At 43.0% G+C, this 57671-nt stretch carries 43 protein-coding genes (1 of these 43 running past the window's edge); 24 read left to right on the top strand and 19 right to left on the bottom strand.

The genetic code is table 11. The features are described 5' to 3' along the window. A protein-coding gene (locus CQ839_RS20995) for a PAS domain S-box protein (RefSeq protein ID WP_103670250.1) crosses the window boundary here: on the top strand, positions 1-2312 show its 3' portion. It extends 1318 nt beyond the left edge of the window; only the last 2312 of its 3630 coding nucleotides appear in the window; the start codon falls outside the window, past its left edge; its stop codon occupies positions 2310-2312. A gap of 136 nt (positions 2313-2448) precedes the next feature. Here the strand turns inward: CQ839_RS20995 and CQ839_RS20990 are convergent, their stop codons facing one another. From CQ839_RS20990 to CQ839_RS20975, 4 genes are all read right to left on the bottom strand, one after another. Continuing rightward, entirely contained in the window at positions 2449-2802 is a 354-nt protein-coding gene (locus tag CQ839_RS20990) for a DUF5615 family PIN-like protein (protein ID WP_103670249.1), read from the bottom strand. A 6-nt stretch (positions 2803-2808) separates the two neighbouring features. Then, the gene (locus CQ839_RS20985; protein WP_103670248.1) at positions 2809-3141 is read right to left on the bottom strand and encodes a DUF433 domain-containing protein; all 333 of its coding nucleotides are present in this window, start codon (positions 3139-3141) and stop codon (positions 2809-2811) included. Positions 3142-3436: 295 nt separating this feature from the next. After that, positions 3437-3922, bottom strand: coding sequence for an allophycocyanin subunit alpha-B (gene apcD / locus CQ839_RS20980; RefSeq protein ID WP_103670256.1), 486 nt, complete (start codon positions 3920-3922; stop codon positions 3437-3439). Positions 3923-4051: 129 nt separating this feature from the next. Continuing rightward, positions 4052-6361 carry a DUF3488 and transglutaminase-like domain-containing protein gene (locus tag CQ839_RS20975; protein WP_103670247.1) on the bottom strand — a complete coding sequence of 770 codons (2310 nt, stop codon included), beginning with the start codon at positions 6359-6361 and terminating at the stop codon, positions 4052-4054. A 363-nt stretch (positions 6362-6724) separates the two neighbouring features. On the opposite strand from CQ839_RS20975, the gene CQ839_RS20970 reads away from it, so the two are divergent. From CQ839_RS20970 to CQ839_RS20935, 8 genes are all read left to right on the top strand, one after another. Next, positions 6725-7216, top strand: coding sequence for a DUF1772 domain-containing protein (locus tag CQ839_RS20970; protein WP_219817830.1), 492 nt, complete (start codon positions 6725-6727; stop codon positions 7214-7216). A 4-nt stretch (positions 7217-7220) separates the two neighbouring features. Next, the gene (locus CQ839_RS20965) at positions 7221-8465 is read left to right on the top strand and encodes an RNA polymerase sigma factor (RefSeq protein ID WP_103670254.1); all 1245 of its coding nucleotides are present in this window, start codon (positions 7221-7223) and stop codon (positions 8463-8465) included. A gap of 137 nt (positions 8466-8602) precedes the next feature. After that, positions 8603-8980 carry a YciI family protein gene (locus tag CQ839_RS20960; protein WP_103670246.1) on the top strand — a complete coding sequence of 126 codons (378 nt, stop codon included), beginning with the start codon at positions 8603-8605 and terminating at the stop codon, positions 8978-8980. Between the two features lie 42 nt (positions 8981-9022). Beyond that, entirely contained in the window at positions 9023-9502 is a 480-nt protein-coding gene (locus CQ839_RS20955) for a DUF1579 domain-containing protein (RefSeq protein WP_103670245.1), read from the top strand. 102 nt (positions 9503-9604) lie between these two features. Continuing rightward, a complete protein-coding gene (locus tag CQ839_RS20950) occupies positions 9605-9964 on the top strand; it encodes a YciI family protein (protein WP_103670244.1) in 360 nt (119 codons plus the stop codon). Between the two features lie 167 nt (positions 9965-10131). Further along, positions 10132-10560 (top strand): YciI family protein, encoded by a 429-nt coding sequence (locus tag CQ839_RS20945; protein WP_103670243.1) that lies wholly within the window; start codon positions 10132-10134, stop codon positions 10558-10560. 68 nt (positions 10561-10628) lie between these two features. After that, complete coding sequence (locus CQ839_RS20940) at positions 10629-11039, top strand: VOC family protein (protein ID WP_103670242.1); 411 nt, start codon at positions 10629-10631, stop codon at positions 11037-11039. 117 nt (positions 11040-11156) lie between these two features. Continuing rightward, positions 11157-11627, top strand: coding sequence for a VOC family protein (locus tag CQ839_RS20935; protein WP_103670241.1), 471 nt, complete (start codon positions 11157-11159; stop codon positions 11625-11627). Between the two features lie 133 nt (positions 11628-11760). On the opposite strand, the gene CQ839_RS20930 is transcribed toward CQ839_RS20935, so the two are convergent. Next, on the bottom strand, positions 11761-15207 hold the full coding sequence (locus tag CQ839_RS20930; protein WP_181016277.1) for an NB-ARC domain-containing protein: 3447 nt from the start codon (positions 15205-15207) through the stop codon (positions 11761-11763). Between the two features lie 189 nt (positions 15208-15396). Between CQ839_RS20930 and CQ839_RS20925 the strand changes: the two genes are divergently transcribed. The 4 genes from CQ839_RS20925 to CQ839_RS20910 all read left to right on the top strand — a co-directional run bounded on the left by CQ839_RS20925 (position 15397) and on the right by CQ839_RS20910 (position 20745). After that, positions 15397-15582, top strand: coding sequence for a hypothetical protein (locus CQ839_RS20925; RefSeq protein WP_103670239.1), 186 nt, complete (start codon positions 15397-15399; stop codon positions 15580-15582). Between the two features lie 40 nt (positions 15583-15622). After that, positions 15623-16666, top strand: coding sequence for a DUF2157 domain-containing protein (locus CQ839_RS20920; protein WP_103670238.1), 1044 nt, complete (start codon positions 15623-15625; stop codon positions 16664-16666). 276 nt (positions 16667-16942) lie between these two features. After that, positions 16943-18052: an S-(hydroxymethyl)glutathione dehydrogenase/class III alcohol dehydrogenase gene (locus CQ839_RS20915; RefSeq protein WP_103670237.1), complete on the top strand. Its 1110-nt coding sequence runs from the start codon at positions 16943-16945 to the stop codon at positions 18050-18052. A 311-nt stretch (positions 18053-18363) separates the two neighbouring features. Beyond that, the gene (locus tag CQ839_RS20910; protein ID WP_103670236.1) at positions 18364-20745 is read left to right on the top strand and encodes an NACHT domain-containing NTPase; all 2382 of its coding nucleotides are present in this window, start codon (positions 18364-18366) and stop codon (positions 20743-20745) included. 113 nt (positions 20746-20858) lie between these two features. On the opposite strand, the gene CQ839_RS20905 is transcribed toward CQ839_RS20910, so the two are convergent. Continuing rightward, complete coding sequence (locus tag CQ839_RS20905) at positions 20859-21317, bottom strand: hypothetical protein (protein WP_146048782.1); 459 nt, start codon at positions 21315-21317, stop codon at positions 20859-20861. Positions 21318-21417: 100 nt separating this feature from the next. Here CQ839_RS20905 and CQ839_RS20900 point away from each other — a divergent pair, with 100 nt between their 5' ends. The 3 genes from CQ839_RS20900 to CQ839_RS20890 all read left to right on the top strand — a co-directional run bounded on the left by CQ839_RS20900 (position 21418) and on the right by CQ839_RS20890 (position 25786). After that, positions 21418-21897 carry a transposase gene (locus tag CQ839_RS20900; protein ID WP_103670234.1) on the top strand — a complete coding sequence of 160 codons (480 nt, stop codon included), beginning with the start codon at positions 21418-21420 and terminating at the stop codon, positions 21895-21897. Positions 21898-22519: 622 nt separating this feature from the next. Beyond that, positions 22520-25411, top strand: a complete 2892-nt coding sequence (gene ileS / locus CQ839_RS20895) for an isoleucine--tRNA ligase (protein ID WP_103670233.1) — start codon at positions 22520-22522, stop codon at positions 25409-25411. 168 nt (positions 25412-25579) lie between these two features. Next, on the top strand, positions 25580-25786 hold the full coding sequence (locus CQ839_RS20890; RefSeq protein WP_103670232.1) for a chlorophyll a/b-binding protein: 207 nt from the start codon (positions 25580-25582) through the stop codon (positions 25784-25786). A 171-nt stretch (positions 25787-25957) separates the two neighbouring features. On the opposite strand, the gene CQ839_RS20885 is transcribed toward CQ839_RS20890, so the two are convergent. The 5 genes from CQ839_RS20885 to CQ839_RS20865 all read right to left on the bottom strand — a co-directional run bounded on the left by CQ839_RS20885 (position 25958) and on the right by CQ839_RS20865 (position 39724). After that, positions 25958-29182 (bottom strand): ATP-binding protein, encoded by a 3225-nt coding sequence (locus CQ839_RS20885; protein WP_103670231.1) that lies wholly within the window; start codon positions 29180-29182, stop codon positions 25958-25960. A gap of 14 nt (positions 29183-29196) precedes the next feature. After that, positions 29197-32595, bottom strand: a complete 3399-nt coding sequence (locus CQ839_RS20880) for a PAS domain-containing sensor histidine kinase (RefSeq protein ID WP_103670230.1) — start codon at positions 32593-32595, stop codon at positions 29197-29199. 15 nt (positions 32596-32610) lie between these two features. After that, the gene (locus CQ839_RS20875) at positions 32611-37299 is read right to left on the bottom strand and encodes a PAS domain S-box protein (RefSeq protein ID WP_103670229.1); all 4689 of its coding nucleotides are present in this window, start codon (positions 37297-37299) and stop codon (positions 32611-32613) included. Between the two features lie 218 nt (positions 37300-37517). Beyond that, complete coding sequence (locus tag CQ839_RS20870) at positions 37518-38471, bottom strand: peptidoglycan recognition family protein (RefSeq protein WP_103670228.1); 954 nt, start codon at positions 38469-38471, stop codon at positions 37518-37520. Positions 38472-38644: 173 nt separating this feature from the next. Beyond that, positions 38645-39724 carry a serine/threonine-protein kinase gene (locus CQ839_RS20865; RefSeq protein ID WP_103670227.1) on the bottom strand — a complete coding sequence of 360 codons (1080 nt, stop codon included), beginning with the start codon at positions 39722-39724 and terminating at the stop codon, positions 38645-38647. Between the two features lie 193 nt (positions 39725-39917). Here CQ839_RS20865 and CQ839_RS20860 point away from each other — a divergent pair, with 193 nt between their 5' ends. Beyond that, a complete protein-coding gene (locus CQ839_RS20860; RefSeq protein WP_103670226.1) occupies positions 39918-40268 on the top strand; it encodes a DUF6464 family protein in 351 nt (116 codons plus the stop codon). A gap of 80 nt (positions 40269-40348) precedes the next feature. Here CQ839_RS20860 and CQ839_RS20855 read toward each other — a convergent pair whose 3' ends face one another. From CQ839_RS20855 to ppc, 3 genes are all read right to left on the bottom strand, one after another. Continuing rightward, a complete protein-coding gene (locus CQ839_RS20855; protein ID WP_103670253.1) occupies positions 40349-40849 on the bottom strand; it encodes an outer membrane beta-barrel protein in 501 nt (166 codons plus the stop codon). 284 nt (positions 40850-41133) lie between these two features. Next, entirely contained in the window at positions 41134-42180 is a 1047-nt protein-coding gene (locus CQ839_RS20850; protein ID WP_103670225.1) for a Gfo/Idh/MocA family protein, read from the bottom strand. A gap of 135 nt (positions 42181-42315) precedes the next feature. Continuing rightward, positions 42316-45243: a phosphoenolpyruvate carboxylase gene (ppc, locus tag CQ839_RS20845; RefSeq protein ID WP_103670224.1), complete on the bottom strand. Its 2928-nt coding sequence runs from the start codon at positions 45241-45243 to the stop codon at positions 42316-42318. A 431-nt stretch (positions 45244-45674) separates the two neighbouring features. Between ppc and CQ839_RS20840 the strand changes: the two genes are divergently transcribed. The 5 genes from CQ839_RS20840 (at position 45675) to CQ839_RS20820 (ending at position 50801) form a co-directional block, all read left to right on the top strand. Next, complete coding sequence (locus CQ839_RS20840) at positions 45675-46895, top strand: UbiH/UbiF/VisC/COQ6 family ubiquinone biosynthesis hydroxylase (protein ID WP_103670223.1); 1221 nt, start codon at positions 45675-45677, stop codon at positions 46893-46895. A 447-nt stretch (positions 46896-47342) separates the two neighbouring features. Beyond that, positions 47343-47594 (top strand): DUF2283 domain-containing protein, encoded by a 252-nt coding sequence (locus tag CQ839_RS20835; RefSeq protein ID WP_103670222.1) that lies wholly within the window; start codon positions 47343-47345, stop codon positions 47592-47594. Positions 47595-47608: 14 nt separating this feature from the next. Continuing rightward, positions 47609-48106 carry an ureidoglycolate lyase gene (locus CQ839_RS20830; RefSeq protein WP_103670221.1) on the top strand — a complete coding sequence of 166 codons (498 nt, stop codon included), beginning with the start codon at positions 47609-47611 and terminating at the stop codon, positions 48104-48106. 66 nt (positions 48107-48172) lie between these two features. After that, positions 48173-49411, top strand: a complete 1239-nt coding sequence (locus CQ839_RS20825) for an FtsW/RodA/SpoVE family cell cycle protein (RefSeq protein WP_103670220.1) — start codon at positions 48173-48175, stop codon at positions 49409-49411. A gap of 97 nt (positions 49412-49508) precedes the next feature. Beyond that, a complete protein-coding gene (locus CQ839_RS20820; RefSeq protein ID WP_103670219.1) occupies positions 49509-50801 on the top strand; it encodes an MFS transporter in 1293 nt (430 codons plus the stop codon). Positions 50802-50919: 118 nt separating this feature from the next. Here the strand turns inward: CQ839_RS20820 and grxD are convergent, their stop codons facing one another. The 3 genes from grxD to CQ839_RS20805 form a co-directional block, all read right to left on the bottom strand. Continuing rightward, positions 50920-51246: a Grx4 family monothiol glutaredoxin gene (gene grxD, locus CQ839_RS20815; RefSeq protein WP_103670218.1), complete on the bottom strand. Its 327-nt coding sequence runs from the start codon at positions 51244-51246 to the stop codon at positions 50920-50922. A gap of 167 nt (positions 51247-51413) precedes the next feature. Beyond that, positions 51414-52433 (bottom strand): late competence development ComFB family protein, encoded by a 1020-nt coding sequence (locus tag CQ839_RS20810; protein WP_103670217.1) that lies wholly within the window; start codon positions 52431-52433, stop codon positions 51414-51416. Positions 52434-52658: 225 nt separating this feature from the next. After that, entirely contained in the window at positions 52659-53270 is a 612-nt protein-coding gene (locus CQ839_RS20805; RefSeq protein ID WP_103670216.1) for a DUF3318 domain-containing protein, read from the bottom strand. A 47-nt stretch (positions 53271-53317) separates the two neighbouring features. Here CQ839_RS20805 and CQ839_RS20800 point away from each other — a divergent pair, with 47 nt between their 5' ends. Further along, positions 53318-53719, top strand: a complete 402-nt coding sequence (locus CQ839_RS20800; RefSeq protein ID WP_103670215.1) for a DUF1824 family protein — start codon at positions 53318-53320, stop codon at positions 53717-53719. Positions 53720-53748: 29 nt separating this feature from the next. Here the strand turns inward: CQ839_RS20800 and CQ839_RS20795 are convergent, their stop codons facing one another. Together CQ839_RS20795 and CQ839_RS20790 are read right to left on the bottom strand one after the other, a co-directional pair. After that, positions 53749-55191: a carotenoid oxygenase family protein gene (locus CQ839_RS20795; RefSeq protein WP_103670214.1), complete on the bottom strand. Its 1443-nt coding sequence runs from the start codon at positions 55189-55191 to the stop codon at positions 53749-53751. 118 nt (positions 55192-55309) lie between these two features. Continuing rightward, entirely contained in the window at positions 55310-55618 is a 309-nt protein-coding gene (locus CQ839_RS20790) for a DUF5340 family protein (RefSeq protein WP_103670213.1), read from the bottom strand. Between the two features lie 173 nt (positions 55619-55791). Here CQ839_RS20790 and CQ839_RS20785 point away from each other — a divergent pair, with 173 nt between their 5' ends. Beyond that, the gene (locus CQ839_RS20785; RefSeq protein ID WP_103670212.1) at positions 55792-57447 is read left to right on the top strand and encodes a DUF1565 domain-containing protein; all 1656 of its coding nucleotides are present in this window, start codon (positions 55792-55794) and stop codon (positions 57445-57447) included. Positions 57448-57671 lie beyond the last annotated feature (224 nt).

Genomic DNA, 57671 nt, shown 5'->3' with positions numbered 1-57671 from the left:
GGCTGGAGGAATATTCACAGCTTTTGGTGCAAAAGGTGGATGAACGCACCTATGCATTACAACAGGAAATTCTAGAACATGAATTCACTGAAGCGGCTCTACGAGAATCGGAAGAAAAATTTGCTAAAGCCTTTCGGTCTAGTCCTGATGGCATGGCTTTACTATCCAATGACACATATAAACATATTGATGTCAATAATAAATGGTCAGAAATTACGGGATATAGCCGTGAAGAAGCGATCGGTGCTGCTCCTTCAGATTTAAATCTGTGGGTTGATTTAGAAGAACGCGATCGCATGTTAGGAATTTTAGGATCTGAAGGGAGAGTATTCAATTACGAAGCAAACTTTGTGACTAAGGAAGGAAAAAGATTCACGGGGTTAATCTCTTCCGAAACAATTGAGTTTGGCGGTAATGTTTTTGCGATCTACGCAGTCAAAGATATTAGCGATCGCAAAATTATCGAAGAAAATATTAAAGAGAGTGAAAAGAAATATCGCGATCTAGTGGAATCAGCAAACTGCATCATTCTTCGATGGGATACCCAAGGTCGAATTTGTTTCTTGAATGATTATGGATTGAGGTTTTTTGGATATCAATTAGAAGATATCATTGGTTCCTATGTATTAGATACAGTTGTCTCATCGAAAGATGTATCAGGAGAAGATCTCCGCAACATGATTGCCGAAATATGCTGTGCTCCTGAAAAATATCAACTCAATGAGAATGAGAATATTTGCAAAGATGGGCGGCATGTATGGGTAACTTGGTCAAATAAGCCGATTTATGACGACCAAGGAAAGTTAATCGAAATTCTATCGGTAGGTACAGATATCACCGATCGCAAACAAGCCGAAAAGGAACTGCAATCTGCCAAAGAAGTTGCCGATACTGCCAACCGAGCCAAGAGTGAATTCCTCGCAAACATGAGTCATGAGTTACGCACTCCCTTAAACGGTATCCTTGGCTATGCTCAAATCCTCAAGCGGAGCTATGACCCCGACAAGCATAAAGCAGGCTTAGAAATTATTCAGCGTAGTGGCGAACATTTACTGACTTTACTCAATGATATTCTCGATCTTTCTAAAATTGAAGCTAAAAAGCTAGAACTCAATCTTAGTGAATTTGAGCTTCCTAAGTTGTTGCAGAGCATTACAGATATTTTTCAATTGCAAGTACGTGCTAAGGATGTTGAGTTAATCTATCAACCTCTGACCACATTACCTACCACTATGTATGGTGATGAAAAGCGTTTGCGCCAAGTACTGATTAATTTGTTTGGAAATGCTGTGAAGTTTACCGATCGCGGCAGTGTATCTCTGATCGTAAATGTTCAGCCCTGTGAACCGAACAACAACTACAAAGTTCGATTTGAGATCGTGGATACAGGTGTGGGCATTGATCCTGACAGATTAGAAGATATCTTTTTGCCATTTCAGCAGGCAGGCGATCGCGCTCGTCGCTACTCTGGTACAGGTTTAGGTTTGCCGATCTGTCAAAAGATTGTGGAGATGATGGGAGGACAACTGCATGTGGAGAGTAGATTAAATGAAGGCAGTACTTTCTGGTTTGAAATTGAGTTAACTGAAGTTCCTAATCATGTTCAACCGATATTGATCGATAGTCGGACGATCGCAGGTTACTTGGGAGATCGACGCAAAATTTTGGTTGTCGATGACAAGACCGAAAACCGCATGGTATTAAATGATTTACTCACGCCACTCGGCTTCATTGTTGCCGAAGCAATCAATGGCTATGATTGTCTCACTCAAGCCCAAAGCTTTAAGCCAGATTTGATCTTATTGGACATGGTCATGCCACAACTGGATGGACATGAAACGACAAAGCAGTTACGCCAGTTACCAATGTTTCAGAAAACAGCGATCGTCATGGTTTCCGCCAGTGCGTTCAATCAAGATCGTAGTCTTAGTATTGCTGTAGGATGTAATGATTTCATCTCGAAGCCAATTGATCCTGATACTTTGTTTTATACAATGCGATCGCTACTCAATTTGGAATGGGAATATGATGATAGCAATATCTACGACGATACTGACATCAGTATTAGCAATGTCAAGATCGATGCGATCGGGCAACCTATGATTGCGCCGCCAAGCTTTACGGTCGAGAGATTGCTGCAACTTGCGCGGATGGGGGATATTATCGCGATTCAAGATGAAGTGGTACTTCTACAAGAAACTGATTCCACTTTTAGTCCATTTGCAAATCAAGTACTAGACTATGCTCGCGAGTTTCAAATCAAACGAATTCGCGAATTTTTAGAATCCCACAGACATGAAGTTTTAGCATAATTTTTAGGCTAATACTATAATTTACATTTATACCAATTCACAAAAGTGTGTCAACACTTTCGTGAATTAAAAACCAAGCCCAGTAAGGGTTTTAAAAGGACAAAATGGCGTAGCCATTTTGTCCTTAGGTATTACATTATCGTAGAGGAAGAAACCTGACTTGCCCTTCCCACTCGTCCTCAAGACTACACTCAGCAATGAGTATGATTTCCTCGATCGCTAAACCTACTGCAACTCGACGACTCACTTCAAACAACCCAGTCATAGTTAATCCTGCTTCAATTCGGTTGTAAGCAAAGGTGATCATTGTTGCAACATCATGAGTTAAGAGAACCCGCCCATTCTGTGCAGCCCACTCTAAAACAGTCGGGTCATCTTTTCCTGATAAGCCGACATCTTGAACGCGCACAATATCAACATCACGGCTTTGCTGCAAAACACCACGCACAATGTGATTATTGAAATTCTCATCAGCAAGAAATCGCGTCATGCTCAATTAACTGTGCCCATCTCGTCTAGCCAATAACCGCGCACGTATCCCCACTGGATTAAAACGCTGCTCTACTTCCTGACGAATCAACGAGGATTTTAGTTGACGTTCCACAAGATATGCATCAACTTCAACTTTATGTTTTAAGTAATAGCCAATAGCTGAATAAATATCAGAAAGCTCAAGGGATGTGTACTGCGCCCCAATTTCCTCTACTGTTGCACCTTCAAGAAAAGCTGTAACAACCGTATCTAGGGTTATGCGGGTTTTGCCAACTCGGACAACACCATCAAAATCAGTCTCTAAGGGTGCAGCTTCAACTGCAATTGTTAGTGTCATAGATTTTAACTTCAATAACTATCATCAATTATAAGTAGGAAGACTTAAGTTTTGTAGGATGGGTTAGTGCAACGTAATACCAAAACACAAAATGGCTACGCCATTTTATGTTTTTAAAACCCTTACAGGGTTTGGTTTTTAATTCACAGAAGTGTTGTCTCACTTTTGTGAATTGGGATAACGCATCAATTAGGCAAAAATTATGGGTTACGCGATCGCTAACCCATCCTACATAGCATCCAAACAACAAAAGCCTCGCATTGCGAGGCTTTTGTTGTTTGGATAAATCAAAGAATTAAGACATTGCTTGAATGATGTAATCAAAGTAAGGCTCAGTGGTAGCAGCATCATCTTTGCTGAGTAATGCTAGAGATGCATTCTTGAGGCAGCGCACTGCATCAGCCATACCTACCAAAGGAACACCAAGGGAGCTGTACATTTCGCGGACACCGATGATGCCGATTTTTTCGATGGGCTCCTTATCGCCTGCCAATACTCCGTAGGTTGTGAGGCGGATGTACCATGTGAAATCTCTCAGGCACTGGCTGCGTTGCTTTTGACCATAGGCATTTCCGCCTGGAGAGATGTAATCAGGATGAATTCTAAATAGTTCTGTGGTGGCTTTTTTGACGATTTTATCTTCGCTTTCTGCCAATACTGTGGCAATTCGCACCCTTTGAGCGCCAGTGGCGAGAAAGTTTTGCACACTTTGCAACTCAGAAATGCTGGGATAGCGGAGTTCTTCGTCGGCTCTTTCTAAAACTTGACTAACTACACTCATAATTAAAATAAAAAATTTAATATATTCGCCATCTAGTCTACCAAAAGCGGTGAATCCGCCAAGAATTTGTAATAAAATCACAAATCTTCATAATCAAAAGATAAAGTGGCGGCGCGAAGAGCCGCCACTTTATCTTTTGATTTTTAATTGCTTGAGCAACATTTTTAGCTCTGTAGCTAGGTTATAGCTGATCGCCCGATCTCCATAGCGCCAATCTTGATAAATCTGTGTAATTTTGGCGATCGCAGAGGCTTGGTTCTCGGAGACGCGATCGCCAAGACTAGCTACATATTCTTGAGGGGTTTGGTAAGAAGATTTAGGCTTACCTTGTTCCGATAGCCATTGCAGCATTTGTTGATAGGTGCGCTGCGGGATTGGCATTTTTTGCAAGCGTTGCAATTGCCACCACCAAATCGCAAATTGCCACAATGCCCAGCCACCAATACCGATGCCAAAGGCGATCGCTAAGCCAAAACCAATCCCGATCCAGCCCATTTCAATCAGCCAATTCACCAAACCGCCCACAAACTTACTAATACTTTCAAATAGCGATTCAAAAAATTTGTTAACTGGACTCGGCAAAAATTGAGCAATCCAATTCCAAAAGGTCTGCATCACGCCAAATGTCCGATTTTCCTCAATCGATGGCGGAAACAGAGGACGATTTGGCACGGGATCAAAGGCAACCCAGCCATAGGCAGGGAAGAAAACTTCTACCATTGACTGTGTATCAATGTTCTGAACCTCATATAGTCCTGTAAATGGGTTGAATTTGCCAGGGGCAAAACCAACCACATAGCGGGTAGGAATGCCTAGTGATCGCAACATTACCGCCATGGTTGAGACAAAATGACTTTCTTCACCGCCGCCTTGCTCAATAAACTGTGATACGAGATCGCCCTTAGACTCATCAAACTTTAGCGGTTTAATCGCGTAGTTTTGCTTGATGCTTTGGGCGATTTGTACCACAACATCGTAGACATTATCTAGAGAGATTGGCTTGCCATTAGGATCTTTGGCAGTAGAAACGATATCTAGAGCCGCATTCCGAACTTCAGGTGCTAAATTCGCAGGGACTTGTAAATAATAATTGCGAATTGACTTCGCATATTCGTTGGGCATTTGCCGCAGTAGTTTTGGATTGCGAGATACCACATTAGAAATTACCGTATAAGTAAGATCTTCAGGCAAGGGGCCAGGTCCACGAATCATGCCTTCGGGATCTATATCTAACTCTTCACTAGGGAAAAAGATCTGTTTCGGTATAGATGCCGCAGGTACAAGGTTAGGAAAGTTTGGCGATGTAATCGTATAGGTTTGGACTACCTCTCGGCTTTCAATAGGCTGTCCTTTTTTAGTGAAGCCAATCGATGCATGGGGCGGTATTGCAACAAAAAATTCATAATTGAGTGGGTTACGTTTAATTGTGCGGATTTGCTTGGGATCATTACGAGAAATACGCCAGCCCTTTCCTGTAAATTCGTCATAAGCCATCACTCGCCAAAATAGCTCTGCTTGCGATCGCACCCGCATTACCAATTCAGGTTTGCGTTGATTATTCTGTTTAGCCCCAGAAACCGTGTCAATCTCAGGGGCAAACAATTGGGGTAAGGTTTCTTGCTCGTTATTACCACTATTTCCCCCAGTGCCATTTGCGCCAGTTCCATTTGCCCCAGCCTGTTGCTGCTGTTGCTGCCGCGTTAAAATATCGCCTTTTGACATCTCTCGTTTCACTGAGAGATTTACGCTTACAGGAAAGTTGCGTAGCTGAAAACCTGGTAAGCGGGGTAAAAAGGCAAAAATTGTCAGGCCTAATACCAATACGATCGCTAGTAGTCCCGACAAAGGTAAAAGAGAAATCCCCATTTTTTTGGGTTGAAAACCGCTAGTTTGCACACCCAAACGCGATCGGTGGTCGAGTAATAAAATTGGAATCCCCACCACTAAAAAGGCGATGAGCCACAACGCGAAAACCATCGTTTGGCTTAAAGTCGCCGCCAAAGCCATCAAAATCAAGCCGATCACAATCGAATAGCCCAAATCTTTGCGGCGTGGTAAGTCAAAACTATGCAAAACCTGCAACTGGATTAACAATCTTGCCAGTAATAGCCTCGTTTCATCGGTATTCCGCACCAGATCTCCGAGAAATACGACCAACATACTAATCATGGCGATCGCAATGAATAATTTCACGATCACATTACGTTTGCGTCTTGCATACCATGCCCAGACTCCTGCGATCGCGCTTAGAGGGATTGCCCAAGCACTATTTCCCGAACTCGCAACCGAGTCCATTGCCCCAATACTAATAAATACAAAGATTTGCACCAGCACTCGCAACGGAATCGAATCTTCAACTCCCGCGATCGTAAATTCTGAAGCTTTTCGCAATTTATCAAATGCACCGATCTTGGGTTGAGGCTGCTGAATCGTATCCATATAGCTCTGAAGTGAGAGAGTATTTGCATTCAACACCTAGTATAAACAGTGTGAAGCCAAATTGAGAGGGGTAGAGCTTTTCAAGTGCTTTATATAGCTGTAGCCTGATAAAAACCCAAAAGTAGAATTGCGGCGCTTCGCGCCGCAATTCTACTTTTGGGTTTTAAAACACAAAATGGCGTAGCCATTTTGTGTTTTTAAAACCCTTACTGGGTTTGGTTTTTAATTCACAAAAGTGTGGCAACACTTTTGTGAATTGGTATTACATTCTGACTTGATTGGCTATAGTTGTCCCAATTCTGAAAATGGCACGCCATTTTCAGAATTGGGATAAAATCGCTTAACTGATTGGAACGTAGGTCAATGCTGCAATTCACTCAACAACATTATTTTGCATTAAAGCTTTTCTCTGCACTGGGTTGTGGATTGATGGCTGGAGTCTTCTTCGCTTTCTCCACTTTTGTAATGAATGCTCTTGCCAGACTTCAACCGAAGCAAGGTCTTACCGCCATGCAATCCATCAATATTGCGGCGATCAATCCGTTATTCATGGGAATATTTTTGGGAACAGCCGCGACCTGTATATTTATTGCTGGATCTTCGCTGTCAAACTGGTATCAAACCAAGGCAGCTTACCTACTCATCGGTAGTTTGTTCTATCTTATCGGCACATTTGGCGTAACGATCCTGTGCAATGTGCCTCTAAATGATGCGCTAGCGATCGCCGATCCAGATAGTGCTAACGGCGCGAGTCTATGGGCTAACTATCTTACCAACTGGACAATCTGGAACCATGTGCGAACGATATCAGCACTTTTGGCAGCAGCAGCAATCACAATCGCCCTCCATGAATGAGAAAATGAATGAGAACAATGCTAGTCAGATCCGCGATCGCGTAAATGAGGTTTATCGTCAAGAATCTCGGAGTATTTTTGCTACCCTAATTCGCTTAATTGGCGACTTTGATCTTGCAGAAGAGGCAATGCATGAAGCCTTTGCCGTAGCGGTCAAACAATGGTTGCGAGATGGCATACCAGCCAATCCTAGAGCTTGGCTGGTCTCCGTTGGACGCTTCAAAGCAATTGATACAATTCGCCGCCGTACTCGCTTCGATGCATCTTTAGCAGAACTATCTCAACATCTCAACACAAGCGATAACACAATTACAGAGGATGAAGATGTAGAAGACGATCGCTTGCGCTTGATTTTCACCTGCTGCCATCCAGCCCTATCGCGAGAAGCACAAGTAGCCTTAACCCTCCGAGAAGTCTGTGGACTCACCACCGAAGAAATTGCCAGTGCTTTTCTGATCGCGCCACCCACCTTAGCCCAGCGCATCGTCCGCGCCAAAGCTAAGATTCGCGACGCGCACATTCCCTACCAAGTGCCAGCGATCGCTGAACTACCCGATCGCTTAGACACGGTATTGCAAACAATCTACTTAGTGTTTAACGAAGGATACGCAGCTTCATCAGGGAGATCTCTAACAAGAAATGACCTCTCGGAAGAAGCAATTCGCTTAGGGCGACTAGTAGTGGATCTATTACCAGATGCGGAAGCGATCGGATTGTTAGCCCTGATGCTCATGCAAGAATCGCGACGTACTGCCCGCACATCCTCCACAGGCGATCTCATTCTGCTAGAAGATCAAGACCGTTCCCTCTGGAATCAAGCATATATTGCGGAAGGCAGGGCACTTGTGCGGCAAGCGCTATCATCTCCACAGTTTGGCTCATACACAATTCAGGCTGCGATCGCCGCAGTACATTCTGAAGCCACAAGTGCCGAGGCAACGGACTGGGCACAGATTGTCGCCTTGTATGATCTACTCATGCGCGCAGAGCCATCACCAGTGGTTGATTTAAATAGAGCCGTGGCAGTAGCGATGCGCGATGGCTTTCTAACGGGATTGCAACGGATCGATGCCATCTTATCGAATGGCGATTTAGCTGACTATCACTTAGCCCATGCGGCAAAAGCCGATCTCTGTCGGCGCTTGGGCAGAAATTCACAGGCAAGAGAATCCTACCAACGCGCCCTTGCGCTCGTGAAACAAGAACCAGAGCGGCGGTTTCTCGAAAAACGTCTCCAAGAACTGAACTAACAAAATATCTAGAGGCGTTGCGGAGCAACGGCTCTAGATATTTTGTAAAAATATTTTGCCGCGTTGTCGATTTACAGCTTCACCGAACGACTACTAGATGAAGGCAACTAATTTTAGGTGAAACTCTGGAGGCAACGATGAAATTTATATGCCTTGGATATATGGATGAGGCGAAATGGGATCAGATATCAGAAAGCGATCGCACAGCGCTGATGGAGGAATGTTTAGCCTATGACGACGAGCTACGTCGAGGCGGACACTTTGTTGGTGGCGAAGCTCTCCAAAGCATCCGCAATGCCGCAACACTGCGGTATCAGAACGGTAAGGTCACGATTACAGATGGCCCCTACGCTGAAACGAAGGAACATCTGGGCGGCATCCTCTTTCTTGAAGCTAGAGATCTGAACCACGCAATCCAGTTGATGTCCCAACACCCTGGGGTTCGCAACGGAGCTTTTGAGATTCGAGGGGCTGATGAGGAGATTAACGCTATGGTTGCCGCGCGAGATCTGTAAGAGAAGACTTGAAAACCCTTATTAACTATTTAGGAGCAAAATATGGACGCTGAACCTCAAAAAGAACATCAATGGCTCGATAAATTCGTTGGCGAATGGATTTCTGAAGCCGAATGTATGATGGGACCTGACCAACCACCATCGAAGACCCAAGGAACTGAGATAGTCCGATCGCTTGGCGGACTTTGGATCGTGGCAGAAGGCGAGTGTGAGATGCCCGATGGTAATCGTGGTACGACCATTATGACGTTGGGCTATGACCCCAAAATCAATCGGTATGTGGGAACGTTTATCGGCTCAATGATGACGCATCTCTGGATTTACAATGGCGCTCTTGATGAGTCTGAAAAGATTCTTACACTCGATACAGAAGGACTAAACTTTAGCCAGAGTGCGATCGCTAAGTATCAAGACATCATTGAGTTTGTTAGTGATGACCATCGGATCATGCGATCGCAAATTCTTGGTGATGATGGCAAGTGGCAGCAGTTCATGACAGCGCATTATCGGCGCAAGCATTAGTTCGCAACAAATATTTAGCGATCGATCCTGAAATATATGTAGCTCATGCTATGGATTGAGCTATGATTACCGTGCAATAATCATAGCTCAAGAGGATCGATCATGAAATATATGTTGCTCATTTACAGCGACGAAACCGCATGGACAGAAAATGAGAGAGAGCAATGCTACGCGGAGTCAGTGCATCTCACCCAAGATCTGAATGCGAACGGTCAATACTTGGGCGCTTCACCTCTGCAATCTGTTGCCAAGGCAACTAGTGTGAGGATTCGTGACGGCAAACGACTAGTAACTGATGGCCCATTTGCTGAAACACGAGAACAACTTGGCGGCTACTTCTTGATTGATGCAACCAATCTCGACGAAGCGATCGCGATCGCCGAACGCATTCCCACAGTCCACAAAGGCACGGTTGAAATTCGACCGATTCTAGAGCTATCAGGCTTGCCATCAGAAAAGTAGTCTTCATAAATAGAACGCGCTCCAAATTTCTCATCAGCTTTTAAAAAACTTTTCTAGAAAAATTTGCTCAACCTGTCGATCTCTTGCCATCCCATTCGACTAGATCGTGAAGCAAAGGTTGAGACGCTCTTAACTCTTCATAGCAATAGTAAACAGGAGATTGAAAGATGAAAGTCATGGTTATGGTCAAAGCGACCAAAGACTCAGAAGCTGGCGTGATGCCCAGCGAACAACTGCTTACGGACATGGGTAAATTCAACGAAGAATTGGTCAAAGCAGGAATTATGCTAGCTGGTGAGGGACTACATCCTAGCTCAAAGGGAGTGCGGGTAAGGTTTTCAGGAGCAAATCGCAGCGTCATTGATGGGCCATTCACAGAGACAAAGGAACTAGTGGCTGGCTACTGGATCTGGCAAGTAAAGTCGATGGAAGAAGCGATCGCATGGGTCAAACGCTGTCCCAATCCCATGCCATCAGAATCAGAGATTGAGATTCGTCCGCTTTTTGAGGCGGCAGATTTTGGCGATGAATTTACACCTGAACTTCGGGAACAGGAAGAACGCATCCGCGTAGAGACAGAAAAGCTCAAAGTTTAAGCATTCAGACTGTTTTAAGCGTCGCACGCATAGATTTCGCAATCATTTATTAACCCAAGGAGTACATTATGCAATTGAATCCCTATCTAACTTTCAACGGTCAATGTGAAGCTGCCTTTAAGTTTTACGAGCAGTGTTTGGGTGGCAAAATCGTGATGATGATGACCCACGGCGAATCACCTATGGCAGAAAAAACTGCCGAAGCATGGCGCAATAAAATTCTCCATGCCCAATTAACCATTGGCGATATCGTATTGATGGGTTCTGACGCTCCCCCTGATTACTTTGAAAAACCACAGGGTTTCTCCGTCAATCTTCAATTTGAAGATGTAGCTGAAGCAGAACGAGTATTTCAGACATTGTCAGAAAGTGGAACGATACGGATGCCACTTCAGGAAACCTTTTGGGCTAAACGATTTGGTATGTTTGTCGATCGCTTTGGAATTCCTTGGATGGTTAACTGCTCGGAAGCTTCCTAGCTCAGTATTTTGATGGATTTCAGGCTTCGACTGCGCTCAGTCCGCAATGGCTAGCACAGTCGAAGTCAACCTTGGCTATAAATTCTTTTTAACAATCATTTGAAGAGTAAAAGTCCTATGCAAAAAATTACCCCATTCTTATGGTTTGATGGTCAAGCCGAAGAAGCAATGAATTTTTATACTTCTATTTTTAAAAATTCTAAGATTGTGAGTGTGATGCATTACGGAGAAGCTGGCCCTGGAGCTAAGGGAACAGTTATGTCTGCAACATTTGAAATTCAAGGACAAAAATTTATAGTGTTAAATGGTGGACCACACTTTACATTCTCACCAGCCATATCGTTTTTTGTGAACTGCGAAACGCAGGAGGAAGTAGACGAATTGTGGGAGAAGCTATCCGAAGGTGGCAAGACAAACAGATGTGGTTGGCTAGATGACAAATTTGGAGTGTCATGGCAGATTGTTCCTACGGCTTTAGGAGTGATGTTGCAGGATAAAGATGCCGAGAAATCCCAAAAAGTTATGGCGGCTATGCTGCAAATGGATAAACTTGACATCGAAACTTTGAGGTACGCATATCTCTCATAGTCATTAATTTCAAATTGTTGATTCTTTTCTATTCCCATAGGAAATAGCAGATCGAGGATTTGGGCGCAGGGCTTGCTTTTTTAATTCACAAAAGTGTGACAACACTTCTGTGAATTGGTATTATTGAAAATCATCAAAAATCCTCAGAGGCTCCTAATGCTTTGAGAGTAGATTTTTGAGCATCCGTTAAACCTTTTACCTTAGTAATATTCATTCCCTCATAGGGCTTTGGGATTTTTAATGATTTTAAACTCTTTCCAGATTGCATATCCCAAAGCCTATTAACTCCATCCTCACCGCCATTTGCCAAAATCTGTCCATCAGCGCTGAAAATCACATCACCCATATAGCCAATGCCGAGATCTCTCACTAAATTTTTTAAGTATGTATTAGTGTTCAAATCCCACAACTTTATTTCTGTAGCATTTCCACTCATTGCTAGGATTGAAGCAGTTGGGTTTAGGGCGATTGTCCAAATAGGAAATTGAATTTGTAAGCTCCTCACGCATTTAACAGTTTCAAGCTCCCAGAACTTAACCGTGCAATCCATACTGCCGCTAATCAACATGCCATCTTGACTAAATGTTAAACTTTCAACGCGATCGCTATGTCCCGTAAAAGTCATTAGACATTCATGCGATCGCAGATCCCAAATTTTAATCGTGCCATCCCAACTGCCACTAGCAAGGATTTCACCATTGGGATGGATAGCTAGAGATTGAACAGGGCTATCATGACCGTACAGAGTATTTAAACATTCTCCCGTTTTCAGATGCCATATCTTGATTGTGCGATCGCCACTTCCTGAAATCAACATCTCGCCATTAGGAGAGAAAATCACAAACCTCACCCACGTAGAATGTCCTTGGAGGATTTGGGGACAGGTTCCATTTTTAGTGTCAAAAATCTTGATCGAATGGTCATAGTTGCCACAGGCAAAGGTTTGCAGATCAGGGCTAAAGGCAACTTGCATGACTCCCGATGTCCCCAGATCGAAATTTCTCAAACATTTTGTATTCTGAACATCCCAAACCCTGACGCTCTGTTCTTCATAACTAAACGAGAAGAGAAGATTGCTATCGTGACTAAAGACAACAGGCTTTGTAGCTTTGTGATAGCCCTGAATTGTTCTAATACATTGACCAGTTTCCACATCCCATAACTTCACAATCCGATCATCACTGCCACTCACCAAAGCCTTCGCATCGGGGCTAAAGGCAACCGACCAAATGCGATTTTTATGACCATACAGAGTTCTAATTACTTCACCCGTACTCATTGACCAAAGCTTCACCGTTTTATCATCACCTGCACTTGCTAGCATCTGACCGTCAGAACTGAAAGCGATCGCCCAAATCTGTTTCTGATGTCCTGCGATCGCGCTCACGATTTGCCCCGTATTAATATCCCAAATCTTGATCAGACAATCTTCACCAGCACTAGCAAGCTGTCCATCTGCGCTATTCGCGTCAATTTGTGGCGCAAAGGCAAGGGAATAGACAGCACTAGAATCGACAATTGTTCGCAGACATGCACCCGTTTGCACGCTCCATAGTTTAATTGTGTGATCCAAACTGCAACTAGCAATTATTTGACCATCAGGACTAAAGGCAACTGATCGCACGATCTGTTCATGTCCCTCTAAGGTCATCAAGCATTTACCTGTCTTGACTTCGGTAAGTTTGACTGTGCGATCGCCTCCACAGCTGGCAATCAAGCGATCGTCAGGACTAAAGGCAAGACTCGCAACTCCTAGGGCATGGGCTTCCATTGCAAGGAGACATTCTCCTGTCTGCACATTCCATAGCTTGATTTTGCGATCGAGGCTACCGCTCGCGAGCGTTTTACCATCGTGACTGAAGGCAAGTGCAAATATAAATTCGCTATGGGCTTGAGTTTTGAAGAGTTGACTGCCATCCGCCATCAGCCAAAAATAAATCCAGCCCCTGACATCGCTAGTGGCTAAAATATTGCCATCGGGACTAAAGGCAGTTGCCATCACACTGCTAAAGGTGACTCGAAAAGCAGATTTAGATAGATCGCAGTTAGAGAAATTTACTCGATGGAGTTCCACGGCTCTAAGGTCAGCTTGCCAAATCGATAAATTAGAGAAGTCGTAACCCGTCAGATCGATATGTAGATAGCAGAGAAGATTCAATAAATTGCCACCTGCATATCCTTGCTTCGATGGAATTTCTGTTTTTAGTTTAGTTAATGCCAAGGCGATCGCTTGATAGCCCACCTTATCAGCAACAGATTGGAGGATAAAGCGAGTTTGAGCATCACGAATGTAATCTTTGGCAGTGGCTTCGATGAGAGCGTGACTATGGAGCAAATTCAGCTTCTGTTCAGCGCAGTTAATCTCCTGACAAATCTTGTCGATGAATTGATAATTGACATATTCCATCACCACAGGCTGAAGGGTGAATCCATTAGCCGTAACTTCAATTAGCGATCGCTTTTTCAATAATTCCAAAGTTGCAAACAGGTTTTTCTTGGATTCTATCGATAGTAAACTCTCCCTGAGATTAATAGCCGAAATCGGTTCGCGGGCGATCGCTAGCCAATACATCACCTCCTGCTCAGCTTGCGATAGTCTCAAAAATTGCCGATGGAGCAAATCCTGAATATCGCCAAAGGTCAGTCCGCCTTCCCGCATTAAGGTCAACATTTGCGCAACATCACCCCCCAGTAAATCGCGAATCCCTGCGGCGACAATTTTTAGCGCGAGGGGATTGCCTGCATAATGGGTGATGATTTCCTGCCATTCCGCATCATTTGCCTCAATAGATTCTTTCTCAAATATTTGCAATCCATCCTGCTGCGATAAGCCCGATAAAAGCAGCGATCGCACTTTGTCACCCATCAATCGCGATAGTTCAGGTGGTGCTTCGCGACTAGTCACCACCAAACAGCTTTGATGGCTATGTTCGTCGATATATCTAATTAAATCACCATAGCCTTCATAACCAGAGCGATAGTAATAGCGATCGCTCAAAATTGATTCCAGATTATCAATTACGATCAAACATCGCCGCGCATCTAAATAACGCATTAGTAGGTCAAGCTGTGTGGATAGATTATCTGGTAGATCAAGTGGTTGCGGATGGGAAAGAAATTGCAAAATATCTGTGAGGATGCTCTCAAAAGATGGTGCATTGCGTAGCGATCGCCAGATCGTAAATTCAAATTCTTCTTTTAATTGATGGGCGAGTTGTGATGCTAGGGAAGTTTTGCCCATGCCACCCATGCCCAAAATGGTGACAATTTGACAGCGATCGCTGATTACGAATTGCTCTAACTGTTGCAGTTCGGCAGTACGTCCATAGAAATCACGAACTTGTTGAGCCTCCTTTAAATCTACTTGTGGAGTCCTTGCGATCGCCTCTTGCCAATCCACACCCAAAAATTCACAGATCTGCGTGAAGGTATCTTGGCGAATATCATCCCCCTGAAAAAAACGCTTAGCCACACCAATCGATCCAGCCCTTTCTAAGACTTGGCTAGCAGTCTGGGACAGCCCAAGCTGACGCAATTTATCCTTGAGTATTTGCTGTCCTCGTTTAGACGCTTTTGCCATATTTTTTCGCGATAGTTCTGAAGGGCTAAAACTCATTGCTAGCCCTATTTTACAGATCGCGGTAATAGCGATCGCAAAATACCGATCCTATTGACGATCCTGCAACTGATCCTAAAAGTGAGTCTTTCATCCAAGTTAGCTCAGGCATCCTATTAGACAAGCGTTATTTATATCTAATAGGAGTTGGACATGAACAAGAATTTTTGGCTCAAGGGTTTTCAAGTTAAAGCGATCGTCATCTCGCTGTCGTTAGCCTTGCCAGTCGTAGTCATGGCACAAACCTATAGCGATCGGCAAGGCAATTCCTATACTTCTGAAGTACCTGCATATTCTTACTCAATTGCCGATTTAGCCAATGCAATGCGCTGGCATTGATAGTTGATGAAACAAGAGGACTATTTAAAGGAAGATCCCCATGCAAATTGAAAGAGAAGATCTGGATTGGGCAGTTGACAAAAATTTGATCGATGCAAAGGTAGCTGAGCGACTCTGGCAGGCTTTGCTAACTAGGAAGCAGCATGTACCAAAATTTAATTTTACTAATGTTGCATACTATTTTGGCGCACTCATCGTCATTTTTGGGATGTTTTTCTTCCTGACCCTTGCATGGGAATCACTAGGTGGACAGGGTATTTTCGCCCTATCTTGCATTTATATACTAATTTTTACTCTTGCAGGAAGAAGTTTGTGGTTTGATCGCGGGCTAAAAATTCCTGGAGGTTTGCTCACAACTATTGCTGTGTGCATGGTTCCACTAGCAATTTATGGCTTCCAGCGAATGATGGGGATCTGGCCAAATGGAGATCCTGGAAACTATGGCAACTACCATATGTTGATAAAAGCTAGTTGGTTTTATATGGAGTTGGGCACGATTTTCGCTGGTCTACTAGCACTATGGTGGATTCGCTTTCCCTTTCTCACATTGCCGATCGCTTACTCGCTATGGTACATGTCAATGGATTTGACTCCGTTGATTTTTGGTCAAAATGAATATGCTTGGAATGAGCGATGTCTAGTTTCTTTCTGGTTTGGTATTGCCACTATCATAATTGCTTTTTTAATTGATCGACGCATCCGTCGCAATCAGGGTGACTTTGCCTTTTGGCTGTATTTGTCTGGATTGACAGCTTTCTGGGGCGGTTTAACATTGATGAATGCTGGTGGCGAATGGGAACGCTTCCTCTATTTCCTAATCAATCTGTTTTTGATTCTACTATCTATTTTGTTGAGAAGACGTGTATTTGTCATCTTCGGGGCTATGGGTGTTCTCGGTTATCTAGGACATCTTTCATATACAGTATTTCGTGATTCGTTACTTTTTCCCATCGTGATTTCTTTTGTTGGTGTTTTAATAATTTTTGCTGGGGTACAATACCAAAAAAAATCTACAGCATGGGAATTGTGGTTACGCCGCGTTCTTCCTGAATCATTGTTGCAATTCTTACCAAAGGATACTTGATCCTAAAGCAATTCAAGTTTTACCTTGGACATAAAACCCAAATAAATAAGGGCGGCGTGAAGCGCCGCCCTTATTTATTTGGGTTTTGATTTGTCATAGCTGTGAAATATATCTATCTCCCGTATAATACCAATTCACAAAAGTGTGCCGACACTTTTGTGAATTAAAAATCAAACCCAGCAAGGGTTTTCAAAACACAAAATGGCGTAGCCATTTTGTGTTTTGGTATAATTCAAATAAATCGTCAGCCATAAACTTAGGGATGTAAGAAGATTCATGGACGTAAAAGCCGCAGTTGCCTTCGCCGCAGGACAACCCCTCAAAATCGAGACAGTCCAACTAGATCCCCCCAGAGCAGGGGAAGTTCTTGTGGAAATCAAAGCTACAGGGGTTTGTCATACCGACGCATTCACCCTCTCAGGAGATGATCCCGAAGGGTTATTTCCCGCTATCCTCGGGCATGAAGGTGCGGGTGTCGTCGTCGAAGTCGGTGCAGGCGTAACATCTCTCAAAGCAGGCGATCGCGTCATTCCTCTCTACACTCCCGAATGTCGCAACTGTTCCTACTGCCTCAGTGGTAAAACCAACCTCTGTCAAGCAATTCGCGTCACCCAAGGTCAAGGCTTAATGCCCGATGGAACCAGCCGCTTCTCCATCAATGGCGAAAAAATTCATCACTATATGGGAACCTCCACCTTTGCGAATTATACCGTTCTTCCTGAAATCGCCTTAGCCAAAATCCGCGATGATGCTCCCTTCGAGAAGGTTTGCTACATCGGCTGTGGCGTAACTACAGGCATCGGTGCAGTGATTAATACCGCCAAAGTTGAATATGGCTCTAACGTCGTTGTCTTTGGCTTAGGTGGCATTGGTCTAAATGTGATCCAAGCCTGTCGTATGGTCGGCGCAAATATGATCGTCGGCGTAGACATTAATCCCAAAAAACGCGCCCTCGCTGAAAAAATGGGAATGACGCATTTTGTGAATCCTTTAGAAGTAGAAGGCGATCTCGTTCCCTACCTCGTTGACTTGACCAAAGGCGGTGCAGACTATACCTTTGAATGCATCGGCAGAACCCAAACCATGCGTCAAGCTCTCGAATGCTGCCACAAAGGCTGGGGTGTGAGCGTAATCGTCGGTGTCGCAGGAGCAGGTCAAGAAATCAGCACTAGACCATTTCAACTAGTCACAGGTCGAGTCTGGAAAGGTACAGCTTTTGGTGGTGCAAAGGGACGGACTGATGTTCCCAAAATTGTCGATTGGTATATGGAAGGCAAAATCGATATCGATAGTTTGATTACAAATGTAATGCCGATTGAGGAAATCAATGAGGCATTCGCGATGATGCATAGAGGCGACGCGATTCGGACAGTGTTGACCTTTTAACTGTAGTGGATAGACATAGCTAAAATGATGTAATAGATTTTAGGTTAAATGCTTGCTGCATGAACATTCTAAGATTTTCTTAATGTACTAAATTAGATATGTCTATCCAGTAGGGTGCGTTAGCCCTAGCGTAACGCACCATCTAACCTTTACTGAAAATAACGATAAACTTCCTTACGATAATATAGATGTGATGATAGGCGATCGCGATAGTTCATATTTTTAGATAGTTTTTGATTTCTCGCTTTTTGTCTTACCGATATATTTTTTTATCGGTTTATAATGCGTGAAATGCGATCGTCCTAAACACCATGACTCAAGAGCCAGAATCAAAATCAAAGCTATCTCTCGAAGAACAGATCACCGATATTGTTTTGAAAACGATCAAGACTGGTGGCATTGCTGGTGGTGGGATTGGCGCGTTTTGGCAGTTGTTTATGGCGAGTGATATTTCCAAGGCGATCGCCTCGATGGTAATTGGTGCAGGCATATCCTATGGCGCGGCTTTGCTGCAACCAATCCATGAAGGCAATAAAAAGCGCTTTAAGGGTTTAGGAGAATCGGCGGATCGGGGAATCGAAAAGCTTAGCGAAAATGTAGCGGCAAACTGGAAAACGCTTGGTTTTACGGAGAAATATCTCCAATGTCAGATGTGGGACTGTCATGAAGACTATGCGGTGGGATTGCGGGAAGATGAGAATTTGCCTGTGAATAATCCTTTGCTGCGTGAGGTGTTTGTGCCTTTGGAGCTATCATCAGATTCCATTGCATCGGGTTATGAATTTCGCGATCGCGATGAAAGTTGCCAGCAGATCCAGATTTGGGAATTGCTGGAAAGGGTAAAGCAGGATAATCGGTTGCGTCAGATTGCGATTAGGGCTTGGGGTGGCTATGGCAAATCAACTTTGTTAAAGCATCTTACTTACATTTACAGCACTGGCGAATATTGCAAGGGTGATTTTCGCAAATATAAGGCTCATAAGTTTGTGCCATTTTTGCTGTATTTAGCAGGATGTTGGAAGGAGATCACCAAAGAGAATCCGCCAGATTTGACTGAACTATTGACCAAGTTTCACATTGGGCGATTATCCAAGATTAAGGAATTAGAAACAGTTCCACCGAATTGGGCGCTAAATTTGCTGCGAAAAGGTGATGCTTTGGTAATGTTTGATGGATTTGATGAAGTACCGCCTGCGGAGAGGGCAAAGGTAAGCGAGTGGTTGAGTGCAGAGATGCAGAAATATCATGAGGCAGTTTTTATTATGACTTCGCGCCCAACGGCTTATCGTGAGGACTATGTGGCTCGAAAACCAACGGCGGGTTTTTGGATTCAGGATTTTAATCAGGAACAGCGTAAACAGTTTGTGGAGCAGTGGTATTTGTGCCAAGAGCGCTATGCGAGAGCTGGGCGGAATACTCCTGATGTGGAGGCAAAGGCTAAGGAAAGAGCAAAGTCTCTATTGGAACAAATTAAGGCACGTCCAGAGTTGAATGATATTGCGGGGAATGTGTTGCTGTTGAATATGATGGCGCGATTTCATCGGGACAATAAGCAGGGATCGGAGTTGCCGCAGCGTAAGGTGGAGCTATATCAAGATATTTGCGAGTTGCAATTGGGGCGGCGAGCGAGTGCTAGAAGTATTATCTTAGTTCTCAATTCGATTAATCAGCGACAGGAAGTATTACAATTTGTGGCGTTACAAATGATGTGTGGTGGCTCAAAGACATATTTTACTGATTTAGCTATATCTTTAGAACACTTTGAAAAGGAGGGATTTAAGCAGATCTCTCAAGCTGATTTGCTGGAGTACATAGCGATCGCGCTGGGAAAAATAGATCCCGATGTATCTGCCCAAGATTTTCTGACGCAATCGGAAAATATCAGTGAGTTGCTAGTAAAAATGGATGGAAATATTTACCAATTTGCCCATCTCAGTTTTCAAGAATTTTTGGCTGCATGTGAACTGGTCAGGTTGAAAGAAGGTGGTGAAAAACTCCTCTTCAAATGCTTAGGAATTAGTGCATGGAAAGATGTTGTCTTGTTTTATGCTGCAATGATTAATCCAACCAAATTAATCCAAGAGGCTCTCAGCCAAAAGCACAACGATCTCGCCTATCTCATTTATAAGCAGTCTGAGAAGCGCTTAAATTTATCAATTGCCGAACAGAAAGCACTAGTAGGAGCGAAGCAATCTGTCACTAATTCGCGCTATCAGAAGTTAGAAGAATACCTCGAAAATCAGCAATGGTATGAGGCAGATCAGGAAACCTATCGCTTGATGATTACGGCAGTGGGCAAGGATAAGGGACGATGGTTTAGCGAGGATGATTTGCGTAATTTCCCATGTGATGAGTTATTGGCGATCAATAATCTATGGGTGGAATATAGCAACGGGCTGTATGGGTTTAGCGTCCAAAAAAAAATTTACGAGGAATGTCTTGGTAAGATAGATTTTAGTTCTCTTAGTTCTGCGACTTGGAACAAATTTTGTGATCGCATTGCATGGAAAAGTGATGGTAACTGGGTGGACTATCCCCAATCATTTTTTGAGGATAATTTCATGAGTGTTGAGGGGCATCTCCCGTTAGGATTCTGGTCTTCTTATAGGAGAATGTGGAGAGATGAGAGCGTGCCGAAGGGAGGGCTTTGGGGGATTGGGAGCGTACTTATTTTCTCTCGTCAAGATTTGTGAAGTGTAAACCAAATAGTTTTCACGCTTCTATTAACTTTTGTAAATCAACAATTTCCTACGACATAATCAGTATTCCAGCGTTTCGTTACCTGTCACCAGCGTCTTCACCATCATCATCGCCATTTTCCGAAAATTTCTGGCAATCCACCTTGCGATTGTAACAATTTGCCATCATTTCTTAGGGGCAGAGCATTACAGCCACAATTTATAAAATTAACCAATTCTCTCCATTCGGTAATGCTCTGCCCAAAACCTCCAACATTCATCGATAATCCCCAAACCGCCCTAAACCTACAACATTCACCAATCATTCCCAAACCACAGAAATAAATTTTCGATAAAAGCGAAGAGGGTAGAGCATTTGCGAATGTAGATTGTCGTGGAGAGTTGAGAGATATCGGCGCAAATGCTCTACCCCTACGTTGGTTTTCCTGTTGTTGGCGTAGGGGCAGAGCATTACAGCCACAATTTATAAAATTAACAATCCCCTCCATTCGGTAATGCTCTGCCCTAAACCTCGCGCATTCACCGATCATCCCCAAACCGCAGTCATAAATTATGGTTAAAAGCACAGAGGGTAGAGCATTTGCATATCGAGATTTCGGTGATAATTTACAAATATCAGCGCAAATGCTCTACCCCTACATTTGCCATCTTTTCGACATTTGATTTATGTCTTACAACCCTGAAATTCATCATCGACAATCTATCCGTTTACAAGGGTATGACTATGCAAAAGAAGGAATCTATTTTGTAACCATCTGTTGCTATCAACGACAGCATTTATTTGGAGAGATAGATAACGGAGAAATGAAAATAAATTTGATTGGTCAAATTGTAGCGGCATTATGGCAAAAAATTCCTCAGCATTTTCCGAACGTAGAGCTTGATGGATTTACTCTGATGCCCGATCATCTACATGGAATTATCATAATTTCTGAATCAAAGGAAAAAGCCTCATTAGCCAACATCATTCAAAATTTCAAATCCATTTCTTCTCGCAAAATCAACCGTATTAACAAAAACTACGGCATATCAATTTGGCAGCGCAACTATTACGAAAGGATTGTAAGGACTGAACAGGAATTAACAAATCTGCGTGAATACATTAAAAATAATCCAGCTAATTGGACAGATTGTAATACCGAATAAATCGAAATAATTTTTTTATCCCCATCATTCCCATCATTCTCGTAGGGGCAGAGCATTCCCGTCACAATTTATAAATTCTCAGATCCATCTAAATCGGGAATGCTCTGCCCTAAACCTCACACATTAACCGACCATCCCCAAATCGCAGGAATAAATTATCTGTAAAAGCAAAGAGGGTAGAGCATTTGCGAATAAAGATTGTAGTGGCGAGTTGCGAGATTGTGGCGGTAATGCTCTACCCCTACATTTGTTTTTTCCGTTTTAAACGTAGGGGCAGAGCCTGACTGCCACAATTTATAAATTCTGCGATCGCCTGAATACGGTAATGCTCTGCCCTTAACCTTCGCAATTCACCCAAAATCTCAACCCGCCCTAAACCTCCAACATTAACCGATCGCTCTCAAACCGCAGGAATAAATTATCGTTTATAGCAAAGAGGGTAGAGCATTTGCGAACGAAGATTGTAATGACGAGTTGCAAGATGGTAGCGCAAATGCTCTACCCCTACAAATTTTTTTCTTTTTTCTTTCTACCTTTTCCTTGCTGTTGTCAACTCTTTCACAAACTAGTTTGTAGTATTATGAAGTGTAAACCTTTGCAAAATCTGACATAGTCTAGAACGATGACATCTGCTCCTAAAGCCAACTCTGAGAAACCTGCGCCAAAAAGCCTCGAACAGTCTGAATACAAAGACACCGTTAACCTACCGCAAACGGACTTTTCGATGCGGGCAAATGCAATTATTAAAGAGCCAGAGATTCAAAAGTTTTGGCAGGAACAAAGCATTTACGAAAACTTAAGCCAGAACAACCAAGGCGATATTTTTACGCTCCACGATGGCCCCCCATACGCTAATGGGACACTGCATATGGGTCATGCTTTGGGCAAATCTTTAAAAGATATAATTAATCGCTACCAACTGTTGCGCGGACGTAAAGCTCGCTATGTATTAGGTTGGGACTGTCATGGCTTACCAATCGAGCTTAAGGTACTACAAAATATCAAGGCAGAAGAACGAGCTAATTTAACCCCTCTGCAATTGCGAAAACGGGCTAAGGAATTTGCCATGCAAACAATTGGCGAACAGGCGGCAATGTTTAAGCGTTTGGGGGTTTGGGGTGATTATGAAAATGCTTACTATACTTTGAAGCCCGAATATGAAGCAGCGCAAATCAGTGTATTTGGGAAGATGGCACTGAAAGGCTATATCTATCGTGGACTGCGACCTGTATATTGGTCTCCGAGCTCGCATACTGCTCTCGCCGAAGCCGAATTGGAATATCCCGAAAATCATATTTCGCGCAGTATCTATGTGGCTTTCCCTATTACCAAATCAAGCGATAAACTGAAGGCGATCGCAAATCTACCAAACCTCCATGCAGTGATTTGGACAACAACACCTTGGACAATTCCCGCCAACTTAGGCATCAGTGCCAATCCATCCCTAGATTACAGCATTGTCTCGGCTGGTGAGAAAAACTACATCGTCGCGACTGAACTAGTAGAGAAACTAGCAGCAACCTTTGAGCAAGCTTTAGAAGTTAAATACACTTTCAAAGGTGATGTTCTTGAAGGTGCGATCGCAAAACATCCGATTGCTGATCGCCCTAGTCCGATTGTCTTAGGCGAACATGTCACCGCCGAGTCAGGTACAGGCTTAGTGCATACAGCGCCCAATCATGGTCATGATGACTTTATCGTGGGTAAAAAATATAATTTGGGAATGATTTCGCTAGTAGACGATCGCGGTGTTTTTAACGCTGATGCTGGCGAAGACTTGGTAGGTTTGAGTGTGCTCAAGGAAGGTAACACCAAGGTTGTGGAAATCTTGACTGCTAATGGAACACTCATTAAAGAAGAAGCCTATAACCATAAATATCCCTACGACTGGCGCACCAAGAAGCCTGTGATCGTCAGAGCCACCGAGCAATGGTTCGCGTCTGTTGATGGTTTCCGTGGAGATGCTTTGCGCTCGATCAAAGAGGTGAAATGGATTCCTGCGATCGGCGAAAATCGGATTACCTCAATGGTACAAGAGCGATCAGATTGGTGTATTTCTCGTCAACGTACTTGGGGCGTGCCGATCCCTGTGTTTTATGATGAAGAAACCAACGAACCATTATTAACAGAAGAAACAGTCGCCCATATTCAATCCCTGATTGGTGAATATGGCTCCGATGTTTGGTGGGAAAGAGAAGTTGAAGAACTGCTTCCTGAAGCCTATCGCAATAATGGACATAAGTATCGTAAAGGCACAGATACAATGGATGTCTGGTTTGACTCTGGCTCCTCTTGGGCAGGTGTGCTAGGTGGTGAGAACCATGACTCTAAACTCGTTCCCTATGCTGTCAATTATCCTGCGGATATGTATCTGGAAGGCTCCGATCAACATCGTGGCTGGTTCCAATCTTCATTGCTGACAAGTGTGGCAACCAACGGCTATGCGCCTTACAAGACTGTTCTAACGCACGGCTTTGCTCTAGATGAAAAGGGACAGAAAATGAGCAAATCCCTCGGCAATATCGTTGATCCCACAGTTGTGATTAATGGTGGTAAGGATCAGAAAAAAGAACCACCCTATGGTGCGGATGTAATTCGTCTTTGGGCGGCGAGTGTGGACTACACTGGCGATGTCCAGATTGGGAAGACGATCTTGGCGCAGATGTCGGATATGTCCCGCAAGATTCGGAATACGGCGAGATTCTTATTAAGTAATCTCTTTGATTTCGACCCTGCGCAGGATACTGTGACCTACGACCAATTGCCAGAAAGCGATCGCTATATCCTGCATCGTCTCGCTGAAGTCACCAAAGATGTCACCGAAGCCTACGATAACTTCCAATTCTCGCGCTTCTTCCAAACCATCCAAAACTTCTGCACCGTAGATTTATCCAACTTCTACTTAGACATCGCCAAAGATCGCTTGTACATTAGTTCACCCAATGCACCACGCCGCCGCAGTTGCCAAACCGTGCTGATGTATTGCCTCGAAGCAATTACCAAAGCGATCGCCCCCGTCCTCTCCCACACCGCTGAAGATATCTGGCAACATCTCCCATATCCCGTACCCCAAAAGTCAGTCTTCCAAGCAGGTTGGTTTACAGCTCATGATGAATGGTACAAGCCCGAACTAGCTGGTAAGTGGGAATATCTCCGCGAAGTCCGTTCTGAAGTAAATAAAGTGTTGGAACTAGCCCGTAACGGCAAAGCGATCGGCGCTCCTCTTGAAGCGAAGGTCTTACTAGTCGTATCCGATGACAGCCAACGCAGCTATTTAGCATCCTGCGGCGATGAGTTGCGCTATCTATTCATCGTCTCGCAAGCAGAGATCGTTGATAGCCTACCCACCGATTTGCAATTCACAGGTCAAGCGACAGGCTTACAAATTGCTGTACTCAATGCCGATGGCGAGAAATGTCCCCGTTGCTGGAACTACTCAACCCATATCGGTGAGTCGGTTGAGCATCCACATATTTGCGATCGCTGTGTCGGTGCATTAGCTGGTACTTTCTAGATTTCCCATCAAAAGAGTGTCTGTGCATTGCACAGACACTCTTTTGATGTTTGACTACCTCTTTGTATAGGCAAAGTCAATCATTCATACACACCTTTAGCTAGATTCACATCTCGAAATACTTTGTTATATTTCTTTACATAAGGAACTCACACAAAGGACAAAGCAATGAGCAGCTATACAGTAAACGAACGCGGTGTACTCAACAATTTCGCAGTCGAACCCAAGATGTACGTTGACGATACTGATAGAGCTGGCTTTACTCCTTACGCCGAACTTCTCAATGGCAGACTTGCTATGATCGGCTTTGTTTCACTTCTCATCATTGAAGCTTCTACTGGTCATGGTCTAATTTGGTGGCTCGGTAACTTCTAAATAAATTTTTCCAATCTCTATGTTTAAGACAAAGTAAAAACGATAACGATTCTTTGACCCTGCCTTTTGGTAGGGTTTTTTATTAGCTATTTTCTATGGTGATCGTCTGAGGGCAAAACCCAAAAGAGGAGAGGTGGCGCGAAGCGCCGCCTCTCCTCTTTTGGGTTTTGCCTATGAGGTTAATAAGGCTTGAATTTTCTGGGCTAAAGCTGAAAGCTTTACAGGCTTAGAAATATATTCGTTGACTCCAGCATCTAGGCACTTTTGGTGATCGCCTGCCATCGCCAAAGCGGTCAGCGCAATAATCGGAATATTAGCCAAGATTGGATCGAGACGAATTTGCTTGGTTGCTTCGAGCCCATCCATGACAGGCATTTGGATATCCATCAAAATTAAATCAGGGCGATCGCATTTAGCACTAGCGATCGCCTCTTGACCATTGCGGGCGACTATAACTCGATAGCCTTTCGCTTCTAGATACGATTCCATAGTCGCAATATTTGCCTCGTTGTCTTCTGCTAGTAAAAGTAGCGGTGATTGATTCGCCTCTTGTTGAGAGGATTGCAGTTTAGGAACAGGCTCAGATGATGGTAATAGTGCAAAATCATCATTTAATGGAAGATCAAACATAAAGCAACTCCCTACCCCAATCGTGCTGCGCACAGCGACTCGACCACCATGCATTTCTACAAGCTGCTTGACGATCGCGAGTCCAAGACCAGTGCCTTCATACTGGCGATTAAGTGCGCCATCTAGTTGGGTAAATGGCTGAAACAATGCGGACATGTTCTCTGGAGCAATGCCGATGCCAGTATCGGTGACGGCAAACCTGAGCCAAGAATTATGATCATCCTGATCAGGAGCGTTATAAATGCTGACTTCCATCGACACTGCTCCACCCTCTGGGGTGAACTTTATCGCATTACTAAGTAGATTGACTAATACTTGCTGAATCCGATGACTGTCTAGGTCTTGGTTAGGTAGATAAGACTGGATGTTAGAAGTAAGTTGGATTTGTCTGAGACTAGCTGATGCTTGCACTAGTTGCTGACTGTCGTTGCAGAGATGCTGGATATTCGTAGAGGAACGATTCAGTTTTAATTTTCCAGCGACGATATTTGCAAAATCGAGCATGTCTTCGATTAGATTTAATAGATGATTTCCATTGCGATCAATGGCTGTTAAGGCTTGGATTTGCTTAGGATTAAGTGCTCCAAATACTTCTTCTTTTAAGCCTTCAGTCATTCCTAATATCGCATTGAGCGGTGTCCTGAGTTCATGACTCATGGTCGAGAGAAATTCATCTTTTAGGCGGCTAGCTCTTATTAGTTCTTGATTAGAGACTGCGAGTTGCTCGTTGATAGTTAGTAGTTGAGCTTCAGACTGTTTGCGATCGCTAATGTCTCGGAAAAACCAAACCCTCCCATAACTATCATTTGACCAATAAATAGGTGCAGAATAACGTTCAAAAAATCGCCCGTCGAGCAGGCTAATCTCATCACGACTGATTTCCTTGGGATGGTCGTATAGATAGTCAACTTTCTCTAAAAACTCAGTTGGATGTGTGAGTTGATTTAAGATAGAGTTGATAAGTTCGCGATCGTCTCCCTTTGCCATTAACTCTGGAGAGGTTTTCCATAGACTTAACAGTTTCTGATTGTAGGTGACAACCTTACGATGTTCATCAATCACCAAAACCCCATCAAAGGAAGCTTCTTGCTCCGCTACAAGCAAGGCATTGCTCCGCTGTAAGTTTATAACCGATTCAGCAAGCTGCTCATTTGCTTCTTTTAATTGGGATTCAGCATGTTTGCGATCGCTAATATCCCGCACAATCACTAAAGCTTCTTCAGAGTTAATGTCGATAATCCGAACTTCCTCATATATCATGCGATCGCCAATGGCAAATTGATGCTCATAAACTTGTAACTCTTTATTGGAGATAGCTAAGGTGATCGCATCTAGTTGCTTTTGCAGCAAATCTGGAGGTAATATCTCTGCAAGATTTAGACCAATGTGCTCAAATCTCTCAGGTTCTACCAATGGAGGGATATATTCTACACAGGTTCCATCTTTGTTTACTTTTAGCAATAGATCGGGGATGGCTTCAATAATGGCACGATTTTGGGCTTCACTGACTCGTAGTTTAGCTGTTCGCTCGGCAACCTTTGCTTCCAGAGAGTAGTTCAGATCTTTTAAGGCGAGTTCAGCAATCTTGCGATCGGTCACATTCCGAACCATAACCAATACTTCCTGATTGTTGAGAGCGACAATGCGAACTTCTTCATATTGAGTTTCATTATCAATCTCTAAGATTTGTTCGTAAATCTGCAATTCGCCAGTATCAATCGCCTGACGTGCATAGCGAAGTCGTTCCTCTGCTAATGCTTTGGGCAACATATCATAGAGGTTCGGTTGGGTTACAGCAATTGTGGGAAATTTTATTTTTATGCCACTTCCCGCTAACATCGCATAATAATTCCCAAGGCAATCCATACGCACCAAGAGATCAGGAATTGCCGCGAGAAAAGCGCGGTTGGTTTCTTCACTTTGTTTGAGAGCAATTTCGGCTTGTTTACTCTCAGTAATATCTCGCACCATAAATAGAACTTCATCTTTGCCACTTTTAATGACACGGACTTCTTCATAATGAAGTTTTTCGCCTATTTGGATCTCTTGCTCATAAACTTGCAATTTACCAGTTTCCAAGGCTTTTTCTAACGAAGATTGCTGACGCTGAGCAAGATCCGTAGGGAGGAAGTCATGCATCCATTTGCCAACTGGATCAAAGTCTTGAGGCACTACATCAATATCACGGTTGGGGGTCATAAATTTGCGATAGACCCCATCTGCGCCAACACAAAACATCATGTCAGGGATGGCAGCTAATAAGGCGCGATTCTGAGCATCATTATTCTCCAAGGGATGTTCAACAACTGCTTTCTGATTGCTTAACTCCATGAGTTGAGACTCTAACTGCAACACAGACTGCGCCAACATCTCGGCTAGAGATTCTTGAGCTAACAACCCGACGATGCGATCGCCTTCTAAAACTGGTAGATGATGAATACTATGTTCTTTGAATAGAGACAAGGCAGTTTTGATATCAGTAAGCTCTGATTCTTGGATGCTGATCACAGGATGGCTCATTACTTGCTGAATCGGCAACTGCTCGAAAGGTTTGCCCTTGGAGCTGATCCGAATAATATCGCGTTGGGTGAGAATACCGAGCAAGTCTATATCTTCAGCTTCGACTCCTTTTTCCTCGACCACTAATACACATCTCGAATCAGTTTTGCCCATAGCGGCGATCGCCTCTATCACATTCATATCTGGCGCAACTATCAATGGATTGCGGATGATAGCAGATTGTATGTCTTGGACTAAGGAAGGCATCACGAGTAACTCGACTATGAGGTTAAAAAGGATTGAATTATCTGGGATAGATCTTTTAGCTTTATCGGCTTAGAAATATATTCATTGGCTCCAGCATCTAAGCACTTTTGGCGATCGCCATCCATCGCCAGAGCCGTCAAGGCAATAATCGGAATATTTACCAAGTTAGGATCGAGGCGAATTTGCTTAGTTGTCTCGATCCCATCCATGATGGGTATTTGAATATCCATCAGAATTAAATCAGGTTGATAAGTCTTCGTAAGATCGATCGCCTCCTGCCCATTCATTGCTAAGAGAATACGATATCCTTTGGCTTCAAGATAATCGTTCAATGTACTAATATTAGCTTCGTTGTCTTCTGCTATCAATATTAAAGGGGATAATTTAACTGTGGCGGATACTGGAGAAGGTGGGGCTGGAGTTGCATCGATAGAAACATTTGCGATCGCTTCTTGTAAACTGGTTACACATGGTAAATCAATCGTAAAACAACTGCCAATGCCCAGATCGCTTGTCAAGCCGACAGTTCCCCCGTGCAATTCCACCATGCGTTTGACAAGCGATAGCCCCAAACCTGTACCTGCATATTGACGATTTAAAGCGCCATCAATCTGGATAAAGGGTTGAAATAGTTTTGGGATGTTTTCTGGGGCAATGCCGATTCCTGTGTCAATTACAGCAATGCGAATCCATGAACCAGTCTGCATTTGCTGTAATTCTAGATGTTTAACCTCTAAGGTGATGCTTCCTCCTTTGGGCGTAAATTTTACGGCATTGCTGAGCAAGTTAAGCAGCACTTGGCGGATGCGTCGCTCATCTACTTGTAGGTCTGGCAAGTTTGGAGAAATCTTGACCTCTAGTTTTATGCTTTTATTGAAGGCTTGGTTCTGGATAAATGTGATGCTGGATTGACATAGTAATGCCACATTTGTGGTGTTGCAGTCTAGTTGGAGCTGTCCTGATTCGATTTTGGCTAAATCTAGAATATCGTTGATCAACGCTAATAGATGCATACCACTAGTTTCAACGGTTTTTAAGGCTTTTAGCTGTCTCTCATTAACGTCCCCTAAGATTTGTTCTTGGAGTGCTTCGGTCATGCCGAGAATGGCGTTGAGAGGAGTACGGAGTTCATGACTCATGTTTGCCAAAAATTCATCTTTGAGTCTGGTGGCGCGGAGCAGTTCTGCGTTGGTTAGTTCTAGTTTCTGTTCATATTCTTTGCGAGTTTGGATATCGCGCATGATGAAGGAGAAAAATTCTATTTCGCCTTGAGGAGACTTGTGCACGAGAATAAGCTGAGAAACGGGAATTTCTTGTCCATCGACATTCAGCAATGCTGTTTCGCCCATCCAACTTCCAAGGGCGATCGCATGGGGCAATCCCTCTTGCAAAACTATATCGGCTGCCCATTGGGGATGGCAGTCAGCAATTTGATATTGCTTTGTATCATGATTGGGATCGATCCCGCATAGTCGTTTTAATTCTGTATTCTTCCAGAAGATCATTCCGTTGGCATCTGCCATGCTGATGTAGTCAGTCGAAGCTTCTAGAATAGAGGTCAGACGAGTTTGTTCTTGCTCTAGTCGTTTGCGATCGCTTATGTCGCGGAAAAACCAAGCTCGACCATAACGATCATTAGACCAATAAATTGGGGCAGAGTAAAGATCAAAGATTTTGTCATCTTTGCGGCTGATCTCTGAATGGCTGATCTCCTTAGGATGATCATGTAGATACTCGACCTGATGCAAAAATTCATCTGGATGAGTGAGGCGCTCTAAAACAACGTCGAAAAGTTGGAGATCGTTTGCTGAGAGTACTAGTGATTGAGGAATATCCCACTGATTTAAAAAACGCTGATTGTAGGTGATCACTCGGCGATGCTCATCAATCACCAGAATTCCGTCAAAGGAGGCTTCTTGGAGAACGGTTAATAGAGCGTTACTGCGTTGGATATTGGCGATGGATTGAGCTAGTTTAGTATGGGATTGGATTAATTGCTTGGTTTTTGCTTGTAGTCTTTCTTCCGCCTGCTTGCGATCGCTAATATCGGTTAAAGTCCCTTGACTGCCAATCACAACTCCATCAGGATTTAAAATCGTTGTACTATTGGCGCGTACCCAGACATAATGACCATCTCGGTGTCGATGGCGGAACTCAGGATGCCAAGATTTTTTGCCAGATACCACATTCTCCATAAACTCAAGAGTTTTTACTCGTAGTAGATCATCTGGATGCACAAGGTCGTTATATGACTTGCCAATCCATTCACTAGGCTCCCAGCCAAAAAGCGCATTGAATTGTGGTGAGAGGTAAGTAAATAAACCATTTTGATCGCTTGACCAAATCAGGTCGATGCCTCCTTCTACCAAACAGCGAAATTGAGCTTCACTCTTAATTAATTTGGCTTCAATTAGTTTATGGGCGCTGATATCGGTGTCGGAACCAATAACGCGAATGGGTTGTCCCAACTCATTTCTTAAGGCTTGTCCACGCTCAAGCACCCATATGTAGGAGCCATCTTTGCAGAGTGTTCTATATTCCATCTCCACGAATTCTGTTTTGCCAGCTAAGTGATCATTGGCAGATGCTATAACGCGATCGTAATCATCAGGATGGATGCGGCTTGAGCATTCTTCCAAACTATCGCTAATTTCATCGTCATCAAAACCACGCATCTGTTTCCAGCGACTAGAGTAGAAAACCTTGTTTGTCGCCATATCGAAATCCCAAATCCCATCATTTGCCCCTTTGAGTGCTAGTTGCCAACGCTCTTCACTTGCTTTTAGAGAGGTGGTACGTTCTTCTACTCTCCGTTCTAATTCTTGATTTAGCTGCTTCAGCGCAAGGGTCGTCTGTTCTCGTTCTAACTCAGCCGCAACACGCGCCGCAAAGATCTGGATAATTGGCTGTAACCTAGCTATTTCTCGCATGGGCACGACATCCATGATACTGATTAGCCCAATGGTTTGCTTACTAGAATTAGTTAGAGCGACTCCCAGAAAACTATCGGCATTCAAAATAATCAGATTAGAATTATTAGGAAAGGTTTTTTGCAAATCGGTTGATTGAGCATAGATTCCGTCTGCTAAGACTATTTCACAGGGAGTATTTTTTATGTCATAACTCAAATTTGGTTGAAGCAGATTTCTTGACCAAAAGGCACGGGTTTGTAATTGTCCATCCTTTACTTCCGTGATCATGGCATGGGCACAGCCTAGATTTGTGGCGAGATGTTTAACAAAGGCTGTGAAAAAATCTTCTCCTGTGACAGAAGCTGTTGCCTCCACAAGAGTTAGGAGTAGATTGTCGGTTTGTCCACGATCGCTTAATGGTAAAGACTGCTGATCTGGTGCAACTGGAGAACTGTGCGAGATCGCCGATACATTATCTTTTGAGTCAGGAGTAGATTCCATAAGGCTTAAACCTGTCTATGAATTCATAAAGGATTGAATCGTCTGGGATAAATCTTTTAACTTGATTGGCTTAGTAATATATTCATTAGCACCAGCAGCTATGCATTTTTCGCGATCGCCAGCCATTGCCAAAGCGGTCAGAGCAATAATTGGTGTATCAACAAATTGAGGATCGAGACGAATCTGTTTGATAGCTTCTAACCCGTCCATAACGGGCATTTGGATATCCATTAAAATCAGATCTGGTTGAGCGCTCTTGGCAATGGCGATCGCCTCTTGTCCATCCCTTGCGATGATAAGGCGATAGGCTTTGGCTTCAAGATAGCTAGTTACTGTAATGATATTAGCTTCATTATCTTCTGCTAACAAAATTAGTGGTGCTGTAGATGCTGATATCTGTTTCAGTTCTGGATGCGACTCAAGATTAGATGAAAACTGAGGTTCTTGTGGCGGCGGAGATTCGAGGTGGTTGATTGGCAACTCTATGGTGAAGCAACTGCCAATACCTATTTCACTGGATATTCCGACAGTGCCACCATGAAGCTCGATGATTTGTTTTGCTAATGCTAGTCCTAAGCCTGTCCCTTCATATTTTCGATTTAAAGCGCTATCAATTTGGACAAAGGGTTTGAATAGTCTCTGAATATTTTCTGGCGAGATGCCGATGCCCGTATCGGTTATCGATATTTGCAGATAGTCTTGTGTGTGATCTTGGGTTTGCTCAGAGACATGAGAAAGCTTGGTGGCTTTTAGTTTAATGCGACCTCCATTTGCGGTGAATTTGACAGCATTACTGAGGATATTAATTAACACCTGTTTGATCCGCCGCTCATCTAACTGTATTTCAGGGAGATTTGGTTGCAGATGCATATCTAGCTGAATCTGTTTCTTCATTGCTTGTTGTTTAATAAAGTTCAGGCTGGATTCGCAGAGATAACTGATTGATGTCGATGAATAATTTAGTTCAACTTGTCCTGCTTCAATTTTTGCGAGATTAAGAATGTCATTGATTAATTCAAGTAAGTGGTTGCCACTGGTTTCTACAGTTTGTAAGGCTTTGAGTTGACGATCATTGATGCTGCCATAGACTTGCTCTTGCAATCCCTCAGTCATGCCGAGAATGGCGTTGAGGGGCGTACGAAGTTCATGACTCATATTAGCCAAAAATTCGTCCTTGAGTCTGGTCGCACGGAGAAGTTCTTGGTTCGTATGTTGTAGTTCCTCCTCTGCTTGCTTCCGCTTCGTAATATCTTGATAGGTTCCTAAAATGCCAATCACCTCCCCCTTTAAATCATAGAGCGGTAGTTTATTTGTCTCTACCCAAATCCGATCGCCATTTGCTTGCAATTGGGTCTCGATGATACCGAGCTTCGATTCATCGTTGTCCATGACTTGGCGGTCATATTGACGAAATGAATTAGCTTCGGTCTGAGCCCAAGGCATTTCATAGTCAGTCTTGCCAATGATATCTGCGACTGAGGCAAGTCCTGCATCTTTTAAGAAATTGCGATTACAACCAAGATAGACCGAGTTACGATCTTTCCAAAATACTGACAGAGGGAATGTGTCAAGGACTGTTTGTAAGAATTTCTGAGATGTCAAAATAGCATTTTCGGCTTGTTTGCGATCGCTAATATCAAAATCAATACCAATCAAACTCTGGGGATTGCCTTTAGCATCTCGAACCAAAGTTCCATAGGCTTTTATAAAGTGGATACTGTGATCACGATGCAAAATCCGAAACTCAGAGTCCAGTTCTATTTCTCCTAAGAGAGCTCGCTTTCCCATTTCCATCGTAGCTTTGAGGTCATCAGGATGGATCATCTTTGCCCAAGATTCATAGTCGAGATGAAAATCAGCACCTTGTTCAACTCCATACAGTTTATACATTTGCTCATCCCAAAACATTTGTTGCTCTGCAATATTCCATTCCCAAGATCCGATCGCTCCAGATTTCAGCGACAAAGTGAGGCGTTCTGATAGTTTTTGAAGTTCCAAAGTGCGTTTTTGCACCTTTGATTCTAGTTGTTGATTGAGTTGAACTAGCATGGTGTTAGTCCGTTGACGTTCCAACTCAGCGGTAGCACGGGCGGCGAACACCTGTAGGATTTGTTCCGCTCGTTGTGGATTGTGAATTGACTGTTTGTCTAGAGTACAAAGATTACCGATCGCCTGACCATTACTATCTTTTAGGGAAATACCAAGATAGCTGGATGCCTCCATCTCAGCTAGAGCTATATGTTGAGGAAACATCTGCTGAACAAAGCTATCACAATAAAATGTTCCCTGCTGTAATGCCTTTTCGCAGGGAGTTTTTTCAATATTAAAAGAAAAAGCTGGTTGAAGTTCTCCATTTGCCCAAAAAGCTAGGGAGTGTAACTCATCATCAACCAGTTCAGTAACTAGAGCGTGGGAAACATTAAGAGCCTTGGCAATATGAGTTACTAGCGCGGGGAAGAAGTCTTGTCCAGTGGTAGCGGCTGTGCCTGCAATTAGATTTTGTAGAGCCAGTTCAGATTGCTTACGATCACTAATGTCCCGAATCATAAACAGAACTTCATCTTCGCCACTCTTGATCACTCTCACTTCTTCATCTTGAAAGATATCTCCTATTTGAATATTTTGCTCGTAGATTTGCAACTTACCAGTTGCGATCGCTCTACGCAAATAATGAAATTGGCGATCGGCAAGCTCTGCGGGTAAAATCTCGACCATTGACTGCCCAACAAGATTGAAGTCTAGTGGAAATAGGGCAAAATCTTGATGCTGCGTAATAATTTCGCGATAAACGCCATCAGTCCCTACTCGAAACATCAAATCAGGAATTGCTGATAATATGGCTCGGCTCTGGGCTTCGCTCTTTGCTAAAGCCTGTTCTGCTTGTTTGCGATCGCTAATGTCCCGAATTATAAACAGAGCTTCATCTTCGCCAATCTTGACAACTCTAACTTCGTCATATTGAAGGCGATCTCCAATTGGAAAAATTTGCTCGTATACTTGCACCTCTCCTGTTTCTAGACTTTTTTGCAGGTGATGCATATGTCGCTCAAAAACATCTGGTGGCAACATTTCAGAAAGTGATCGACCAGTGAGATCGTTACCTTGGGGAATAACTGCAAAATCGCGATATGCAATATAAAACTCGCGATAAATTCCGTCACTTCCTATCCGAAACATCAAATCAGGAATGGCTGATAATATGGCACGACTCTGGGCTTCGCTCTTTGCTAAAGCAAGTTCGGCTTGTTTGCGATCACTAATATTTCGCACCAATCCTAAAACCTGGGTTTCGCTATATGGCACAATACGGACTTCTTCGATTTGGGGTATGCCGTCAATCTCAAGCTCTTGTTCGTAAACTTGGATAGAACCAGTTTGAATAACTTGTTGAACAGATTTCATGCGTTGTTGTGACGCTTGAGGCGGCAAAATATCTAATACATTGGTTCCCACCATCTTTGAGAGATCACCCAAAACATTGAAATTTGGAGAAGCAAGAAATTCCAGATAAACACCTTCTTGGTTCATCCGAAAAATTATGTCAGGCATCGCACTAATTAAGGCTCTAGAATGAGATTCACTTTTTTGTAAGGCTTCTTCCGAGCGCTTGCGATCGCTAATGTCTGTGATTGTCCCCACATAGCCGATGATTTGCCCACTGTTATCTTTCTCGGCGACAGCGTTTCCCAGCACCCAAACTACGGAACCGTCAGGTCTTAGAATTCGATACTCTAATTGAAATGGTATATTTTCGCGTCTTGTGCGAATTTGCTCAGCGATAACATACTCGCGATCGTCGGGGTGCAATGCTTGCTGCCAAGATTTTCCAATGGTTGCTTCTGGTGACAAGCCAAGCATCTCGCAGCAACGTTGGTTGATATATATACTGTTTCCCTCAGTATCAACGCGAAATATTCCGACAGGAGCTGCAGCATTTAAGTTGATATAGCGCTGCTCACTTTCACGCAGTTGTGCTTCGGCTTGCTCGCGCTCGGTTAATTGATTGCGCAATTGTTGGTTGATTGTCGCTTGTTCACGAGCGAGCGCACGGCTAGCAAAGATCGTAAATAGGACAGAGATCGCTGCTGACAAGAATACACTTCCAGCAACTATGCTATTGCGAATTGTCTTAGAGTAGGCTAGTTCTGACTCAGCTTTTGCTGTTTGTACATCAGCAAGTTGGGTAAATGGTAATAGGCGATCGGGAAACTCAATAAACTTGACAAAATCCTTGCTTTTGACAAATTTAACTAACCGTAATTCTGCTGCGGTTAAGTTTTTGGGAGATTCTGTGAGTGTGGTTAATTGGGCGATCTCTAGGTTTGCTTCTTGCTGAAATTTTTTCACAACCATTGCATATTCAGCTAGCAATGGTTGTAGCCCCTCGATGCTTGATGTCTTCCCAGAAGAGTTATATGCCTCTAGTGCGGTTAAAATTTTCTGAATGCGATCAAGTAATTTGCCACTCTCGATCTTAAAGCCATCTGGATCCGCTAAGTAAGGTGATAGTTGTTTGGTAGGACGATTATATAAAATATCGACTTGGAGAGTGTTTAAAAACTTGCGATCTTCAGCAGCCCCCTGCATCTTCTGAGTTGCATTTTGGTGATAATTATTGCCTACTAGCAAGCCAACGGAAGATCCCAAGAAAGTAATGCCTAGGGCGATCGCATATCCATAAACTATCTTGTTAGTTTTAAACATTTGTCCCTAAAGCTTAAGTCAAAAGTTGGTGACTAGTATTTGCTATCTACTTAAGTTTAACTGATTTCATCAAATAATCATTGACTAACGCTACCAAATATTTTGGTGCGATCGCCAGTTGCCAAAGTACCTTAGCCTAATAAAAACTAAAAGCCCACAAAGGTAAAACGCCCGCTAAGCGGGCGTTTTACCTTTGTGGGCTTTTAGGATTCTTTTATCTATGGTGTTGATGGACAGCCAATAGAGATTTCCTTAGTTCTAGGATATTCACTTAGCTGCTTTTGGAAAAGACTAAAATTGAAACTGCGAGGATCGATACGTGAGCCTGAGCGATCGACAATTCTGTGAGTAGTAATTCGCTCTAAGGGCACATCAGTTTTTGCGACTAACCATGCTAGAGATTGATATTGAGGTTCTGTATATCCACTATGGGTATAACCATCATGCATTCCATCTGTAGGCGTTTCTAGAGAAATATGATAGGCAAAGTTATTTACAGAACTTGGATATCGAGGATTAGTTTGGATTGCTTCTTTTCCTACAGAACTTACAAAAACAGAATTCCCTGCACCAAAGGCGCGTTTATCTGGTGGTACAAAGTAAATAATGCTGCCATCCAGTGCAATTAATGCGTGATAGCTAGCTTGATTATCCTCGTCAGTATGGAATTCCTGAAAAAAATTAATGACACTATTAGCAGAGCCTACCGTTTCATGAAGAACAATAATCGGCGGATTATTAGCAGGTTGACCCGATAGATCTTTAAGATAGCGCTCTCCATAGTTAGAAGATGCTGCCAAAGCAACTATTTCTCTAGGGTTATAGGTAATTCCTTTCTGAGAAGAAGTAAGATTTGCTGTAGAGGCTGGTAAAGGTTTCCGAAAGCGCTCTAGGGTGATGGGAGTAGAGGTGAGTGCGGCGGGTAATGACGGCTCAGGTGGATTTGCTGGTGGTTGGTTCTCACAACCTTTCACGGGCGCAAATTGATTGATTTCTGGAGAAAAGTTGATGTTTTGGGCAATTCTTTGCGTAGTTTTTTGAGGGATACTTGGGCGAGTTTCCGTAAACTTGGCATCAGCGATTATCTTTGTTTTAGCTGGTTCTGCTAAGAGAATAAATATCACCAATGTTAGAAAAAAGAAGGCGATCGCTACTAATCGTTTAACTTGCATACTAGGCTAATGATAACTTTGGAACGGCGATACAAAAATTTATAAGCGGAAATTTTAACGGTAGTTTTTATTAAATAAACCACAATATTTCTTTTTAAAGTGTTATGAATTAACACTTTAAAAAGAAATATTGTAGTGAAGAACATTCTGCTTTATGCGCTTCTCTCTCCTAATCATTTTGGCTTAATAATTTGCGGTGGCAAAGGGATAGGTGAAGGAAGAATTCGACTAAAAACAGCGATCGCATATCCTATCAATCCCATAATAGCGATCGTTAAACCGATCCAAATGCGACTGCGGTTTTGCTGCGCTTGCTTTATCTGCTGTTTTACCTGAGTCTGGCGCTCAGTTTGGATCTCTTTGGTTAGCCGATCGAGCTCATCGAGGCTATGCAAAATTGCATCACAATCAGATGGGCGATCAACTGGTCTTTTTGCAATCAGTTTGTCTAATAGCTGAGCAAAATTACCGGAAATCTGTGGAGCCGATTCGCGCCAATGGTATATATCTGTATGTGAATCATGCAGATTGAGAGGATAAGTACTAGTAACTAAATGTAAAAAAGTCATACCTAAAGAATAGAAATCAGACTGAGGAATCGCAAAACCACGTTCTTGCTCTGGAGAGGTATAACCAGCAGAAGAGATTTTTGTGACACCGCCGACACTACCGATTTTAGCTAGATAGGTATAGGTTGCTTCCCTTGCAGTGCCAAAGTCAATCAGAGCAAGCTTGCCCGATGGTCTGAGCATAATATTTGAAGGCTTGATATCGCGATGGAAATAGCCCTTTTGATGCACAATTTTCAATACTCGTACGATTTGCTTCAACCATCCGATCGCCATTTTCTCTGAGAGTCGATTATGGCTATAGATCCAATCATGGAGATTCATTCCTTCAATTTTTTCCATAACAATGCCGTATAGCTTTTTTTTGTCTGGTAAATAATGATGGATATAAGCATCAATTTTGGGTAATCCTGTGGAATCAATTTGCCCTAACAAAAAAGCTTCTTGTTCAAAAAGCTCGACGGTTTTCGGCTGATCGTTAAATTCAGGTTTGAGGATTTTAAGTACCTTAGGATGCTGATTGGCATCTTCAACTTCGTAGATTGTCCCAAATCCACTTTTATCGCTGAGTAATCTCTTGACAGCATAAGCACGATCGATGAGTAATTCGCATCCACATTGTTGGCATAACTCTGTGGTGTCTAGATTTTGGCTATTGCAGTTTGGATTGATACAAAGTCGCATAATCAAGCTTCGTTTGCGGCAAAAGCATTATAGCGCCAAAAAAGTGTGCCCACACTTTTGATAGAGGTATCCTAACTCCTGACCTGTAAAAAATTTCAAATCTTGCCAAATAAGGGTTCTTATACTTTAGTTTTGGGGCTTACAATTAAGTTGAGTTCAAATAAATCAAATAATAGTTTAAATAATTAGTTCTATGGAAATATTGTCAGTGCCGACAGAGGTTTGTACTCTTTATCCTGAAAGCACTTTGGGCAAAATATACCTAGATTGGATTCCCCAGCCTGGTGATCATATTGATTTAGAAGGTAAAACCTACACGATCTTAGAACGCCGCCATCGATATCAGTTTCGTAGGGGTAAATACAACTTATTTAGAGTTTTAGTCTATGTCCAACCTGCACCAGAAAATTTGGAGAGAAGTCTGAGCAATGGGCGTTGGGTGATTGGAGATAGTAATTGTCGATATAACGCTGGCTCAGAAATGATTCGCTGTGCGGTAAATCCTAACGGCCCATGTCAAGGTTGTCGCTTTTGGGAAGCATAAAAAAGAGGTTGCTTTGCAACCTCTTTTAGAAATCAAAAAAACAGAGGCAACGCAAAGCGTTGCCTCTGTTTTTTGGTTTATTAGAATTGAACGCCTACACCTGCTTGGAGCGAAGTGCCTGCTGAGCCATTACTCTGACCATTAAATGGAATTACAGCGTTGCTGTAAAGTAGAACGCGCTTGTTAATGCTAACTTCTACCCCAGGTTGCAAAGCGAAAGCAGTTTGATCGCCTGTTAAGCTGCCATTCCCGCCAACTTTAAACGATGCACCAGCCCCAAGATAAACATTAGCGCGATCGCCCACTGGTAAGTCATAGGAAACAGTAGGAACAACGGAAGTACCACCATTACCAAAGAGAACAGAACTTCTAGCAGAAATTGGCACGCCATCAAACTTATAGCGACCCGCTAAGTTTGCGCCAACTACAGAAGGATTTGTGGCAAAGCTTTGGAGTGAAATCCCAGCTCCAACATAGCTACCAGGTAATGTTACTTCTTCGGCTGAGGCGATCGCACTAAAAGAGGTAAGAACAGAAGTAGCGATCGCAATACCTAAAGAGATTTTTGTAAGAGATTTCATGAGCTTGATTTCCTGCATTGTTTTGCTGTGTGAGATGACTCTTTTGACTGGTGAGAATTAGCATTGTTCCCATTGTTCCTTGTACCCTAAAAACTGCTTAAGCTCTTTCTGTGTCTAGGTTTTAACTTCTTGGATGGGGTTCTATCTCTAGACAATCATGCTAATGGGTGACCCATATCAAAGCAAATCTGCAACAAAAAAGAGAAGTGGAGCTAGGCTCCACTTCTCTTTTTTGTGAGTGATGAGAGAGGCGGTGCGAAGCACCGCCTCTCATGTGTTGTTTTTTAATAACTTCCTGCTATGGCAATTTCACGTAGCTCTAAATCACAACTACGCCAAACTTGACCATCAAGAGCCGTTTGCTCGATCAGACTGGCAAGACGCAAGGTCTTTAGAGCCTGATCGCCACCAACTGATGGCTGTTGCGTATCGCGGACACAATTCACAAAATGCTCTAGCTCAGCATGAAGCGGCTCGATATTGCTGGTGTGAACTTTTTCGATAAAGCCATCTTGACGATAGAGGACTTGACCATAATCAGTTGTCCAGTTAGCCGTAGTTTGGCGATAAATCAAAATTTCGTTATTTAGAAAATCAGACTCAGTCAGTGAATTTGTGCAATGAGCCGTAATTTTACGTTTCTTACGATGTGTAACCTTGCTAGACGTTAGAGTCGCAATTACACCATTCTCAAAACCAATAGTTGCAGTCACATAGTCAAGGTATTCAGACTCAGGAGATACACGATTGCCATGAGCAGAAACACGCACGATTGGCGAAGCAACTAACTCCAGAATGATGTCTATGTCGTGGATCATTAGATCAAATACGACCGATACATCATTAGCCCTTTGCGAATAGGGACTCATGCGATCGGCTTCGATCGCCAAAATTGTCTCATGCTTTAAAACTTTACTCAGCTCTTGAAATGCAGGATTAAACCTTTCGATATGCCCGACTTGGAGAATTCGATTGTAGTCAGAGGCAGTTTTAACTAGGGATTCAGCTTCTTCAATTGTGGCAGCGATCGGCTTTTCGATGAGGACATGAACTCCCGCTTTGAGGCAAGTTGTGCCGACATCATAATGTAACCTTGTGGGCACTGCGATACAAACTGCATCGACCAGTGGTAAAAGGTCGTGGTAATCCTCAAAAAAAAGTACACGATGTTTGCTAGCAGTATCACGTCCACGTTCTACGCTTACGTCAGAAACGCCAATAAGTTCCGCATCTTTAAGTAAGCTGAGCACCCTTGCATGATGCTGCCCCATATTACCGATACCTATAACACCAACCCTGATGGGATCGTGGAAATTACGATTGGGGCTCATACTCCTCACAGCTTAGTAAACGCGCTCAGTTTGTCCAAAATCGTAACATGGATGCATAACGCTTGCGCGTTGGCTAAAACCAAATAGTTTTTAAAAGCCTTGCTTTGCAAGGCTTTTAAAAACTTTAAAGAGGTCTTAACCTGTATTTCTCATACCTGCGGCGATGCCATTGATAGTGAGTAGTGCACCGCGTAAGAGTTCGTTCTTAGAGTAACGCGATCGCAAATCTACTGTATCAGGACGATGTTGGCGTAAGCGCTTGAGCAAAGATGCTTGGATAAAACCAAGCGGCACGATCGAGCCATTACGCAACTGTACAGACCGTTGCAGATCGCGATCGCTATCAAGAATTTGCTTTTGTCCTGTAATTGCTTGGATGACCTTCCGAGTGCGTTGATATTCCTCTTGTATTTCCGCAAATATGTCTGTAAAGGCTTCTTCATGCCCTTCTTTGGTAAGCTCACGCATATAATGATGCGCGATCTGCAAATCAGTTTTAGCAAGCGTCATCTCGACTCGCGAAATTGCGGTTTTAAAGAACGGCCATTTGCTATAAAAATATTGCAACAGTGATAAATGACCCTCAGGATTTTGTTGGAGAAACTCCTCAAGGGCTGCTCCGATGCCATACCAAGATGGCAGTAAAAATCGGCTCTGCGTCCAACTAAACACCCAAGGAATCGCCCTTAAACTGCCTAAGTCTCTCTTGCCTGCACGCCTTGCAGGACGTGAGCTAATTTGAAGCTGGCTGATTTCTTCGATCGGTGTGACCTGATGAAAAAATTCAACGAGATTAGGTTGCTCGTAAATAAGATGGCGATAAACTTGGCGCGATCGCACCGAAATTTCTTCCATCGTATCCAGCCAGCAGTCAAGAGTGTCAGTACTGCTAGGTAATAAAGCCGCTTGGATGACTGCCGCTGCAATCGTCTCTAGATTATAAAGAGCTATTTCGGGCAAAGAATATTTTGAGGCAAGTACTTCACCTTGCTCAGTGATCTTGATTCTTCCTTCGATACTGCGTCCTGGTTGAGCCAAGATCGCTTCATAGGTGGGCCCGCCGCCACGTCCGACCGAGCCACCACGACCATGAAACATGCGGAGATCGACTTGATATTTTTGGCAAACATCTTGAAGCGCACGTTGCGCCTTATAAATTTCCCAGTTGCTGCTTAAAAAGCCTGAATCTTTGTTGCTATCTGAGTATCCAAGCATTACCTCTTGCAGATGTGTGTGGCATTCTAGATAAGCACGGTAAAGAGGCAGCTCAAATAACTCGGTCATAATGGGCGGAGCGCTGCGTAAATCCTCGACTGTCTCAAACAAAGGTGCGATGCTGAGCGAACCCATACCTGTTGCAGGATCGTAAAGTCCTGCCTCTTTAGCCAGCAACAATACTTCGAGAATATCGCTGACACTACGGTTCATACTGATCACGTAGTTGTTGCAAATAGCGACTGAAAATTCTTGTTGAACTTTGGCAACCATCCGAAATGTCTCAATAATTTCGTTAGTTTTGGCACTAAAGTTTAACTTGGCGGGAATCATCGGGCGACGAGTTTTGAGTTCTTGGGTTAACCATGTCACCTTTTCGACTTCAGTGAGTTCGTCATATGACTTGTCCAAAAGCTGAAGTGCTTCGGCAATTTCTGCGATCGTGTTGCTATGTTGGGTGCTCTCTTGTCGAATATCAAGGTGGGCAAGATGAAACCCATAGACATCAACTTGCCGAATCAGGTTTTCAAGAGGCTTGGGATTGAGTTTTGTCTCGACTAAACTTGCTTGAACTAGTTTTAACTCTGCCAAAAATTCCGAAACATGGTTGTAGAGCTGATGTTCTTGACCTTTGGTAGATAGCTCCATTTCTGAAGCTTGCCAACCGCTATGGCGCAATTGTTGGTTGCGATCGCGAGTACGGACGAGACGCTCGCGTACATAGGCTAGCTTGAGGCGATAAGGCTCTTGGCGGAATTTGAGCGAATATTTTTCGTAAATTTCAGGTAAATAAATTTGATCGTCCCCAAGGGAGTCGAGCAATTCTTGGGACACATCACTGAGACTTTGCGATAGTGACAGCAGGCGACTAAGGCGCTCAACGGATTTAATATATTTGTTAAGGACGAGATTTCTCTGGTAGCAGGCGGTTTGCCATGTTACTTCGGGAGTGACATAGGGGTTACCATCACGATCGCTACCCACCCATGAGCCAAAGTTACAAAAACTGTAGCGCGGTAGAGTTAACTTAGGGAAAGTAGCCGAAATAGCCGAAGCAATGCGATCATAAAGTACGGGGATCGCATCAAATAAGACTTCTTCAAAATAGTGCAATGTATAGTCAGCTTCGTCTAAAACTGTGGGCTTGATTTGATTTAACTCATCAGTACGCCACCAGAGTCGAATTTCTTCAGCTATCTGCTCTTGAAGTGCTGTGGCTTCCCAGCTTAAGGCGATCGCCTGTGGTGCGATTTCATCACCCTTAACCCCAATGAGTCGATCGAGTTCCTTGAGCATCTTCGCGATCGTGCGCTGCTTCTCCCGAATTGTATGCCTCACAATTTCGGTAGGGTGGGCGGTAAATACGAGACTGATATCAAGATTATTTAGGACTTTCTGGATTTGTCTTGGTGGCACATTTAGCTTTTTGAGTTCAGGAAAGAGCCAACGAAATGTACCGACAGGGTATTCGGCTTCGCTATTGATCGGGCTGATCCGATGGATGCTAGTTTGCTCTTGCTCATGATCTTGCTCAACAATATTAATTAGTTGAAAAAACAAAGCAAATGCACGAGCAGCTGTAGTTGCTTGCTGTAAATCCAAGCTTTCGACTACTTTTAAGACTTCTTGGGCAGGATATTCAGGCGCTTGTCCTTCTGGCGAACACATAGCCCGTAATTGTCGCAATAAATCGACTAATTCTTGACCGCTTTCTCTTAATAGGACTGATTCCCACAGATCCTCTACGAGTTTGAGACGATATCGTAGACGGGAATTGGCGGCACGCAGATCGCTCTCTAAATTAACTATCTGTACTAATGACGCTGACAGTGCTGCTGGGGAACTCATCCAACTTTCTCCAAAATTTTCTTTCTAAACCAAAATTTTCCCACTTTAAGATGCACTCTTCTGTTGCCCAAATTGCAATTAACAACTGGTGTAGTTACAGAATTTGGAACCTTAAGCAGGAAGCAAGCGTAAAATCTCTATTCTTTTCTATACCATACCAGCCTAACTGTTTGTTATTTGCAACCTTTTTCGTAGAGACCTGCGCTTTTTTCCTGTCTAGATGTTGACTATATCGCGAATCTCCAATTAGCAAGAACAAAAAAGGAGTTTCGACGTTTCGCGCCGTGACTTCTTTTTTGTTCTTGCGGTTGCCCTAACCTGAATCGAGATCGCTATAGTTAAAAATATCTGTGATTTTGCAATATTTCTTTACAAAATATTGATAATAGACATTAGAACTATAAAAAATACTTTAAAAAGTAACTTAACTAATGTTTGATGTGCTGATTGTGGGTGCGGGAATGGTGGGTGCGAGCTTAGCCTGTGCGCTAGGTGATAAGAATTGCTCAGCAAACCGCAATCTCAAGGTGGGAATTATTGAAGGCAATGGTAATTTCTTGCGTGGAGAATTTACCGCTGATGGTCGTGCTAGTGCGATCGCCTATGGTTCAACCCAGATTTGGCAAAATATTGGTGTTTGGGGTGGTATGCAGCAGCGAGGTGTAACCCCGATGCATACTATCCAAATCTCAGAAGGGGATTTGCCATATCAAGTGCAGTTGCGTCGTGAAGATATGGGGCAAGAAGCATTAGGCTATATTGTCGAAAATGCGGTGACTTTGGCTTCGCTTTGGGAATTTGCACGGGAATGCCAAAATTTAGAATTAATTTGTCCAGCCAAAATCTTAGATATCGAGCATGTCCCCGATCGCGATGTCATGCGTGTAAAAATCAGTTCCGAAATCGGCGAACAATGTTTGGAAACCAAATTATTAGTTGGTGCAGATGGTGGGCGATCGCAAGTTCGGCAACTTGCCAATATCGAGATATCAGAGCGTCTCTACGCGCAAACCTGCATTGTCACCACGATCAAATCTGAAAATCCCCATCAAAATTTTGCCTATGAGCGTTTTCAAGCAAGTGGACCCTTTGCGATTTTGCCATTGGGTAGCGATCACGCTTGTATCGTTTGGACAGCGACCAAAGAAGAAACCCCGATTTTATTAGCCCTTGATGAAGCGACATTTTTGAAAGAGTTGGCTAAACGCTTTGGTGTGCCCCTCATGGAAAAGCTCGGGAATATTACTGTGATATCAAGCGCTCGCTCTAACTATTCTCCCCGTTGGATGCATAGCCAAACTTATATTCAACCGCGATTAGCCCTAATCGGTGATGCAGCTCATACTACTCACCCGATCGCAGGGCAGGGGATGAATCTCGGTATTCGTGATGTTAATGCCTTAGCTAATGTTTTGAAAGCTGCCCATCAAAATCATGAGGATTTGGGGGCGATCGCAGTTTTAAAACGCTATCAATCAAAACGTAAGTGGGATAATTTAGGCGTAATTTTGCTTACGCATATATCTAACATCCTATTTTCTAACCATAACTGGTTCTTTAAAGTATTACGCCGCTTTGGTTTGCTGCTTTTGCAAATCTCCCCACTCAAACGCATTTTGATGTATTTCATGATGGGCTTACATCAGGTCTAAAACTTAAGTGTGAGCTAAAGAAGCCAACTATTATTAATCAATGACTACTGTCATAAATTTTTAGCTGGAGGGTTTGCGATTATAAAATCTATGTATACTAGTCAATGTCTCTAGAATTAAACGAATTAGAGAGTGCCTTTCGTGGGGAATACACTTTAGACTAAGTATATCCTCATGGCACAATTTAAGAAATTTCCCGTGAATTTTGAGCTAACCGAACACGCAAAATTAAGGATTAGCGATCGCCAAATATCCTTGCATTGGATCGAGATGACGTTACTCTCACCTCAGAAAGTTGAATTAGACTCTAATAGATCCTGATTTACGACATGCTCTATTAACGATTGCTGATTACAACAATAGGGTTTTGCGGGTCATTTATAATGTGAAAGCCGCCCCTAATAAAGTTGTCTCAGTGTATTTTGATCGAAAAATGCGAGGGAAATTATGAGAGTCGAATATGACCCAATCGCTAATGCTGCTTATATCCGTATGCGAGAAACTGACATTGTGGAGTCAGAAGAAGTTGCTGATGGAGTTATTTGTGACTTTGATGAGCAAAACAAGATAGTTGGTGTTGAAATTTTAAGTGTTAAACAAAGAACTCCTAATCAGATTAAAAACATAATTTTTCCTTTTAATGAACAAGATAAGAAAAATCTGCGAGATTTGTTTAGTATTTTTTCTCTCGCTTTTTAGTGATCTGATGTAATATGTTGCTCGCAAATTTATCAACCCAATTGACACCGCAATTAATTTCGCCTGAAAACTTTCAGCCCTATGGTCAGGTAATTTTTCCCACTGATGATGGCAAACAATTTGATCTTGAAGATGCTCAGCTATCTTTGTCAGGAATTCCTCGCTTTTACATCATGCGCTTAGGCAAAGCTGGTATCAAATTTCATAGCTTTGCGCGTCATCAAAAATGTACTCAATGCTTAGGCTCTCTTGGTGGTAAAGAATGGTTCATGGCGGTCGCCCCAGCCGTATCACCCGATCGCATTAATTTAGAGCAAATCGCTGCTTTCCGGATTTCAGGCAATTGCTTTATTAAATTAGATTTAGGTACTTGGCACGCTGGCCCCCTTTTTGAGGATGAATTTATTGATTTTTACAATCTGGAATTGCATGACACCAATATCAATGATTATGAAGTTTGCAATTTACGAAAACTTTATAACTTGAATTTTGAATTAACTGTAGTAAAGTAAAACCCAGAAAGTTGAAAAGTTAAACAGCGTCCCCTCAACTCTTACTCCCTAAGTCCCCAAGCAACTGTGAAACTCCTTCAGATTTTTCAGGTATTTCCATTTTTTGATCGCACCGTCGATAAATGGGCAACAGAAGCTCGTCTCCTGCGATGGCTGACTTTTTTGTGGTTATTTGCTGGACTAGCAGTTCTTTTTTCAGCATCCTATCCCGTTGCGGATGCAGCCTTTAAAGACGGTACGCTTTATTTCAAATATCAATTGGCTTGGGCTGTGATTGGCTTGTTGATCTTTAATGCGATCGTGCATTTGCCATTAAAGTTCATGCTCAAAATTAGCCCGATCTTTTTGTTCATTATTCTGGCGATGCTCTATGCAACTCATATTCCAGGTTTAGGGACAACTCGCAACGCTGCGACCAGATGGCTATCGGTGGGTTCGAGTTCATTTTTATTGCAGCCATCGGAGCTAATCAAGCCTTTTCTAATTTTGCAAGCAGCCCAACTGTTTGGTAATTGGAATCGCACGCCTTGGAAAGTGCGAGTTGGTTGGCTACTCGTGTTTTTGTTAGTACTAGGCGGCATTTTGATGCAGCCTAGCTTGAGTGTGACCGCACTTTGTGGGATTACGCTGTGGTTGATTGCTTTGGGGGCTGGATTGCCAAGTCTACAACTTTTGGGGACTGCGGCTATAGGTACTTGTGTTGCAGTAGTTAGTGTCACTTTTCGCGAATATCAACGCAGGCGGATTATGTCATTTCTCGATCCTTGGCAAGATCAGGCGGGCGATGGCTATCAATTGGTGCAAAGCTTAATGGCGATTGGTTCTGGCGGTCTATGGGGAACTGGGTTTGGCTTGTCCCAGCAGAAGCTGTTTTTGCCGATTCAATATACTGATTTTATTTTTGCGATTTTTGCTGAAGAATTTGGCTTTTTTGGTGGCATTTGTTTGCTCATACTAGTGATGATTTATGGCACTATTGGGCTGTCGGTGACATATAAGTGCAAAGATCCTGTGGTGCGCTTGATTGCTCTTGGTTCTACATCATTAATTGTGGTGCAAGCAATTTTGAATGTGGGTGTGGCTACAGGTGTTTTGCCAACAACTGGTTTACCTTTTCCTTTTTTGAGCTATGGTGGTAGCTCGACGATATCTTGTTTATTTATTGCAGGTCTGCTGATTCGTGCGGCGCGTGAAATGTCTGCGGCGGATGTAATTCAATTTCCTAGGGGAAATGGCGATCGCAATGATCTCAAAACTAAGCAACAAGAAAAAATAGAAGCTTCACGGCGGCGATCGCCAGTATAAAAAAAGGAATCGCGAAGCGATTCCTTTTTTTATACTGGCGATCGCGATAGTCTCTACAATGTTTAAGAAACGCCACTTTAGCTAGCTATTTTTACTGATGTCTGAACCCGATCTAAACTCGACCGCTGGCTATTTAGCAGTTTTGCGTAATCGTCAATTTTTGGCATTGTGGCTCGCCCAAATATTGGCTCAGTTAGTTGATAAAGTTGTCCTGATTTTGCTGATTGCCCTTGCTGTCGCTGATGGCGGTAGTGATGTGAATACGCGAGAATCATCAATCATGATTGCTATGACCTTGCCTGCGGTATTTCTGGGTTCAATCGCGGGTATTTTTGTTGATTGGCATCCAAAACGCGAAGTCTTAATTTTGTGTAACTTTTTGCGGGGGGCTTGTATCTTTGCGATTCCGTTTGCGCCTCGCTCATTAGCTGTATTACTGCTGTTTACCTTTCTTATTTCTACCCTTACCAATTTTTTTGCTCCTGCTGAGCAGTCCGCGATCCCTTTAATCGTTCCCAAGAATGATCTCCTAGCTGCCAATGCTCTTTTTACTATTACGGAAGTGGGATCACTGATTGTCGGATTTGCGATCGGCGCACCATTATTAGCATTTACGCTCCATCTTTTTCCTGAAGCCACATCTTATAGTCGTGAAGTTTTACTAGGTAGCTTGTACATCATCTCTGGCTTATTTTTGTTTGCTTTGCCCAAAGATGAGATTATCCATCCTAAAAAAGTAGGTTCAGGAATATGGACTGACTTAAGAGACGCTTTTCAATATGTGCGCCATAATCATTTGATCGGTGGAGCAATGTTACAGATGATTTTGCTATATGCAGTTCTTGGTGCAATGCAAAAATTATCACTTAATCTTGCTGAAGTTGTAACTGGTAATCGCGAAGAATTTGGCTCTTTTGTCGCATCGGTTGGTTTAGGCTTAGCAATTGGAGCATTTATTTTAGGCAAATTTGGCAAGCGATTTGCCCATAGACCTTTGCCTTTCATTGGTTTTATTGGTATGGCGATCGGTTTGTTGATGTTTGCGTTTGTGTCTAATCAGTGGGTTGCTTGGCTAATTGGAACTTTTATTGGTGTTAATGGCGCTTTAATTGTTATCCCCATGCGTACAGCGATTCAAGAACACACACCTGAGAATATGCGAGGAAAGGTGTTTGGTCTATTAAACAATGGCGAAAATATAGCTGCGAGTTTGCCCCTTGCTGTGATTGCTGTATCTTTAGACTTTTTAACAAATGTGTTTGGTAAACAAAATGGTGGTAAACAGCAAATTGGTTTTCAAATAGTATTAATTGTTTTTAGCTTGATTGTATTTGGGCTTGGTTCTTGGGCTTGGAAAAGAACCAAGAAAGCATTATCAAATGTTCTATAGCTGTAGCCATTCTAAAACCCAAAAAGTGTGAGGCGGCGCTCCACGCCGCCTCACACTTTTTGGGTTTTTATTTGTCCTTACAGTCAAATAAAAAAGGGCACTTTGCGCCCTTTTTTATTTATTTAGCGATCGCCTCTTGAACAATATTGGCAAGTTCACCTCGTTGGCTTAGCTCCATGACAATGTCGCAGCCACCAACAAATTCACCACCAACATACACTTGCGGAAAAGTCGGCCAGCTGGAAAACTCCTTCATGCCCATGCGTAAATCGTTATCTTCAAGAATATTTACAGTTTCGTAAGGATGTCCTAATGCATTAAAAGTTTGCACAACTGCTGCCGAAAATCCACATTGAGGCTGTTGCGGAGTTCCTTTGATGTAGAGCATGATTTTATTATTATTAATCTGACTCTCGATCTTAGTTTGCAAAATAGGGCTAAGCATATTAGTTAGGTTGATTCAGTTGTGAATAAATTTACTATTGCTACTATAGCAATCGTCATAATGCTTAGGTCAAATTAACCCCAAAAAGGAAAAATAGAGCTAATCGCTATTTTTCCTTTTTATTAAAGTAAAAGGGAGCGCACTGCGCTCCCTTTTACTAAATATACTCAGACATCGTGCTTTGCTCGCCAAGTTGGATAATCAGCCCTAGGTGATCTCAAGCATTCTTCTACAGCTTCAGCAACATTGCGCCATGTAATATCATCCCTGCCGAGTAATTCGCGTAATTGCACCAAAGATTCTTCTAGCTCAACATTGAACTTCTCAAAAGGTAAAGGGGATAAAGATCTTTCGGGTGCTTGAACTACTTTAGTCAAAGCTTCCTTGACAATACTGATAATTTGACTAGTCATCTCAGACTTGACTCTTTGTCGCAAATTTTGTAATCCGCGACGACTGGTAGCATACATGGGTGGCAAACGATTAAGGACATATGCCGCCACATCATCGATATTAACTTTCTGCTGAACAGTTTCATCTAGGCGTTGGGCACGGCGCTCAACGATCGCATTCACAAGGCTTTCAAGAATATTGCTATAACGATAGATAGTTCCCGACATGTAAGACTCAAAGTCTTTCATCTCGGTTGAGATATCTTTTTCGGTTCTAGCGACCTTAGATGCTGAAGGCAAAATTGCCGTTGATTTCCGACGTACCGCATAACTGCGGGCTAAAAGAGAATTGCGTCGATCTAAGCTGACATATGAGCCATTAGAAAGGCTCTGATAGTATCCTGAATCCAAAGCATCTCTAACAATCTCAGGGACATCTTTCCACTTGAGATAATCCTTGCTAAATAATTTGCGTAACTTAAAAAGCGATCGCGCCTGACTAATCAGTTCATGTTCAGGAATCGGATCGCTTTGTCTTAAGACATCACTCTGTGTACTTAGAAATCCATTGCGCACTGTTTTAGTGATCGCAGATCCTAATTCTTGCTCAGCTCTCTTGCGCTGCTGTACCCATCCGCGCTGAGTAGTTGCATACATTGGCGGTAAGCGATTGAGAGTATAAGCGATTACTTCACTAAGATCGACACGCTTTTTTACATCAGCACCTAAGCGTTTGTATTGTGCTTCTGATTCTTCGATGACTAATTCTTCTAGTGCATTTCTACAACTGCTCATAGGAAATATTCCATTTTGAGTATTTTAGATGTGCTGATTACAGCGTAATTTAATCTTATAAGGGTATAAATCTATCACAAAATCAATAATTCTAAATGTGAAATTGATGTTGGTTTTCGGTAGTGTAAACGATACTACAACTATTATACAAAGCAAAAAAATAAAGGTGTAGCAAAGCTTCACCTTTATTTTTTTGCTTTTGATTTTTTCTAGATATCTTTGAACTTAGAAATCATTAAGACCTGTTTCTGGAATCGTTGTTTTTGATAAGCCAGCGATCGCCCGTAAATTTTGGCAACGGATTAATTCTGTGAACTCAGGTGTATTTCGCCCCATTAACTTTGCCGCCGCAGGAATAGCTTCAAGGAGTGCTCTAGCTGCCTCGGATTCTCCATAACCACGTTTTTGGGCGACATCAAGTGCTTCACTATCAGCTTGTAATTGTATCTGTGAGCTTTTGTTTTTACGTAAAATCTGATTGATGCCGATAGTGCCTAATAATAATGCGATCGCTATGCCAGTGACATCTCCTTGGACTGCTTCTACAACTCCTCCTACAAAAGCGGCAGCAGCAATACCTTGATACGCACCTGTTTGTAGCCATTTAGTCTGTTGTCGCCAGCTTACCTCATGCAATAACAACATATCTCTCTGGGCTTCAGGTAATTGTCGCCATAGCCGAAAATTGATATTTACTTGAGTCCCTTTTTGCCAAGGTAAAATTTGTAAGCTTGAGACTGGCTCAATTTGCTCAGGCTTAGATTTGATTGATGTTGCCATCCGCCAAGAAGCAGGCAATAGATCTCGCAAGCGAGCAATTTCTTCGTTAATGTTCATAATATAATTTAGCTCCTCCTTACCTTAGAAATCTATGAGCGAAACCCATGAGTAATAATCTAACCATCGCTGATGCTGAGCGCATTCTCTGGGAACTAAGCGACTTAGATCGAGAATCGGCAACTTCAGAACGGCGATCGCAGATCTGCGAAGCCCTAGATTTCTTGACGAAACAAGCCGATTATCACATTTTTGGGATCTGTGCTGACACCACAGCCGAAGCTTTGCAAGCTCTGCAAAATTATGCTGCTCATTTTCGTTATGAGTTACCTGACGCAGACTTACCTGTGATCGCAGATGGCGTATATCTAAAATACAATCCTCGCAGTCGTCGATACCATTCTGACAATTACAAAGGTACTTATCGAGGAGTATTGCTATCTCTGCACACCGATTTTACTGATGGCTATAGCGGCACTCACGGACATTTTCCTTTAGATCTCTTTTAAACAAAAGGGGCGCAAAGCGCCCCTTTTGTTTAAAAGACTTCAGTTGTAAAACTACCGTGCAATCCGTAAGGTACATGATGCTTTAGATGTAATGTGGCTAGAGGGTTACCCGTAATATTTTGAGCATCTAGTATTACCAAATCTGAGCGATTATGTTCTGCATCAAAAATTAAGGTCAGAATCCAGCCATCGTCCTCAGCACTATCGTCATTGCGATCGCGGGGTACAAAAATCGGCTCACTAATAAACCCGCGTGGCGCAAAACTATGGAATTCTTGCTTACCAGTTTCCATATCGACTTTGGCGATCGCTTGTAAAGGTGCGTTGCCAGATTCTTTCGCGATCGCGCCAATATAGGCATAACGATGTTTTTGCCCGACACAACGGGGATGAACCACAGGAAACTCGCAAGATCTCTCTAAGATCATTTCGCGCTTTACCGTTCCAAGTTTGGGATTAATCGTAAATCGATATAACTGCCCTGCAATCACCTTGTCAAAATCAATATTCCGAAAATCTGTATTTGGTTCCAACTTTGGATAGTCAGGATAGCAAACCGAATCCAAAATGATTTCATCGCCTTGTTCATAGGCATTACAGTGATGAAATACAAAACAAGGATCGGTTTCAATGGTTTGCAGATTGCCTTGGCGATCGATCAGCAAAAACTGACTAGGAGCATTAGGCTTTAATTCAATACATTCGCCTGCCGTCGCTAACCCCAACATAAATGGCAAAGGTTTAAAAGACACAGGATTTTGCATGAAAATCCGATAGTTTGGCATATAGGCAAAATCATGCAAGAAACAAAATCCTGAAACTTTGACCTGAGATTCTGTCGCTAACTTGCCCTCATCTGTCACCTGATAAATCGAAATTGTAGATTTTGGTCCTGGCTGCACCCCAAAGCCCCACAAATCTCCAGTGCGATCGTCCTTTCTTGGATGCGCTGTAAATACTTGCCCCGCCGCTAACTTCCCATCAAAAGTTTCTTGACCCAAAGTATCCAAACTTTGAGGATTAAGTGAATAAGGACGTGCCGCTTCCCACAAAGCTAATAACTTCCCGCCCTGATACACCACATTTGTATTAGCAACATTTTTATTCCGCAAATCAAAAATGTTACTTAGCCATCCACCAGCCTTTTGTGTGCCGAATACGCCCCGATATAAAATTTTGCCTGCTTTCTGCTCAGCAATAAACTCAGGTGTTTTTACAAATTGATTTGCAAAATGTGCCTTGCCATCTTTAAATGTGATCGCGCAGACCATGCCATCACCATCAAAGGGGTGTCCATATTTCTGCCCGTTAATATCAAGCTGTCCAGGCCCATTCCGAAATAAAGTGCCCTCTAGCTCTAGCGGTATTTGTCCCTCGATTTCATCGATCCAATAAGCCTGCTCAGTTCGCAGTGACTCATATCCCTTTTGCCAATCTTCTCGCGAAAAAGTCGTCGATGCAGCCTGAACCATAAATATTTATAAATAAATTTCCTCTATTGTAACAATTTCGTCACAATTGCGACCCAGAGTAAGAAAGAAAAGACATCACAAAGTGATGTCTTTTCTTTCTTACTCTGGGTCGAACTGATTATGAATCTTTCGAGGGATTAGAGATTTCTTTTAAGGATTTCCCCATCTCTTGCTCCGATTCACTCAGCGACCAACGATAAGAAACCTGAATACCGTGATACACGCACAGATCTTCAACCTGCTTTTGTAATGCAAAAGCCTTGCGGAGATTAATAATGGCAGCCTGAAGATGCTCTCTCGAAACATTCATCTTTGTTGCCATGTGCGGTTGCTTCATCTCATTGTGCAGAGCTGGTAAGGTCTGACGCTCCAGCAACTGTAGCAGAAGCTCGTAGTGAATATGGGATGGAACAGGAAGTGAACTCACAAATACCTCGATCGGTGCAAAACCAAAATTAAAACTTGGCTGTATATTTAGGTTGAGTTTTGGCAGCTACTGCACTAAACACCTCAAGAAACTATTTGAGATGCATAGCGTCAAGCTCGGCATATCCAAGACTTAAAAATTTGAGACTTAAATAAATTGTAGAGGATAAATTTATGTCATTTTCACGGACATCTCTGAGACTTGCATTTCTTTTTACTTTTGGATTATCTCAAATTGTCACACTAACTGACCTAGCGATCGCGCAAAATTCTAATCCAGCTAGTTCAACCACTCTGCAAATCGCTCAAGCAAACACCGTTATTTTTGTCTCTGCTAACGGTTCAGACTCTAACTCGGGGGTCTCGGCTGATCAGCCATTGCGATCATTAACTGCCGCTCTCAATAAAAATCCTCAAAGTGGTGCAATTATTCAATTAGCATCTGGGACTTACTCAGTCGAAACGGGAGAAAAATTCCCCCTCACAATTCCCTCTGGGGTAACTTTACGCGGTAACTCTGCCAACCAAGGTCAAGAAATTATTATTTCTGGGGGTGGAGTTTTTGTCAGTCCCACCTTTGCTCGTCAAAATATTGCCATGCTCGTTGGTAGTGGCTCTCGCATTGAAGGCATCACTATTACCAATAAAAATCCTAGAGGCTATGCTCTTTGGGTTGAGTCAGCCCAAAATGTCACCATCACAAGCAATACCTTTGCCAATTCCACCCATGACGGAGTTTTCTTAACAGGTGCAACTTCCGCCAATGTCAGCAACAACATTTTTACTAAAAATGGTGCAAATGGTCTCTCAGCTCTTGGTACAAGTACAGGAAATATCCAGTCCAACACCTTTGATAATACTGGATTTGGTTTAGCGATCGGGCAAAACTCAAAAGTTGCTGTTATCTCTAATCGCATCGTTAGCAACCGTGGAGGCATCGTTGTCTCGAATCTATCTATGCCTTCATTTCGTAATAATCTCATTGCAAACAATCAAGAAAATGGTCTAGTAATTTTGAAGGATCGCAAGGGACAACCCACTGTAGATCTTGGGACAGATGCTAGCCCTGGTCAAAATATTTTCCAAAATAATAAGCAAACCGATATTAACAATGCCTCTGGAGTCACAGTCGTTGCGATCGGTAACCAAGTCGATCCCAAGCGAGTTCAAGGCTCAGTCAATCTTGTCCAGCCAACTTCCCCAATTACATCCCCATCTACCCCTACAACCCCAACGACTCAAGTCGCTTTTAAAGATGTACCTAATAACTATTGGGCGCAAACTTTTATCCAAGAATTAGCCTCTAGAAATATTATCAAGGGCTTCCCCGATGGCAGTTTTCGCCCCAACGACCCCGTCACCAGAGCTCAATTTGCAGCGCTGCTCAGCCAAGCTATGAACAAGTCAACTATTCGCAGTAGCGCTACTTTTATCGACGTTGCTTCAAATAACTGGGCTGCTACCGCTATTCAAAAAGCCTATACCACAGGCTTTATGTCTGGTTATTCCGCTACTACATTCCGCCCCAATGAAAATATTTCCCGCGTGCAAATTCTTGTTTCCCTAGCTAATGGACTAGGCTACGCCCCAACAAAACCTATTAACACAACCTTGCAAGTCTTCTCAGACGCAAATGCTATTCCTGCCTATGCACGTAACAGTGTTGGTGCTGCAACCGAGAATCGTATGGTTGTCAACTATCCCAATCTAAAACTCTTAAATCCTAATCAACCCGCCACCAGAGCCGAAGTCGCTGCATTCATCTACCAAGCTCTAGTGCGATCGGGGCAGCTAAAAGCGATTTCCTCCGCCTATATTGTCAACCAATAAACTCATCACCTCAATAATTGCGCCAAATTTCCACCGCTAGCAAGAAAATCTTAAAAAAGTTTTAGGCTTAAGAGTGTTGCTTAGCAAGTGATGTAGCGAATTTGAGGAGCTAGCACAAAACAAAAGGAAGAAAGGGGTTGACAAACCTTTATAAGCTTGCTACCTTAGTAAAGCGCTGAAGGGAGCGACGAGCGAAAGCGAAGCGAGCCCGACCTGAAAGGGAG

It is taken from the genome of Pseudanabaena sp. BC1403 (assembly GCF_002914585.1).
In the GTDB taxonomy this organism is placed as follows: Bacteria; Cyanobacteriota; Cyanobacteriia; order Pseudanabaenales; family Pseudanabaenaceae; genus Pseudanabaena.
This window is presented reverse-complemented; position numbering and strand designations above follow the sequence as displayed.

Coding starts and splice junctions, on each gene's coding strand:
- CQ839_RS20840 (WP_103670223.1), top strand. CDS start 45,675: ATGTTTGATGTGCTGATTGTGGGTGCGGGAATGGTGGGTGCGAGCTTA.
- CQ839_RS20850 (WP_103670225.1), bottom strand. CDS start 42,180: ATGAGCCCCAATCGTAATTTCCACGATCCCATCAGGGTTGGTGTTATA.
- CQ839_RS20890 (WP_103670232.1), top strand. CDS start 25,580: ATGAGCAGCTATACAGTAAACGAACGCGGTGTACTCAACAATTTCGCA.
- CQ839_RS20910 (WP_103670236.1), top strand. CDS start 18,364: ATGACTCAAGAGCCAGAATCAAAATCAAAGCTATCTCTCGAAGAACAG.
- CQ839_RS20785 (WP_103670212.1), top strand. CDS start 55,792: ATGTCATTTTCACGGACATCTCTGAGACTTGCATTTCTTTTTACTTTT.
- CQ839_RS20955 (WP_103670245.1), top strand. CDS start 9,023: ATGGACGCTGAACCTCAAAAAGAACATCAATGGCTCGATAAATTCGTT.
- CQ839_RS20920 (WP_103670238.1), top strand. CDS start 15,623: ATGCAAATTGAAAGAGAAGATCTGGATTGGGCAGTTGACAAAAATTTG.
- CQ839_RS20930 (WP_181016277.1), bottom strand. CDS start 15,207: ATGGCAAAAGCGTCTAAACGAGGACAGCAAATACTCAAGGATAAATTG.
- CQ839_RS20925 (WP_103670239.1), top strand. CDS start 15,397: ATGAACAAGAATTTTTGGCTCAAGGGTTTTCAAGTTAAAGCGATCGTC.
- CQ839_RS20810 (WP_103670217.1), bottom strand. CDS start 52,433: ATGAGCAGTTGTAGAAATGCACTAGAAGAATTAGTCATCGAAGAATCA.
- CQ839_RS20945 (WP_103670243.1), top strand. CDS start 10,132: ATGAAAGTCATGGTTATGGTCAAAGCGACCAAAGACTCAGAAGCTGGC.
- CQ839_RS20940 (WP_103670242.1), top strand. CDS start 10,629: ATGCAATTGAATCCCTATCTAACTTTCAACGGTCAATGTGAAGCTGCC.
- apcD (WP_103670256.1), bottom strand. CDS start 3,922: ATGAGTGTAGTTAGTCAAGTTTTAGAAAGAGCCGACGAAGAACTCCGC.
- CQ839_RS20900 (WP_103670234.1), top strand. CDS start 21,418: ATGTCTTACAACCCTGAAATTCATCATCGACAATCTATCCGTTTACAA.
- CQ839_RS20935 (WP_103670241.1), top strand. CDS start 11,157: ATGCAAAAAATTACCCCATTCTTATGGTTTGATGGTCAAGCCGAAGAA.
- ileS (WP_103670233.1), top strand. CDS start 22,520: ATGACATCTGCTCCTAAAGCCAACTCTGAGAAACCTGCGCCAAAAAGC.
- ppc (WP_103670224.1), bottom strand. CDS start 45,243: ATGAGTTCCCCAGCAGCACTGTCAGCGTCATTAGTACAGATAGTTAAT.
- CQ839_RS20965 (WP_103670254.1), top strand. CDS start 7,221: ATGAATGAGAACAATGCTAGTCAGATCCGCGATCGCGTAAATGAGGTT.
- CQ839_RS20855 (WP_103670253.1), bottom strand. CDS start 40,849: ATGAAATCTCTTACAAAAATCTCTTTAGGTATTGCGATCGCTACTTCT.
- grxD (WP_103670218.1), bottom strand. CDS start 51,246: ATGCTTAGCCCTATTTTGCAAACTAAGATCGAGAGTCAGATTAATAAT.
- CQ839_RS20975 (WP_103670247.1), bottom strand. CDS start 6,361: ATGGATACGATTCAGCAGCCTCAACCCAAGATCGGTGCATTTGATAAA.
- CQ839_RS20800 (WP_103670215.1), top strand. CDS start 53,318: ATGAGTAATAATCTAACCATCGCTGATGCTGAGCGCATTCTCTGGGAA.
- CQ839_RS20865 (WP_103670227.1), bottom strand. CDS start 39,724: ATGCGACTTTGTATCAATCCAAACTGCAATAGCCAAAATCTAGACACC.
- CQ839_RS20805 (WP_103670216.1), bottom strand. CDS start 53,270: ATGAACATTAACGAAGAAATTGCTCGCTTGCGAGATCTATTGCCTGCT.
- CQ839_RS20875 (WP_103670229.1), bottom strand. CDS start 37,299: ATGTTTAAAACTAACAAGATAGTTTATGGATATGCGATCGCCCTAGGC.
- CQ839_RS20860 (WP_103670226.1), top strand. CDS start 39,918: ATGGAAATATTGTCAGTGCCGACAGAGGTTTGTACTCTTTATCCTGAA.
- CQ839_RS20830 (WP_103670221.1), top strand. CDS start 47,609: ATGTTGCTCGCAAATTTATCAACCCAATTGACACCGCAATTAATTTCG.
- CQ839_RS20960 (WP_103670246.1), top strand. CDS start 8,603: ATGAAATTTATATGCCTTGGATATATGGATGAGGCGAAATGGGATCAG.
- CQ839_RS20915 (WP_103670237.1), top strand. CDS start 16,943: ATGGACGTAAAAGCCGCAGTTGCCTTCGCCGCAGGACAACCCCTCAAA.
- CQ839_RS20835 (WP_103670222.1), top strand. CDS start 47,343: ATGAGAGTCGAATATGACCCAATCGCTAATGCTGCTTATATCCGTATG.
- CQ839_RS20795 (WP_103670214.1), bottom strand. CDS start 55,191: ATGGTTCAGGCTGCATCGACGACTTTTTCGCGAGAAGATTGGCAAAAG.
- CQ839_RS20885 (WP_103670231.1), bottom strand. CDS start 29,182: ATGCCTTCCTTAGTCCAAGACATACAATCTGCTATCATCCGCAATCCA.
- CQ839_RS20880 (WP_103670230.1), bottom strand. CDS start 32,595: ATGGAATCTACTCCTGACTCAAAAGATAATGTATCGGCGATCTCGCAC.
- CQ839_RS20990 (WP_103670249.1), bottom strand. CDS start 2,802: ATGACGCGATTTCTTGCTGATGAGAATTTCAATAATCACATTGTGCGT.
- CQ839_RS20950 (WP_103670244.1), top strand. CDS start 9,605: ATGAAATATATGTTGCTCATTTACAGCGACGAAACCGCATGGACAGAA.
- CQ839_RS20970 (WP_219817830.1), top strand. CDS start 6,725: ATGCTGCAATTCACTCAACAACATTATTTTGCATTAAAGCTTTTCTCT.
- CQ839_RS20870 (WP_103670228.1), bottom strand. CDS start 38,471: ATGCAAGTTAAACGATTAGTAGCGATCGCCTTCTTTTTTCTAACATTG.
- CQ839_RS20985 (WP_103670248.1), bottom strand. CDS start 3,141: ATGACACTAACAATTGCAGTTGAAGCTGCACCCTTAGAGACTGATTTT.
- CQ839_RS20820 (WP_103670219.1), top strand. CDS start 49,509: ATGTCTGAACCCGATCTAAACTCGACCGCTGGCTATTTAGCAGTTTTG.